The sequence below is a fragment of the Streptomyces noursei genome (assembly GCF_016917755.1).
GTDB lineage: Bacteria > Actinomycetota > Actinomycetes > Streptomycetales > Streptomycetaceae > Streptomyces > Streptomyces yunnanensis.
In genome coordinates this window covers 9763455-9819780 of record NZ_CP070326.1, presented here as the reverse complement: position 1 = coordinate 9819780, position 56326 = coordinate 9763455, and the positions used below count along the sequence as shown (strand labels likewise).

Below are 56326 nucleotides of genomic sequence, written 5' to 3'. Positions count from 1 at the left end.
AGGTCGACGCCGGACTTCTCCAGGAAGACCACGGCTTCGGCGCAGGCTTGGATGTTGACGGCGACGATGAGCTGGTTGGCGGCCTTGACGGTCTGGCCGGCGCCGTGCGGGCCGCACAGCACGATGGTCTTGCCCAGGGCTTCCAGGATCGGCTTGGCGGCGTCGAAGTCGGCCTGCTGGCCACCGACCATGATCGACAGGACGGCCTCGATGGCGCCGGCCTCGCCGCCGGAGACGGGGGCGTCCAGGACCCGGATGCCCTTCTCGGCGGCGTTCTTGGCCAGGTCGATGGAGGTCTGCGGGGTGATCGAGGACATGTCGATCAGCAGCGCGCCGGACTTGGCGTTCTCCAGGATGCCGTCGGGGCCGTAGGCGATGGCCTCGACGTGCGGGGAGGCCGGGACCATCGTGATGACGACGTCGGCGTCGGCGACGGCCGCGGCGATGTCGGTGGCGGCGGTGCCACCGGCCGCGGCCAGGCGCTCCAGCTTGTCGGCTTCCAGGGTGTAACCGGTCACCGCGTAGCCGGCCTTGATCAGATTCTCGGCCATGGGCGAACCCATGATGCCCAGCCCGATCCAGGCGATCGCCGGGCGGGTCGGGCGGGAGGAGTCGGCCAGGTTGCTCATTGGGAAGCCTCTTTCACACGCAAACGTAAAGGGGGAGAGGGGACGCCAGACAGCGGCAGGTGACGCGGGCGCCGGGGTCAGTGGGCGGCGCGCAGGGCCGCCGGGAGCCAGGTGAAGGACTCGGCGCTCGGGCGGTCGCCCGGCTTGTACTCCAGGCCGACGTAGCCGTCGTAGCCGGCCTTCTTCAGGCGGCCGAGCAACTCCTCCAGCGGGAGCGAGCCGGTGCCGGGCGCGCCGCGGCCGGGGTTGTCGGCGATCTGCACGTGTGCGGTCTTGGGCGTGTAGCGGTCGATGACCTCCGCAAGGTCCTCGCCGTTCATCGACAGGTGGTACAGGTCCATCAGGAACCGTGCGTTGTCCAACCCGGTGGCGGCGTTGACCGCGTCGACCACCTCGATCGCCTTGGGTGCCGAGACGATCGGACACGCCGGCGACTCCGGCGCGTTGAGCGCCTCGATCAGCAGCGTGCCGTCCACCTCGCCCACCGCCCGCGCCGCGAAGGCCAGGTTCTCCAGAGCAAGAGCATCCTGCTCCGCAGGCGTGGCGCCCTCGACGCGGTTGCCGTACAGGGCGTTGAAGGTGGTGCAGCCCAGCGACGCGGCGAACGCGATCGCCACCGGCACGTTCGCCCGGAACCTCTCCGACTCCACCCCCGGAACCGACAGCGCACCACGATCCGGACCCGGCAACCGCCCGGCGTAGAAGTTCAGCCCCGTCAACCGCGTCCCGGCATCACGCAGCGCATCGCCCAGCGCGTCCAGCTCGGACCGCTCCGGGGTCGGGGCGTCCACCCACGGCCACCACAGCTCCACCGCGGTGAAACCCGCCGCCCGCGCGGCCGCCGGCCGCTCCAACAACGGAAGCTCGGTGAACAGGATCGACAGATTGACGTTGAAGCGCGTGTCCGTGAAACCCATAAGGCCCGGCGCTCCTTCCGGATAGCGGAACTTACTTTCTGCGTAATGGAACACTGCCGGGCGGGCGGGGAGGCTGTCAAGGGGGGCCGGGAGCAATTTCTGGTCGGCGGGGCGAAGCGCGCGTAGGTTGAACCGCGTGCGATTGAGAGTTGAGTTCACGACGGAGCCGTTCGACCTGGACGAGGCGCCGGCCCATGCCGTGGTGGCGCGGGAGATCGTCACCGGTGCCGAGCTGGACGCCGTCGACGTCGGCCCCTTCGGCAATACCGCCGAGGGCGACGCCGACCGGGTGCTGGACGCGGTCGGCGCCCTGCTGCGGCAGTCCCTGGAGGCGGGCGCGACCCGGGTCTCCCTCCAGGTCAATGTGATCGCCGACGACCGGCAGGGCGGCGCGGATGCCACAGCAGCGCGATGGGGGTCCCCCCGGACGAAGTCTGGGGGAGCTTCCACTCGGGGTGGCGGCGGGCGACGGGCGGGCGACGAGGGGGACGCGACGTGACCGAGCCCGCCGACCACCCCTTCGTCCGGGCGGTCAAACCGCTGGTGGATGCCATGGGTGGCCAGATGATCGCGCCCGATCAGGCCAGCGGCGACGACGTCGTGCTGGCCTGGGAGGGGCGGGACCGGGTGGCCGTCCGGCTCCCGCACCTGTCGGAATCGCTCGATCACATCCTCGCCGAGCTGGAGCGCCGGCACGGCATGCCGCTCTCCGAGCTGGACCGCAGGACCAAGCAGTCGGTGGTGCGGATATTGGAGAGCCGGGGTGCTTTTTCGGTCCGGCACGGCGTCGAGACGGTCGCCGGCGCCCTCGGTGTCAGCCGCTTCACTGTGTACAACTACCTGAACCGGGAAAGCGCCGCGAAGGACGCCGACTGAGGCGAAGCGGGCGCAACTGCCCGTCCTGCGGCCGAAGCCGCCACTCGGAGACCCCGGGTGGCGGCTTTCGTGTTGCCGACTTTTCAACAAAGTGTTGACGTGATGTTGCCGGAGGTCTTAGCTGTTTCCAGCCAACCAGAGCTGTCCAGCACCAGGCCACGGAGGCTTCCCGTGTCTTCGACCACGCCCCAAGGGCTTACCCGGTTCAACACCGCCGATGCCAGTGAGGCTCGGGCCGCGCTGCACGAGGTGTGCGCCAGCCGGGCCTGGGGGAGCAAGGTTCTCGCCCAGCGCCCCTATGCCACCGCCGACGCCCTGTTCACCGCCAGTGACGCCGCCATGGCGGAGCTGAGCGCGGACGACCTGGCCGAGGCGATGGCCGGGCACCCGCCCATCGGGCGGCCCAAGCCGGGCGACCCCACCTCGAACCGCGAGCAGAGCGGGATGGCCGGCGCCTCCGACGACCTCAAGGCGGAGATGCTCGAACTGAACCTGGCCTACCAGGAGAAGTTCGGGCACGTTTTCCTGATCTGTGCCTCCGGCCGCACCGGGGAGCAGATGCGTGATGCGGTCCGTAACCGGATCGACAACTCGCCGGAACAGGAACGCGAGATCGTCCGTGTGGAGCTCGGCAAGATCAACCGCATCCGCCTGAACCGCATCGCAGAAGGAGATCCATCATGAGCAGCGAGTCGGCTGCACCGACGTCGGTGTCCACGCACATCTTGGACACCAGCGTGGGCCGTCCCGCGGAGGGCGTCGCCCTCACGCTCTCGGTGCGCTCCGGCAGCGGGGGTGCGTGGACCGTCCACGGCGCCGGGAAGACCGACGTCGACGGGCGCTGCAAGAACCTGCCGGCACTCCCGCAGGGCACCACCCACGTACGCATCGACTTCGAGACCGAGGCGTACTTCTCTTCACGTCAGCACAGCGTCAACCAGCAAGCCGAGGAACAGCAGGACGCCCCCGCGCTACGGGACAGCGGAGCCTTCTTCCCGGAGGTGGCAATCACCTTTGCCGTCAAGCCGGGCGAGCACTACCACGTACCGCTGCTGCTCAACCCGTTCGGCTACTCCGTATACCGAGGGAGCTAGCACCGACATGCCCACGATTCTCGGCCAGAACCAGTACGGCAAAGCGGAGAACCGCGTTGTCAAGATCACCCGCGACGGCGACACCCACCACATCAAGGACCTCAACGTCTCGGTAGCCCTCTCCGGCGACCTGGAAGAGGTCCACCTCTCCGGCTCCAACGCCAACTGCCTGCCCACCGACACGACCAAGAACACCGTGTACGCCTTCGCCAAGGAGTACGGGATCGAGTCGGCCGAGCAGTTCGGCATCCACCTGGCCCGGCACTTCGTCTCCAGCCAGGAGCCGATCAAGCGGGCCCGGATCCGGATCGAGGAGTACGCCTGGGAGCGCATCGAGACCTCGGACGGCAACTCGCGCTTCATCGGCGCGGACGAGGTCAAGCACTCGTTCGTCCGCAAGGGCCAGGAGGTCCGCCTGACCGAGATCACCTACGACGGTGAGAACTGGCAGGTCATCTCCGGCCTGAAGGATCTGATCGTGATGAACTCCACCAACTCGGAGTTCTGGGGGTACATCAAGGACCAGTACACGACGCTGAAGGAGGCGTACGACCGCATCCTGGCCACGCAGGTCGCCAGCCGCTGGCGCTTCAACTGGACGTCCGACGAGCAGCGGATGCCCAACTGGGAGCGTTCGTACGAGCAGGTCAAGAAGCACATGCTGCAGGCTTTCGCGGAGACCTACAGCCTCTCGCTCCAGCAGACCCTGTACCAGATGGGGTCGCGCATCATCAACAACAGGTCCGAGGTGGACGAGATCCGCTTCTCGCTCCCGAACAAGCACCACTTCCTCGTGGACCTGGAGCCCTTCGGGCTCAAGAACGATACCGCCGAGGGGGCCGTCTACTACGCGGCGGACCGCCCGTACGGCCTGATCGAAGCCACTGTTCTGCGCGACGGTGTCGAAGCCCGGATCCCGATGGATCTGACGAACCTCTAGCGGCTCGACGCAACGCCGTGCCTCGCGTCCCCTCCCTACCCCGCAGCGGGGAGGGGACGCGATTTCCGAGGGGAACGACCCATGGCACAGCAAGAGCAAGCCCCGCACCACCCAGCCCCACCGGTTCACCCGGTGGATGAGAAGCCGGCCGTCAGACGGCTCGTCCCTGCCGCCCTCCAGCACATCGCGGCGATGTACGCCGGCGTCGTCACCCCTCCGCTCATCATCGGCCAGGCCGTCGGTCTGGACACCGCAGGCCGGACCCGGCTGATCGCCGCCAGCCTGCTCATCGCCGGCCTGGCGACCCTGCTGCAGACGCTCGGCATCCGCACCTTCGCCGGCAACCGCCTCCCGTTCGTCAACGCGGCCAGCTCCGCCGGCATCACCCCGATGCTCGCCATCGCCGAGACCACCGCCAAGGGCCACCAACTCCCCGCCATTTACGGGGCAGTTATGTGTGCCGGGGTGTTCTGCCTGGCGATCGGCCCGTTCTTCGGGAAACTCCTGCGCTTCTTCCCGCCGCTGGTCACCGGCGTCGTGATCACCCTCATCGGGGTCACGCTGATGCCCGTACCGGTCGGCTGGGCACAGGGCGGCGACAAGGGCGCCGCCGACTTCGGCTCCATGAAGAACCTCGCGCTGGCCGGCTTCACCCTCCTCGTGGTGCTGCTCATCCAGCGCTTCGCCAAGGGCTTCGTCAAGCAGATCGCGCTGCTGATCGGCCTGGTCGTCGGCACCCTGGCCGCGATCCCCTTCGGGATGGCCAGCTTCGACGGGCTGCGCTCGGCCCCGATCGCCGCGCTGCCCACGCCCTTCGCCTTCGGCCCGCCGGAGTTCCAGCCCGCCGCCATACTCTCCCTGTGCATCGTGATGCTGGTGCTGATGACGGAGTCGTCGGCCGGGATGCTCGCCCTCGGCGAGATCTGCGACCGGAGGACCACCGGCACCACCATCACCCGCGGCCTGCGCACCGACGGCATCGCGACCCTCCTCGGCCCGATCTTCGGCGGTTTCCCGACCAGCGCCTTCGCGCAGAACGTCGGCGTCGTCTCGCTGACCCGGGTCCGCAGCCGCTATGTCGTCGCGCTGGCCGGTGCGGTGCTGCTGGTCCTCGGCGCCTTCCCCGTCCTGGGCGCCGTGGTCTCGCTGGTGCCGATGCCGGTCCTCGGCGGCGCGGGTATCGTCCTGTTCGGATCGATCGCGGTCAGTGGCATCCGCACGCTCTCCGAAGCCGGACTCGATGACAGCTCCAACATCATCCTGGTGGCCGTGTCGCTCGGCGCGGGAATCATCCCGCTCGCCGCGCCGACCTTCTATGCCGGGTTCCCCGCCTGGGCACAGACCGTGCTCGGCTCCGGGATCAGCGCCGGAGCCCTGGTCGCGGTCCTGCTCAACCTGTTCTTCCACCATCTCGGCACCCGGGGCACGTCACGGGCAGCGGTACTGTCAGCCGCCTCGCCCGGCCCCGGCACTCAAATCCCCTAGGGCCATGCCGTGCCCAACCGCCACTGAAAGAACGAGGAAAGCACCATGGCACCAGCACCGGCATCCCCTGACAGCGCGGTCAAGCAGCGCATCGTCATCGAGAACTGTGCCATCGCGACCGTCGACGCCGACGACACCGAGTACGCCAGCGGCCACCTCGTCGTCGCCGACAACGTCATCGAGTCCCTCGGCGCCGGCAAGGCCCCCGAGGGCCTGGCGAACGTCGTCCGCCGCATCGACGCCACCGGTCACCTGGTCACCCCGGGCCTGATCAACACCCATCACCACTTCTACCAGTGGATCACCCGTGGCCTGGCCACCGACCACAACCTCTTCAACTGGCTGGTCGCGCTCTACCCGACCTGGGCCCGGATCGACGCGGAGATGCTCACCGCGGCGACCCACGGCTCGCTCGGCATGATGGTCAAGGGCGGTGTCACCACCGCCTCCGACCACCACTACGTCTTCCCGCGGGGCTCCGGGGACCTCGTGGGCGCCGAACTGGCCGCGGTCGCCGACATCGGCGCCCGGATCACCCTGGCCCGCGGCTCGATGGACCGCAGCGAGAAGGACGGCGGCCTGCCCCCGGACTTCGCCGTCGAGACCACCGAGGGCGCCCTGATCGGTACCGAGGAGGCCATCGACAAGCACCACGACGCCTCGTTCGGCTCGATGGTGCACATCGCGGCGGCCCCCTGCTCGCCGTTCTCCATCTCCACCGAACTCCTCCGGGAGGGCGCCGCGCTCGCCCGCCGCAAGGGCGTGCGGATGCACACCCACGGCTCGGAGACGGTGGAGGAGGAGAAGTTCTGCCACGAGCTGTTCGGCATGGGCCCGACCGACTACTTCGAGTCCACCGGCTGGCTCGGCGAGGACGTGTGGATGGCGCACTGCGTCCACATGAACGACTCCGACATCGCCGCCTTCGCCCGCACCAAGACCGGCGTGGCGCACTGCCCGTCGTCCAACGCCCGCCTGGCCGCCGGCATCGCCCGCGTACCGGACATGCTGGCCGCCGGCGTTCCGGTCGGCCTCGGCGTCGACGGCACCGCCTCCAACGAGTCCGGCGAACTCCACACCGAGCTGCGCAACGCGCTGCTCATCAACCGCCTCGGCGCCCACCGCGAAGCCGCCCTCAACGCCCGCAAGGCGCTGCGGCTCGGCACCTACGGCGGCGCCCAGGTCCTCGGCCGGACCAGCGAGATCGGCTCCCTGGAGCCGGGCAAGCTCGCCGACCTGGTCCTGTGGAAGCTCGACGGGCTGGGCCACTCCTCGATCGCCGACCCGGTGACCGCCCTGGTCTTCGGGCCGGCCGCCCCGGTCACGCTGTCGCTGGTCGACGGCAAGCCGGTGGTCGAGGACAACCACCTCACCAACATCGACGAGGACGCCGTCGCCCGCTCCACGCGGGCCGAGGCCCAGCGTCTGGCCCGTATCGCGGCCGAGGGCTGATCCCCCCGGACGCGACACGCCCGAAGACTCGGCCGGGAGGGACGGCTCCCGGCTGAGCTTGCGGACCCGAGCGGGGTCCGCAAGCGCCGTCCCCCGGGGGTGCGGATTCCCCGCACCCCCGGGCCGGTCGCCCCCACACAAGCCGCCCATGCGCCACAAGCGCGGCCTTCGCACGCTCACCAGCGCGACTTCGGCACCCCGCACCACATGGCACGCCCTCCGTGACAGGCTCGCACCGCCGGCTTCCGGCGGAGCAGAAATCGACAGGAGGCCCGCAGTGGCCGCACCTACCGGGCAGAAGTCGGAGGTGGACCGGAAGCATCCGGTCGACGAAACCCTCCCGCCCTTCAAAATGTTCACCAGCGGCCTACAGCATGTAGCCGCCATGTACGCGGGCGTGGTGGCCCCGCCGATGATCGTGGGACCCGCCTGCGGGCTCAGCCCCACCGAGACCGCTTTCCTGATGGGGGCCAGCCTCTTCACCGCGGGCATCGCGACCCTGCTCCAGACCCTGGGCTTCTGGAAGGTCGGAGCCAAGCTCCCCTTCGTCAACGGCGTCTCCTTCGCCGGTGTCACCCCCATGGTCGCCATCGCCAAGGAGCACAGCCCGCACGACGCGCTGCCGATCATCTTCGGCGCGGTCATCGTCGCCGGCGTCCTCGGCTTCCTGCTCGCGCCCTACTTCTCGAAACTCGTCCGCTTCTTCCCCCCGGTGGTCACCGGCACCGTCATCACCCTGATCGGTGTCTCGCTGCTCCCGGTGGCCTTCCGCTGGTCCCAGGGCGGCAACGAACAGGCCGCGAACTACGGCTCGTTGAAGAACATCGGGATGGCCGCGGCCACCTTCCTGATCGTGCTGGTGCTGCGCCGGGTACTGCGCGGCTTCCTCCAGCAGATCGCCATCCTGCTCGGCCTGGTCGCCGGCACGCTGGTCGCGGTCCCGGTCGGCCTCACCGACTTCTCGGCGCTGACCAAGGCGAGTCTGATCGGCTTCCCGACGCCGTTCCACTTCGGCGCCCCGCAGTTCGACGTCGCGGCCATCATCTCGATGTGCATCGTCATGCTGGTCTGTATGACCGAGTCCACCGCCGACATGCTCGCGCTCGGCAAGATCGTGGGCCGGCCGGCGGACGAACGCACCATCGAGGGCGGTCTGCGCGCCGACACCCTCGGCACCGCCGTCAGCCCGCTGTTCAACGGCTTCGCCAACAGCGCCTTCGCCCAGAACATCGGTCTGGTCGCGATGACCAAGGTCCGCAGTCGCTTCGTCGTGGCCACCAGCGGGGCGATCCTGGTCGTGCTCGGGCTGTGCCCGGTCGCTGCCTCGATCATCTCCCTCGTCCCGCTGCCGGTCCTCGGCGGCGCCGGCATCGTCCTCTTCGGCTCGGTCGCCGCCAGCGGCGTCCAGACGCTGGCCACCGCCGCCATGGAGAAGGGCGAGAACTCGCTGATCGTCGCCGCCGCCCTCGGCATCGGCCTGATCCCGATCGCGGCGCCGGAGTTCTACCACAACTTCCCCAAGGACCTCCTGGTCGTCCTGGACTCCGGCATCAGCACCGGCTGCCTGGTCGCCATCGTCCTCAACCTCGCCTTCAACCACTTCGGTTCGAAGGCCCCGTCCGCCCCGGCAGATCCGCACGCCCCCGAGCCGCACGCCGCCGATCCGCACGTCCCGGCCGGCGCCCCGGAGGTACCCCGTCAGCCCGACCGCGGCCGCATGGACGACGGTGAGACCGCCACCTCGCCCGCCCACTGAGGCCCGCCCCCTTCGCAACGGCCCGTACGGAAACGGCAACCGCCGCCTCCCTACGGGCCGTTGGGCTTTCCCCGGGGGTCAGTCGATGTGGTAGCTGTCCCCGTAGACCTTCCAGTCCAGCGGAGTGCGCAGGTCCAGGTTCCCCCGCTCCAGGAACACCCGCTGCTCGGTGTCCACCCGGCTGGTGTCGCCGTGCGCCTCCTCCTGCTTCATCGCCCAGACCCGGGCGTCGAGGAAGGCGCCCAGGTAGGTCTTCTCGTCGCCGCCCCGGGTCGGCGGCTCGGCCTTCGCCAGTGCGCGCTTGCGGATGTTGGAGAAGCTGGTGCTGTCGTCGCCGTCGCCGTGCATCACGATCGCGTCGTAGTACGCGAACTGCCCCAGCACGCCGAGCCCGTCGGCCTTCCCCTGCTCGACCGCCGGGTTGAAGTACACCCGGTCCCGCTCGTCGTCCTGCGCCTTCCGGAAGACCGGGTCCTGGGCGGCCTTCCGCCAGTCCTTCGGGTAGTTCGGGTCCAGACCCTCGTGCGAGTCGCTGCCGTCCACCGTGCGCAGCGCCGGCAGGTACGGGGCCAGGACGTTGTCGGGCTTGCGCTTGGTGTAGAGCTCGACCAGCTCCAGCATGTCGTGGGTGCCGGAGGTGAAGCCGATGATGCCGCCGGTGTAGCCGCGGCCGTCACCGATGTCCTCGATGTACGCGTACTGGGCCTTCCAGTCCAGCGAGGAGTTCTCCGCGCTGGACACCAACTGCATGGCGATCTCCTTCTTCGCCGGGTCGTCCAGCCCGACGGCGGCCCGCGCGGTGTGGGGTGCGGCGTGGGTCGGGGCCGCCGCCCGGCCGGCCGGCGCGGCGGTGGCGGCGACCGCGGCCGTGGGGACGGCGAGCAGTGCCAGTCCGAGCGTGACACGGGTGGCGGTCCTGGCTATCGATCGGGAGCGCATGGAGTCCTCCTGTCCGGAGTGTGCCGTGGGGGGTTCCTCAATCGTTAGGAAGCTTTCCTACCAGACTCCGGGGGCGCCGCATAGCGCTCGCGCGCCCCAACGTGCCGCCCACCGCGCCCAGTTGGCCGAGCACCCCACCCCCGCTCCGGGCCCCGTCGGACACCGCCTTCCGCCGCCGACCGCCCCGTCAGCCGGCGCGCCCGCCCGTCGCGCCGCCCCGTACGTCGCCCCGCGTTCCGCCCTCCGGGCCGGCCAACAACCCGCCCACCAGTGCCCGGATCTCCTCCGCCGGGTCGAACGCCACTTCAGGGAAGGCGAGTTGGCGCATCACCACCCCTTCCAGGTGGTCCACCAGGATCCGCCCGTGCCGCTCCGGCGCCCCGGAGCCCAGCCGGCGCACCCACTCGGTGCTCCGCTCCAGCACCGCCTGCCGCCCCTGCCCGAGCGGTGCCCGCAGCCCGGGGCGCACCGCGGACTCCAGCAGCAGCGCCCAGCGGGCGGCCGTGCGCGCGCGCCCGGGCCCCGCGGCATGCCGGGCGAAGGCGGCCAGCGCCGCGGCCAGTTCGCCGGGGCTGACGGGCGCCGGCCCCGCCGTCAGCGCCTCCCACTCCCGCCGCTCCAGTGCCAGCAGATGCTCGGCGATGCCGTCGACCAGCGCGGCCCGGTTGCGGAAGTAGTTGGACGTGGTCCCCGTCGGCACCCCCGCGGCCCGGTCCACGGCCTGGTACGTCAGCCGCCGGGCCCCCTCGGCCCCCAGTACCTCGACCGCCGCGTCCAGCACCTGGTCCCGCCGCCGCGCCAACGCTCCACCAACCCTTACAACTCCGTTACTACGCCCATAGTAGTGCGATTCCCTCGGATGTTGTGGCGGCTGGCGCGGTGTCGACATCGCTGTCGCGGGCGCCGACGGTATGCCCGATATGCTGCATTACGCACGAAAGTGACAGGCATTCAACGTGTGCGTCCGCGCAGTCGGGCGCCGCAGAGAGGGGGCCCGCGGTGCCCCACGGAGCCCACGCGTCAGGGACGGCCTCGGCGCTGGAAACCACCGTCGACGGCCTGATGGACGACCTCTGCGCCGATCTCGAACGGCTCGCCGCCATCCCCTCCATCGCCTTCCCCGGCTTCTCGCCCGAACCCGTCCTCCAGGCCCGCGACCTCGTCGTCGAACTGCTCAGGGCCGCCGGCGTCACCGACATCGGCGAACTGAACCTCCCCCACACCGCCCCCGTCGTCACCGCCACCGTCCCCCCGCCCACCCCGGACGCCCCCACCGTCCTCCTCTACGCGCACTACGACGTCCAGCCGGCGGCCGACGAACACCTCTGGGATTCCCCACCGTTCGAGCCCACCCGCATCGAGGGCGGCATCCGCGCCCGCGGCATCGCCGACGACAAGGTCAATCTGATGGTCCACCTCGGCGCCCTCCGGGCGTGGCGCGGACGGCCGCCCGTCGGCATCAAGATCCTCTTCGAGGGGCAGGAGGAGTACGGCAGCGCCTTCGACGGCTACCCGCCCACCGACCCCGCGGCGTTCGCCTGCGACGCGATGATCATCGCCGACACCGGGAACATCCGCCCCGGCACCCCCACCCTCACCACCGCCCTCCGCGGCAGCGTCGACGTCTTCGTGGACGTCCGCACGCTCGATTCCGCCGTCCACAGCGGCCAGTACGGCGGCGCCGCACCGGACGCCCTGCTCGTCCTCGTCAAGGCGCTGGCCACCCTCCACGACCTGCACGGCGACGTCGCGGTGGAGGGCCTGCGGCGCGAACCGTGGCACGGCACGGCCCTTGCGGAGGACGACTTCCGCGCACTGGCCGGCGTGCCCGACGGCACCCCGCTGCTCGGTTCCGGCGGGCTCGGCGAGCGGCTGTGGAGCGGCCCCGCGCTCACCGTCGTCGGCCTGGACGCGCCCTCCGCGGACCGCGGCGCCGCCGCCGTCGTCCCGCACGCCCGCGCCAAGCTCAACCTCCGCGTCCACCCCCGGCAGGACCCCCAGGAGGCCCAGGACGCCCTCGTCCGCCACCTGCGGCGGCTGCGCCCGTTCGGCATCCCGCTCACCGTCACCCCCGGCGACACCGGCCCCGGCTACGAGGCCGGCACCGACGGCCCCGCCTACCGCGCCGCCCGCACCGCGCTGCGCCGCGCCTGGGGCGCCGAGCCCGTCGACGCGGCGGCCGGCGGATCGGTCCCCCTGGTCAACGGCCTGGCCGCGGCGGTGCCGCAGGCCGAGATCCTGCTCTTCGGCGCCGCGGACAGCCTCTGCCGCATGCACGCCCCCAACGAACGGATGCTGCGCTCCGAATTCCGCGGGACGCTGCTCGCCGAGGCCCTCTTCTTCGCCGAGTACGCCGCCGCGCACCGCCCCGGGGGCGCGGCGTGACGCCGGAGGTGCAGGAGCGGCGCCGCTTCACCTTCCCCAGCGCCCTCACCATCCTCGTCCTCGTCACGGTCGTCATCTGGGCGCTGGCCTTCGTGCTGCCCTCCGGCACCTACGCCCGCAACGCCGCCGGCCGCCCCCTCCAAGGCTCCTACCACCGCACCCCGTCCGGCCGGACCTTCCCCGAGCGGCTCGGCGACCTCTTCCTCTCCCCGGTCAACGGCCTCTACGGCATCAAGGACGCCCGCACCGGCCTGGTGGGCCCGGATCTGACCGGCGAACTGTACGGGAGCGCCGGCGTCTTCCTCTTCGTCCTCGCCATCGGCGCCTTCATCACCGTCGTCTTCGCCACCGGCGCCCTGGACCGCGGCATCGGCCGCCTCGCCCACCGGCTCCGCGACCGCGGCGCACTCCTCATCGCCGGCGTCATGGCGGTCTTCTCCCTCCTCGGCACCGTCGAGGGCTTCGCCGAGGAGACCCTGGGCTTCTACGGCCTGATCGTCCCCCTGATGCTCGCGCTCGGCTTCGACCGCCTGGTGGCCACCGGCGCGATCATCCTCGGCGCCGGCATCGGCGTCCTGTGCTCCACCGTCAACCCGTTCGCCACCGGCGTCGCCTCCTCGGCCGCCGAGATCTCCCTCGGCGACGGCATCGGGCTCCGCGTCGCGATGTGGCTGGTGCTGACCGCCACCACCATCGCCTACGTCATCCGCTACGCACGCCGGGTGCGCGCCGACCCCGACCGCTCGCTCTGCGGCTTCCTCCCCGGCGACCGCGAGCACGCCCAGACCGCCCCGGACGTCCCCGAACCGCCCCCGCTCACCACCCTCCACAAGACGGTCCTGGTCGCCGTCGCCCTGCTCTTCGGCTTCATGATCTTCTCGGTGATCCCGTGGTCCGGCGCCCTCACCGGCCGCGCCGACGCACCCCCCTACGCCTGGGAACTCGGCTGGTCCTTCCCGCAGTTGGCGGCGATGTTCCTGGTCGGCGCGGTACTGGTCGGCCTGCTGGCGAGGATGGGCGAACAGCGGCTGTCCGCGACCTTCGTCCAGGGCGCCGCCGACTTCATCTCGCCCGCCCTGGTCATCGTCCTCGCCCGCGGCGTCACGGTCATCATGAACAACGCCAGGGTCACCGACACCGTGCTGCACTCCATCGAGGGCGTGGTCTCCGGCACCCCCTCGGCGCTCTTCGGCGTCATCGTCTTCATCGTCAACCTCCCCCTGGCCTTCCTGATCCCCTCCACCTCGGGCCACGCCACGCTCGCCATGCCGATCCTCGCCCCGCTCGCCGACTTCGCCGGCGTCACCCGCCCGGTCGTCGTCACCGCCTGGCAGGCCGCCAGCGGCTGGATGAACCTCTGGGTCCCCACCACCGCCGTCATCATGGGCGGCGTCTCCCTCGCCAAGGTCGGCTACGACACCTACCTCCGCTTCGCCGCCCCCCTCCTCGCCCTTCTCTTCGTCCTGATCTGCACCTTCGTGGCATTGGGGGCGGCGGTGGCGTGAGGACGCAAGGGACACCGCTCCTGTCCACTGTCCGTGCCGGTGCCTAGAGTTGACCCGTGGCCGAAGAGACGTGGAACAGCGTGGCAGGGGATGCGCAGGTGGGGAGCCTCGTGCAGGCCGGGCACATCGAGGCGGTGCATCTGCACGGGCCGCCGTCCGGCACGCAACGCCGGACCCCCTGCCAGTTACCGCTGGAGATTCAGCACTTCGAGAACCGGGACGACGAACAGGCACGCGTCCTACGGGCCACCGAGGACTGGCTCGGGAGCGGCCCGGACCCGGCGCGTCCGCTGATCATCAGCGTCAGCGGACTGACCGGTGTGGGGAAGACGACCCTCGGCTTCCGGATCACCCGACCGCTCCTGGAGAGCTGCCCCGACGGCGTGCTCCACGCGGACCTCGACGAGGGGCGGCGCGACGGGGCCGCCGACATCGCCGATGTGCTGGGCCAGATGCTGCGGGCGCTGGGAGTCCCCCAGGACGAAGTCGAGCGCTCGCTCACCGCGCGCCGCCGGCAGTATCTGGACGAGACCCGGCACCGACGGCTGGTCGTCGTCCTCGACAACGTGCGGCGCTTCGAGGGGGAGGCCGAGCTGCTGATGCCCGCCTCGGCCGGCAGCGCCGTCGTGCTCGTCGGCCCGCGGACACCCCCTGACCTCGACCCCGGCGTGGCGGTCGAGCTGCCGCTGAGTCCGCTCACCGAGGACCACGCGGTGCGGCTCCTGCTGCGCGTCGCAGGAGATCAGGCACCGGCCGCCGACCCGGAAGCCGTCGCCGAACTGGCCCGGCTGTGCGCCGGTCTGCCCGCCGCCCTGCGCGTCGCGGGCCACTGGGTCCGCAGGCACCGGCGGCGCGGCTGGGCGCGGCTGCTCGCCGGCCTGACCATCGAACTGCAGAAGAACGGGGTGCCGGAGACGGAGCCGGTGTGGAACGCGACGTACCACGACCTCGGCGGTCCGGCCCGTACGCTCTACCGCCTGCTCGCCGGCGAACCCGGGCCGGCGATCAGCCCGCAGGCCGCGGTCGCCCTCCTGGGCACGGGGGAGGACGCCGCCGAGGCGGCGCTGGAGGAACTGGAGGACGCCGGCCTGCTGGACCTCGTCCCGGATCTGGACGACGACCGGGCCGTCCGGCTGCGGATGCACGCCCTCGTGCGTGATCATGCCCGCCGCCGCGCGGCGACCGACGCGGCGGACGCGGAGGCGGCCGACGGGCGGGAGCGCAACATCCGCTGGCATCTGCGCCAGGCGCAGCGCGCCGACGAACTGTGGGCCGGGAAGCGGATGACCCTCGCCGCACGGGTGCCGGCACTGCCGGGCGCCCCGGACGTCGACTTCCGAGGCAGGACGGCGGCCCTGCGCTGGCTGCACAGCGAGCGCAGGGTGCTGCACGCCTGCGTGCGCGTCGCCCACGACGCGGGGCTCCTCGCCGAGTCCTGGGCGCTGTGCGAACCCCTGTGGACGCATCAGCTCGACCATCCGGGCAGCGCCGACGACATCGACTCCTTCACCCTCGGCCGGGACGCCGCCCTGCGCGCCGAGGACCTGCCGGCCGCGATCCGGATGCGCTGCCAGCTCGCCCGGCCGCTGTGGGAGAGCGAGCGGTTCGCCGAGGCCGGACGGGAGTTGGAGGCCGCGGTGAGCGCGGCCGGGCTGCTGGGCAGTGGCGACCAGGACCGCAAGCTGTTCGCCTCCGCCCTCGAATTCCGCGGCCGGCTCCAGGCCGAACAGGGCAAGTGGTCCGCCGCGGTACCGGACTACCGGCACTCCCTGCGCCTGCACCAGCAGATCGAGAACCCCTACGGCGAGCTGCTGCTGACCTATCTGCTCGGGCAGGCGAGCGAGGGCCTGGACGAACTCGACCGGTCCGCCGAGGAGTTGCGGACCGCCCATGCGATGGCGCGGGAGCTGAAGCGCGAGCGCATGACCGCGCGCACCGGATTCGCGCTGGGCCGGGTGCTGCTGCGACTGGGCCGGGCGGCGGAGGCCCGGCAACTGTACGAGGCCGCCCTCGACGCGGCACGGGAGCGCCGGTCCCCATCCGAGCAGGTACGGGTGCTGGAGGCGCTCGCCGGACTGTACCGAGAGGAGGGCGACGAGGACGCCGCCGAGCGGTACCTGGCCGCCGCCCACGCCCTCCGCTCCCGCCCCACCGACGGGCCCTAGGAGTGTCCCCAGCAGCTTTTCGGAACCGCTCTCAGAACGCGTGGTCCGCCTCGTCGTCCGTGGCCGGTGCGAGGCGGACCGGATAACTGCGGTCGCCGATGCGGCAGTCGAGGGTCGCCGGGAGGGACGGCACGCGGGTCGCGATGAGCCAGCAGTGCACCGCCGACACCACCGCCGCCGGATCGGGCCGGAACACCCGTCCGGCCTCGGTGCACGCCCCGATCCGGGCCGACAGCAGCGGTCCGCCGCGGCGCCGCAGCACGCAGTGGGAGGCGGACAGCACGACGGCGGCGGTACGGCGGCCCGGGTACCGGTCGAGTGCCCAGGTGATCCAGCCGTCCACCGTCCAGCCCGCCACGGCCCGTGCGGCGGCGGCCGGCGCGTCTCCGGCGCGGCGGAAGAGGACCGCCGCGCTCTGCGCGTGCCGCACGCTCGCCGCGTCCTCCTCGGCGGCGAGGTGCCCGGCCGGCCCGTCGTGGTGCGGCGGACGGCGTTCGACGCGTACCCGGTCGCCGTCGACGGCGGCGGACACCGCGTGGACGGCCGGTGCGTGCGCCGGAACGCGGGGGACCGGCAGCAGACGGGGTTCGGCCGGTGTGGCCGGCGGGGTCAGCCTGAGCCGCGCGTACAGCTCCGTACGCAGCAACGGCAGGGCGCGTCCCCGTTCGGCGAAGGCGGGCTCGGCCAGGGCGCGCACGGATCCCGGCAGGTGCCCCTCGATGGCCCGGACGATGTCCTCGGCGGCCCGGCCGGTGTCTGCCGCGGCACCGCTCACCTTCGGTGCCGCGGCGAGCAGCCGGGCCATCGGGCTGCCGGGGATCAGTTCGTCGCCGCCGTCGCACACGGCCAGCAGCGGGCGGTCCAGGGCGGCCGCGTACAGGGCCGTCGAGCCGTGGTCGGTGAGCACCCCGTCCGCGGCGACCAGCACCGCCGCCCACTCTTCGTACGGCCGGGGCGTCAGGAGTCCGGCGGCGAGGGCCGGTGCGTGACGCTCGGCGAGATCGTGTGCACCGCTCCGGCCGTAGTCGTTCGGGTGCATGATGAGCGCCAACTGGTAGGAATCGGCGGGGAGTTCCGTGCTCAGCCGGGCCGGCAGATCCGGGTACGACGCGAGCAGGGACTCCGGGCCCCAGGTCGAGGTGAGCGCGATCAGCCGGCGGCCGCCGGTGCCCAGCGCGGTGCGGTATCTGTCGCGCAGCCCCTGCGAGGCGAGGAGCCGGTCGAGTGTCGGGTCGCCGACCACGGTGGCGCGGGCGGCCGCCGCGGGACACCGCACGGCCAGCTCGGCGACCTGGCTCCGGTGGGCGAGGGCGTGCAGCGCGGCCAGTGGGGTGCCGCGGCGCAGCAGATAGGCGGGGTCCAGGCCGGATGCGGAGTCCGCCGTGCCCTCGTCGGGGAGCGTCTTGCCGAAGCCCGCTCCGTGCGGCAGCAGGACCAGCGGCCCCCGGAGCCGGTCGAGTTCGCCTTTGGGACTCGCGGCGAGCGTCAGGTCGTACGGGGTGCGGACGGCCTCGTCCCAGGGGACGCAGCGGGCGCCGACGGAGTCCAGGGCGGCGAGGGCATCGGTGCCGAAATCGGAGCCGGGGATCAGGGAGAAGCGGCGCTCGATGCGGTCGTCACCGGAGAAGACGGGCAGGACGTCCAGGAGCCGGTGCAGCGCGACCGCGGAACGCACCGCGAAGAGCACCGCCCTGCGGCCACCGGACCCGCTGCCCGCTGCCCGCTGCCCGCTGCCCGCTGCCCGCTGCCCGCTTTGGCAGGGTCCGTCCATCCTAGTGGGCCGGGCCGCCTCCCGTATGCCGTTTCCGCAGTTCGGAGCGGGTTCCGGCAGGGGTATCGACGGCATGCCAGCGATGGTACCCGGGGGGTGCCGAAGGGCCGGTACGGCGGTCCGTACCGGCCCTTCGGGGTTCCCGCGGGGGGCTCAGTCCAGCAGCTCGTACGCCGGCAGGGTCAGGAAGTCGGCGTAGTCGGCGTCCAGGGAGACCTTCAGGAGGAGGTCGTGGGCCTGCTGCCACTTGCCGGCGGTGAAGGCTTCCTCGCCCACCTCGGCGCGGATGGCGGCGAGTTCGTCGGCGGCGATCGTGCGGACCAGGTCGGCGGTGGCCGTGGTGCCGGCGTGCTCGCCGTCCTGGAAGACGACGCCGGCGTCGACCCACTGCCAGATCTGGGAGCGGGAGATCTCGGCGGTGGCGGCGTCCTCCATGAGGCCGAAGATGGCGACCGCGCCGAGGCCGCGCAGCCACGCCTCGATGTAGCGGGTGCCGACCTGGACGGCGTCGATCAGGCCCTGGTACGTGGGCCTGGCGTCGAGGGAGTCGACGGCGATGAGGTCGGCGGCGGCCACCGAGACGTCCTCGCGGAGGCGGTCCTTCTGGTGGGGCTTCTCGCCGAGGACCGCGTCGAAACAGGCGCGGGCGACCGGGACCAGGTCGGGGTGGGCGACCCAGGAGCCGTCGAAGCCGTCGCCGGCCTCCCGGTCCTTGTCGTTCTTGACCTTGGCCAGGGCCTTCTCGTTGGCCTCGGGGTCCCGGCGGTTGGGGATGAAGGCCGCCATGCCGCCGATGGCGTGCGCCCCGCGCTTGTGGCAGGTGCGGACCAGGAGTTCGGTGTAGGCGCGCATGAACGGGGCGGTCATCGTCACCGCGTTGCGGTCCGGGAGGACGAACTTGGCGCCGCCGTCACGGAAGTTCTTGACGATGGAGAAGAGGTAGTCCCAGCGGCCGGCGTTCAGACCCGAGGCGTGGTCGCGCAGCTCGTAGAGGATCTCCTCCATCTCGTACGCGGCGGTGATGGTCTCGATGAGGACCGTGGCGCGGATGGTGCCCTGCGGGATGCCGACGTAGTCCTGGGCGAAGACGAAGATCTCGTTCCACAGGCGGGCTTCCAGGTGGGACTCGGTCTTGGGCAGGTAGAAGTACGGGCCCTTGCCGAGGTCCAGCAGACGCCGGGCGTTGTGGAAGAAGTAGAGGCCGAAGTCGACCAGTGCGCCGGGGACCGGGCGGCCCTCGAACTGCAGGTGGCGCTCCTCCAGGTGCCAACCGCGCGGCCGCATCACGACGGTGGCGAGCTCCTCGGCCGGCTTGAGGGCGTAGGACTTGCCGGTGCGGGCGTCGGTGAAGTCGATGCGGCGCTCGTAGGCGTCGATCAGGTTGAGCTGGCCACCCACCACGTTCTCCCAGGTGGGAGCGGAGGCGTCCTCGAAGTCGGCGAGCCACACCTTGGCGCCGGAGTTGAGCGCGTTGATGGTCATCTTGCGGTCGGTGGGGCCGGTGATCTCGACCCGGCGGTCGTTGAGCGCGGGGGGTGCCTCGGCGACCTTCCAGCTGTCGTCCGCGCGGATCTGCGCGGTCTGGGGGAGGAAGTCCAGCGCGCTGGTCCGGGCGATCTCGGCGCGGCGCTCGGCGCGGCGGGCGAGCAGCTCGTCACGGCGGGGGGTGAACCGCCGGTGCAGCTCGGCGACGAAGGCGAGCGCGGCGTCGGTGAGGACCTCGCCCTGTCGTTCGGGGGTGTGGGCGGGGTCGACTTCGACGATGGCCAGCGGGGACGGCGCTGGTGCGGACATGAGCTGTCACTCCATTCAGCGGCGGTGCCTTGCGGCCGCCGGGGGCACCTGTGCGGCACGGGGTGCCGTGGGTTCCGAAATACGGTCGCGGGCGCCGTACGGGTAGCAGGGCGCTTCTGACCAGTGGAGACTAGTTTCCTTATCGCGGAACTTCAATGGTTTGTTGATGTCGAGATTCTCTGGGTCGACACAAGTGGTGATCGAATGGCTCTCGGTGCCATTGCGGTCACTCTCCATTACTCCCGCTCCGGAACGACGGATTCCCGTCAATCTGAGGCCGGGGCGGGTGTTCCGGTCGCCCGGTGTGCCGGCCGCCGCAGAATGTGCGGCGGGCGAGGGGGCGGTCGACCGGTCGGGCGCCGGTCCGGTGGGCGCCGGTCACTCCAGCCGCCGCAGATCGTCCGGCGTGTCGATGTCGTACGGCTCGGCCACATCGCCGCACTCGACGAGCGTGAGGGCGCCGGCGTGCCGTCGGAGATAGCTCCGCGCCCCGCGGTCCCCCTCCGCGTCGGCCGCGATCTCCGCCCACCGCTCGGCGCCGAACAGCACCGGATGCCCCCGCTCGCCCCCGTAGGCCGCGGCCGCCAGTGCGTCCCGCCCCGTGCACGCGGCCACCACGCGGGCCACCGCGGCGGCGCCGATGCCCGGCTGGTCGACCAGCGACACCACCACCGCGTCCGCCTCCGAACCGGCCAGCGCGGCCAGTCCCACCCGGAGTGAGGAGCCCATGCCCCGCGCCCAGTCCGGGTTCACCGAGACGCCGTAGGCCGCCAGATCCGCCCGCTCCCGGACGGCCTCGGCGGCCGCGCCCAGCACGATGTGCACCGGTCCGCAGCCGCCGTCCCGAAGGACCCGTGCGGCATGCTCGACCAACGGGCGTCCCCGGTGGTCGAGCAGTGCCTTGGGCCGTCCCCCCAGCCGCCGTCCGCCGCCCGCGGCGAGCAGCAGCCCGGCCACCCTCCCCTCGGGCCGTCCGGCCCCCTTCGTCCCCCCGGCGCCTGCGCTTTCCCCTCGATGTGCCATGGGACCTGCTTACCCCATGGCGTCGCGCGGCGCCCCGTGCCGCCCGGAATCGGGCGGCGTCAGATGGCTTCAGGCCGCGTCGTCCGCTGCCCGCTGTCGCGGGATCCGCGGGCGCAGCCGGCTCCGGAGCTGCTCCGTCCGCTCGTCCCCGTGCCGGTGCTCGCTGACGTAACGCTGTATGTGTTCCTCGGTGATCTCGGACGCGTCGGCCAGGCCGTACGCCCGGCAGATGAGCTGGATGACGCTGAGGCGCCGGGACTCGGGGTCGGGGGTGGGGCCTGCATCGGGCTCCATGGTGTTCTCCGATCCGGTGGTCCGGTGGTGGGTGTTCCCGTGGTCCGGTGGTGGTGGGTGGTTCCCGTGGTCCGGTGAGGTGCGAGGGCGGTCGTCCAGTGAGGTGCGATTCGGTGATATGCCGGACATTTCCTGGAAGGGAGAATGCTCCATCGCGCGGCGCCGTACGCCTTGTACGGGATACGCCCACGCCAACGGGTGCCCGGGGGAACGCACGTGCTGACGCATGGTCAGAGGGTTGACGGGTACTCGCGCGTGGCCCGCGCGTGCGACGCGTGGGGCATGTGGGGTGGATGGTGTCCGAGCGGCCTGCGAGAGCGGCGTGGAACCGGCCGCGGGGTCGGGGAACCGGGGGTCGAGGGACGAGAACCGGCCAGGGGAGTCGCGTGGGGAAGCTGGGGCGGGAGTCGGGTCGCACGACCCCCGCGCCGACCCCCGCGCCGGCCCGTACGACCGTCAAGTGGCGGGCGGACGACGGGCGGCGGACGATGTGGGTCGGTCGCGGCGGCGGTTCCTCGGCGGGTCCGGAGCCGAGTAGCCGCCTCACCCTCGACGTGCGGGTCGGGCGCAACGCCGTGGCCCCCGCGCCGAGTTGCCGACCGGCCGCACCGTGCGGTGATCGGGATTTTCGTCCCTCCGTATGGCGCTGGCCGCACACCGTGGCGTTAACTGTCCCGCATCGCGGAACGGGCAACGGCCTGGGAGGGCGCCGTCGTTGTGGAACAGCTGCCGAGGGACAGCCTGGTGACCGGGGTCGGGAGCGACCCGCGGGTCCGGGAACTGCGTGTGGCGGTGGCCCGGCTCCGCCGTCAACTGGCCCTGCTTCCAGGGGAGTTGCCCGACCGGACCGCCGCCGACGAGGAGCTGGCCGCGCTGGACGCGATGGTGAGCCACGGCGCGCCCGAGGTGCCCCGGCTGCGCCGTTCGCTGCTGCTGATAGCCGGGGCGGTGGGGTCGGTGAGCGCACTCGCCGCGGCGCTGTCCGAGGTTCGCGAGCGGATCGATCACTTCGGCGACCTGCCGAGGGGGTGAGGCGGCGCTGTGCGACCGCCCCACCCGGGTGTCACGCCGGCGTCTGGCTGGCCAGGGCCACCGACAGCTGGGCCGCGACCTCCTGGAGCACCGGGACGATCTTGTCCGTCGCGGCCTCCGTCACCCGGCCGGTCGGCCCGGAGATGGAGATCGCCGCGGAGGTGGGGGAGTTGGGGACCGGGACGGCGAGGCAGCGGACGCCGATCTCCTGCTCGTTGTCGTCGACCGCGTAGCCGAGGCGGCGGACATCGGCGAGGGCGTCGAGGAAGTGGTCCGGGTCGGTGATCGTCTTCTCGGTCGCGGCGGGCATGCCGGTGCGGCCGAGGAGGGCGCGGACCTCCTCCGGCGGGTGGTTGGCCAGCAGGGCCTTGCCGACGCCGGTGGAGTGCGGCAGGACGCGCCGGCCGACCTCGGTGAACATCCGTACCGCGTGCCGGGACGGGACCTGCGCGACGTAGACGATCTCGTCGCCGTCGAGGAGGGCCATGTTGGCGGTCTCGCCGGTCTCCTCCACCAGGCGGGCCAGGAACGGGCGGGCCCAGGTGCCCAGCAGCCGGGAGGCGCTCTCGCCGAGCCGGATCAGGCGCGGGCCGAGGGCGTACCGGCGGTTGGGCTGCTGGCGGACGTAGCCGCAGGCCACCAGCGTGCGCATCAGGCGGTGGATGGTGGGCAGCGGGAGCCCGCTGCTGCCGGAGAGCTCGCTCAGGCCGACCTCGCCGCCGGCGTCGGCCATCCGCTCCAGGAGGTCAAAGGCGCGCTCAAGGGACTGGACGCCGCCGCTGGCGCCTGCGGGCTTGGCATCGGCGGCGGAGGTGCTGGCGCTGGACGGCGGCACGTCGCGTTCCTTTCGGGGCGGGTCGGATCGGTCTCGGCTCGTCTGCCTTGCGGGCGCCGGGCCCGACCGGAGCAGCCTACCGGTCACACCGGGCCGGCACACCGCGTATCGCACAGTCGTTCCCGCCGGTCAGCGCCCCTGTGCCCCAAGGTGTCACGTCCTTGCCCGAGATCCCTTGACGGTGCCAGTGGCCATAGCTACGTTCTGCTGCGCGAAACCTACTGTCCATTCTGTGGAATCCTCCAAATCGTTGGAGCGTCATGCGCATTCTCGTCATGAACCCGAACACCACGGCTTCCATGACCGCTTCGATCCGCGCCACCGCCACCGCGGTCGCCGCGCCGGGCACCGAGATCCTCGCCACCGAACCCCTGTGGGGGCCCGAGTCCATCGAGGGCCACTTCGAGGGGTACCTCAGCGCCGCCGCCGTCCTGGATCGGCTCGCCACCCTGGACACCCCGTTCGACGCGCTGGTCATGGCCGGCTTCGGGGAGCCGGGCCGGGAGGGCGCGCAGGAACTGCTGGACGTCCCCGTCCTGGACATCACCGAGTGCGCGGCGCAGATGGCGCTGATGCTCGGCCACGCGTACGGCGTCGTCACCACCCTCGACCGCGCCGTGCCGCAGATCCGGGACCGGCTGCTGACCGCCGGGCTGCTCCAGCGCTGCGCCGGCGTCCGCGGCACCGGGCTCGGCGTGCTGGAGCTGGAGGACGACCCGGAGCGCACCGTCGCCGTGATCATCGAGACCGCGCGCGAGGCGGTCCGGGACGGCGAGGAGGTGATCTGCCTGGGGTGCGGCGGTATGGCCGGGCTCCAGGAGAAGGTCGCCGCGGCGCTGGGCGTGCCCGTCGTGGACGGCGTCGCCGCCGCGGTGAAGTTCGCGGAGGCGGTGGTCGGCCTCGGTCTGACCACCAGTACGCAGCGCAGTTTCGCGCCGCCCCGCCCCAAGGCCATCGGCTCCTGGCCGCTGAGCAGCCACCTCGCGGGCGTCGCCGCGGGGGAGCGGGGCTGGGTCCGGCATTCCGTCCGTAACACCGAATTTTCCCCGAAGACATCAGGCATCTGACGACTGACGCCTAAGCTCCACCCAACCTGCCTGGGAGGACTCATGAGCACATCCCCGCAGCACCGTCCGGGATCGCCGGACCCGAGGCTCTTCAACGAGGACCTCGCGCCGGCGGCGCAGCGCAACTGGGGCACCTACAGCGTCTTCGCGCTGTGGATGTCCGACACCCACGCGATCAGCAACTACGCCTTCGCCGCCAGCCTCTTCGTGCTGGGGCTGCCGGCCTGGGAGGTGTTCGCCGCGCTGCTGGCCGGCATCACGATCGTCCACTGGCTGATGAACCGGATGGGGCACGCGGGGCACCGCACCGGCGTGCCCTACCCGGTGCTCGCCCGGGCCAGCTGGGGCGTCTACGGCGCCAACATCCCGGCGCTGCTGCGCGCGGTGATGGCGGTGGCCTGGTACGGCATCCAGACCTGGCTGGCCTCGACGGCCGTGGTGCTGCTGACGCTCCAGATCGCGCCCGGGCTCGACGCGTACAACCACAACTCGGTGCTGGGGTTGTCCACCCTGGGCTGGATCGCGTTCATGGTGATGTGGGGGCTGCAGGCCGTCCTGCTGACGCGCGGGATGGAGTTCATCCGCAAGGTGCAGGACTTCGCGACCGGACCGGTGGTCTGGCTGGTGGTGCTGGCGCTGGCGGTGTACCTGGTCGTCGCGTCGCACGGCGACATCTCGCTGACCCGCAGCCTGACCGGGCTGAGCGGCACCGCACAGCTCCGGCAGAGCCTGATCGCGGTCAGTCTGACCGTGGCCACCTTCCTGACCCTGGTCCTCAACTACGCCGACTTCGCCCGCTTCACCCCCGACCACCGCTCCTACCGGCGCGGCAACCTCATCGGGCTGCCGGTGAACTTCACCGCCTTCGCGGTGGTCGCCGTCCTGGTCACCGCCGGCACCATCGCGGTCTTCGGCGAGGCGATCTACGACCCGGTGAAGGTGATCCAGAAGATCGACAACCCGGTGGTCACCGTCATCGGCGCGCTGGCCTTCATCGTCGCCACCATCGGGATCAACGTCGTGGCCAACTTCGTCTCGCCCGCCTACGACTTCGCCAACCTGTTGCCGAAGTACCTGGACTTCAAGCGCGGCGGGATGATCACCGCGGTGCTGGCGGTGCTGGTCATGCCCTGGAAGCTGTACTCCTCGGCGCTGGTGATCCAGTACTTCCTGGGGGCGCTGGGGGCCTTCCTCGGGCCGCTGGTGGCGATCCTGCTCGTGGACTACTACCTGGTGCGGCGCGGTCGGATCGACGTCGATGCGCTGTTTTCGGCCGATGCCGCCGGCGCCTACTTCTACCGCAGGGGCTACAACCCGAAGGCCGTGCTCGCGTTCCTGCCGGCCGCCGCGGTGGCCGCCTCGCTCGCGCTGGTCCCGGCCTTCGACGCTCTGGCGCCCTTCTCCTGGATCTTCGGGATGGCGCTCTCCGGGCTGCTGTACGCCCTGGTCTCGGGGCGCGACCGGGCGACGGCGGGCGTCGGCCCGATTCCGCAGGACATCATCCCGTCGCAGGTCAGGGGCGGGGTGGCGGCGGAGGGTGAGCAGCCGGAGCGGTCCGGTGCGATCGCCGGCCCGGCCGCCGCACAGGGGTCTTGACGGGCTGCGGTCCGAAGTGAAGACTCATTCAACAGACTGTTGAATTCCGTAGGGCGACGGCTCGCACCGTCACCCCGCGGTTCCCGGGAATCCGCGCCGGCGGCGGCACGGCCCGCGGTGGCCGTGCCGCCCGCGCTCCGGACCGCGACCATGAAGCACACGATAGGGGAGGTACCGGGTGTCCGAAAGAGAGCTGGTGCTGCGTTCCACGCGCGTCGTCACGCCGGAGGGGACGCGCGCCGCGTCCGTCACCGTCCAGGACGGGAAGATCGTCGCCGTCCTGCCGCACGACGCCGCGGTGCCGGCCGGGGTCCGGGTGGAGGACTTCGGCGACGACGTCCTGCTGCCCGGCCTCGTGGACACCCACGTACACGTCAACGACCCCGGCCGCACCGAGTGGGAGGGCTTCTGGACGGCCACCCGCGCGGCCGCCGCCGGCGGCATCACCACGCTCGTGGACATGCCGCTCAACAGCCTCCCGCCCACCACCGACACCGCCAACCTCGACATCAAGCGCGAGGTCGCCCGCAGCAAGGCCCACATCGACGTCGGCTTCTGGGGCGGTGCCATCCCCGGCAACGTCAAGGACCTGCGTCCGCTGCACGAGGCCGGCGTGTTCGGCTTCAAGTGCTTCCTGTCGCCCTCCGGTGTCGACGAGTTCCCGCAGGTCGACCAGGAGCAGCTGGCGGCGGCGCTCGGCGAGATCGCCGCCTTCGACGGCCTGCTGATCGTGCACGCCGAGGACCCCGGCCACCTGGACGCCGCCCCCGAGGCGCACGGCCCCAAGTACGCCGACTTCCTCGCCTCCCGGCCCCGGGTCTCCGAGAACGACGCGATCGCCGGCCTGATCGACCTCGCCCGGAAGCTGGACGCCCGGGTCCATGTGCTGCACCTCTCCTCCGCCGAGGCGCTGCCGCTGATCGCCGCCGCCCGCGCCGACGGCGTCAAGATCACCGTCGAGACCTGCCCGCACTTCCTCACCCTGACCGCCGAGGAAGTCCCGGACGGCGCCACCGAGTTCAAGTGCTGCCCGCCGATCCGCGAGGCCGGCAACCAGGACGCCCTGTGGCAGGGACTGGCCGACGGCACCATCGACTGCATCGTCTCGGACCACTCGCCCTCCACCACCGACCTCAAGACCCCCGACTTCGGGACGGCCTGGGGCGGCATCTCCTCCCTCCAGCTCGGCCTGCCGGCCATCTGGACCGCGGCCCGGGAGCGCGGCCACGGTCTGGAGGACGTGGTCCGCTGGATGTCCGCCGCCCCGGCGCGGCTGGTCGGCCTCGGCGCCAAGGGCGCCATCGCACCCGGCCGGGACGCCGACTTCGCGGTGCTGGCGCCCGAGGAGACCTTCACCGTCGACCCCGCCGACCTCCAGCACCGCAACAAGATCACCGCGTACGCCGGCAGGACGCTCCACGGCGTGGTCCGCTCCACCTGGCTGCGCGGCCGGAAGATCAACGACGGCACCGCCCTCGCCGAGCCCACCGGCGAGCTCCTCGAAAGGCCGCGCGCATGACCACCGGCGACCTCCCGCACTACACCGGGGACGCCGGCCCCTACGGCGGCGGCGACCCCTATGCCGACTACCGGACCCCGGGCCCGGCCGGCTTCCCCTTCTCCCACCTGCCCGACCTCGCCGACCGGCGGCTCGGCGCCGGGGTGCTCGCGGCCAACGACGAGTTCTTCGCCGAGCGCGAGAACCTCCTGACGCCCGAGGCCGCCCACTTCGACCCGGCGGCGTTCGGCCACAAGGGCAAGGTCATGGACGGCTGGGAGACCCGGCGGCGCCGCGGCACCGACGGCGACCACCCCTTCCCGGCAGAGGGCGACCACGACTGGGCGCTGATTCGGCTCGGCGCCCCGGGCGTGATCCGCGGCATCGTCGTCGACACCGCCCACTTCCGCGGCAACTACCCGCAGTCGGTGAGCGTCGAGGGCGCCTGCGTGGAGGGCTCCCCGGCGCCGGCCGAGCTGCTCGCCGACGACGTCGAGTGGACCACCCTCGTCCCGCGCACCGCCATCGGCGGGCACGCCGCCAACGGCTTCGCCGTCCACGCCGAGCGGCGCTTCACCCACCTGCGGCTGAGCCAGCACCCCGACGGCGGCATCGCCCGCCTCCGGGTCCACGGCGAGGTCGTCCCGGCGCCCCGCTGGCTGGCCGCGCTGGGCACCTTCGACCTCGCCGCGCTGGAGAACGGCGGCCAGGTCGAGGACGCCTCCGACCGCTTCTACTCCTCGCCCACCAACACCATCCGGCCGGGCCGGTCCCGCAAGATGGACGACGGCTGGGAGACCCGGCGCCGCCGCGGCACCGGCAACGACTGGGTCCGCTACCGGCTCACCGGGCAGTCCGTGATCCGCGCGGTGGAGATCGACACCGGCTACCTCAAGGGCAACGCGGCCGGCTGGGCGGCGCTGTCCGGACGCGACGGCGAGCACGGCGACTGGGTCGAACTGCTGCCCCGCACCCGGCTCCAGCCCGACACCGTCCACCGCTTCCTGCTGGCCGACGCGCCCGCGGTGACCCACGTCCGGCTGGACATCTTCCCCGACGGCGGCATCGCCCGGCTCCGGCTGCACGGCTCGCTCACCGAGGAAGGGACGGCCCGACTGGCCACCCGCCACCGGGAATTGGGCGGCTGACCGCCGCCTCCGGTCCGCCACCCCGATTCTGACGCTGCGTCAGGAACGGGGTGGTCGCCGCCCGATGGCCGCAGCCCACGGCCCGGCGCCCCCGACGCGCCGGATCACTCGCCCAGCGAGTTCCAGAACATCACCTCGTACGCCTGGAGGAGCTGCCCGTGGCGGTGGGCCGTCGCCGGCCGCGCCTGGCCGGTGTCGATGCCCTGCTGCACCGCCGCGCGGGCCGCGACCGCCAGCTCCGGCGCCGGGTCGGCGAACAGCGTGAAGAAGCCGCGGGCAGCCTCGGGGAAGTCGTAGTGCTCCGCCAGCGCGGTGCGGACCGTGGCGCAGTAGCCGCCCCAGGCGGCGAAGTTGGCGGTGAGCGCGATCGCCGCGTCGGCGGGCTCGGCGGCCAGTGCCAGTCGCGCCGCGTACGACGGGAACGCCTGGCAGCCCGGTCGCGGCTGATAGCCGGTGATCTCCCGGGCCGTCAGCCCGCAGGCGTCCGCCAGGCCCGCCAGCCGCGCCAGGGCCCGCGTCTCCCCCTCGGCGAGCAGGTCGAAGAAGTCCGCCACCGGCGGATCGCCGTCCGCGCGGCGCGCCAGGTGCTGGAAGCTGATCCGGTCGGCGGCGATGACCTGGTGCTGCTCCAGCGCGAAGGTGGCGAACACCGTGCGCGGCGCCTGCCCCCGGGCGATCCGTTGGACGAGGCGGTTGGCGCCGCTGTCCGGGGCGAGCGCACGGACCGCCTCGTCGAGGACGGCGGCGGCGCTCGGACGCGGGGCACCGGCGCCACCGCGGCGCGACGGGGGTCCCCCCGGACGGGGTCCGGGGGAGCTTCCGCTCGGGGCGGTGGCGGGCGACGGCCGGGTGGGTCGGTCCATGGCGGTCTCCTCCGGGGGACGCGAGGGGGTGGCCGGGGCCTCAGCGTAGGCCCCGGCCACCCCCTCGACGCGGCAGCGGCCCGCCGCCGGCCGTGCGGGATCACCTCATTGCGCGCCCCGCCCGGCCAGCGCGTCCGCGACGAAGGTGTCCAGCACCCCGTCGCCGACCACCACCGGGATCCGCTTGCCCTTCATGTCGACGTAGACATAGGACTTCGCCTTCGTCACCAAACCCGGGATCCGCGCCCGCAGTTGACGGGCCGTCGCCGCGTCGCCCGACCGGTCCGCCACGATCAGCCGCAGAGCGTCGCGGGCCGCCACCGCCCAGGCGCGGGTGGCGTCCAGCCACGGCGCGCTCTCCCGGGCGAAGTCGCGGTCGGGGAGCCGGTCGCGCAGCACGCCGGGCGCGTCCCGCAGTCCGCTCAGCACCGCGTCCAGCGGCCGGGCCCGGCCGTCCTTGCGGAACCGGTCCAGGGCGCCGGACAGTTCGGGCGCCTGGTGCGGGTTGATGGCCGAGGTGTAGTTGACGTCCGCGAAGGCCCGCAGGGCGCGGGCGGTGCGGGCGTCGCCGCCGGCCAGCTCCTCGATGGCCGCGCCCCAGGAGGCCCGCGCGTCGTACGCCCGGTCGTTCCAGGTGTAGTCGGCGACGGTGGCCAGGGCCAGCTTGGACGCGGCCGGCTGGATCATCGGGTTCGCGGTGAGCCCGGCCAGCTGGGCGGGCACCCCGGGCGCCCGCCCGTTGAGCGGCCCGAGCATCAGCCGCTTGCTGACGTAGTCGTTGACCGGGTAGTTGTCCCAGACCAGGATCGGGTGGCCGAAGACCTGCCGGGCCTGCTTCGCCTGCGCGACGGTCATGGTGGGCGCGAGCACGCCCACGCCCGTCCACTCCACCAGCACATCGCCGTCCAGCTTGGCGGCGAGCGCCGCCTTGTAGGGCGTCGCCTTCAGGTCGTAGTACTCGGTCGGCACCATCTGGAGCGGGCGGGCTCCCCGGTGGCGGGCGATGAACTCCCGGTTGACGCGGTTGAGCAGCTGCGCCTGCGCGGTCCCGGCCGCCCCGCCGCCGGTCCCGAACTTCGCCTTGTCCGCCGCGCAGTTCCACTTGGTGTAGCTGATGTCGTCCAGCGGCACTGCGAAGGTCCGCACCCCGATGTCCCACAGGGTCGCGAACTTGGCGGTCAGCGCCTTGACGTCGGCGTCCGAGCTGTAGCAGACGGAGAGCCCGGGGGAGAGGGCGTAGGTGAACTCCACGTGCCGGGCCCGGGCCCGGTCCACCAGCTCCTGGATCCGGTTCAGTTGGGCCGCGGGGTAGGGGTCGCGCCACTTCTCCCTGAGGTAGGCGTCGTCCTTGGGGGAGTAGACGTAGATGTTCATCTTGTGCCGGGCGGCGAAGTCCAGCTGGTCGAGGCGGGCGGCGTGCGACCACGGGGTGCCGTAGAAGCCCTCGATGACGCCGCGCAGCGCCGTCGCCGGCCAGTCCCGTACGGCGGTGCCGCGCATCCGGGCGCCCGGACGGGTGCGGTGCGGCAGCAGTTGGCTCAGCGTCTGGGCGGCGTAGTACGTGCCGGTGGCGTCCTTTCCGGCCAGCGCGATCCGGTCGCGGCCGGCGGCCAGCGCATAGCCCTCGGCCGGGAGCCCGGCGGTGCCGCGCGCCCCCAGCTCCTCAAGGGCGCGCTCGGCGCCCGCCCCGTCCACGTAGACGGTCAACCGCCCGCCTCCTGCGGCGGCGTGGCCGGCCCGTACGACGCGCTCGGCGCCGGCGTCCTTCAGGGCCCGCGTCACCAGCGCCAGAGCCGGGGCGTCGGTGCCCGGCCCGGCGACGAGGGCCACGGTCCGGGTGACGGTGAGGTGGTCGGAGCGGTCGTGGACGGACTGCGGGACGGGCGAGAGGGCGGCGGCGCTGGCTGTGGCTGTGGGTCTGGCCCGGTCGCCGCCGGACTCGTGGGCCGGTGCGGCGCCGGACGGCCCCGTCATGCCCGCCAGCGGGAGCACGGCGAGGGCCACGGCGAGGCCGGTGGTGGCCGCGGTGCGCGTACGGTGCATCCTTCGGTCCTCCTCGGTCAGCGAGGTTCACGGACGAGTCTGGTGCGTGCGTCGCGCCGCGGGCGCGCTGCCGGGCGCGCGTCGGGCACGGTGTGGCAGCAGGGTTCACCCGATCGCCGGGGCGGGGCAAGGGGGCCCGGGCCGGCCGGACCTCGGCCCCCTCGCTCCGCCCGGTCCTAGCGGGACTTGGCGATGACCACCAGCAGGCTCATGAAGGCCAGCAGCGCATGGGTCGCCACGACGTAGATGAAGACCCGTACGTACAGGCCGCGCGGTGGCTTGTTCTCGACGAAGCGACGGGAGGTCGGCGCGACCGGCGCGCCCTCGGCGGCCGGGGGAGTGGACGGGGCGGGAGCGGTGTGGTCGGGCACGGCGGACGGACCTTCCCTTCCGGAACGGTGAACGGTGAATGGTGAACAGGCGGTCAGCGGGAGGACGGTGGACGGGCGGCGGGGCTCAGCCGCCGCGGCGGTGCGGCGCGTGGTCGCCCAGGCACAGCTCGGCGGCGCCGCTCTGCAGCAGCGTGTGCACGAACAGCAGCTCCGCCCCGTCGCGCGAGGCGGCGGCCAGCCGGTGCGGGACGAGCGAGTCGAAGTGCGCGGCGTCCCCCGGGTCCAGTACGTGCACCGCCTCGCCGAGCGTGAGCCGCAGCCGACCGGTGAGGACGTAGAGCCACTCCTCGCCGGGGTGCACCCGCACCAGGTCGCCCTGCGCCCGCTGCGGCACGTGCACCCGCAGCGCCTGCATGGCGCGTCCGGCGCCGCCCACGGTCCAGTACGTCCAGCCGCCGGCCTCCGAGGGCTCGGCGCGGCCGGCCCGCACGATGGGGTCCCGCTCCGGGGCGGTCTCGCCGAGCAGGTCGGATACCGTGGTTCCGTAGGTCCGTGCCAGGGCCAGCAGCATCGGGAGCGAGGGCTGCCGCTGACCGGTCTCCAGCCGGGACAGGTGCGCGGGCGACAGGCCCACCCGCCGGGCCGCGGCCTCCAGTGTCAGTCCGCTGCGCCGCCGCAGGTCGCGCAGGCGCGGGGCGACGGTGGACAGCTCCTCCGGGGCGGCGCCGGAGGGCGGATCGGGGAGCTCGGTCATGTCTCCGGTATAGCCAGCCCTCGCCTGAGAGGCAAAAGTTTTGCCTCTCAGGCAAAAGCTTGTCGGGAAACGAGCGGAGCGGGTGAGGCGGCGGAACATTTCGGATGTCCTGCGCGGACCGTGGGGTGGTCGCGTGAACTCCCGGGAAACATCAGCTCTTTGGGATTGACAGGGGCATGTCTACGCGCGTCATGCTGGTGGGCATGAGAATCCCCCCACGGATGACCAGGATCGGCGCTGCCGGCGCCCTCGTTGCGACTCTCCTCCTCGGCGGCACGGCAGTCGCCGCGACGCCCGCCGCCACGGCACACCCGGCCGCGGTTCACACCGCGACCGTCCACGTCAAGTCGGTCGGCAACATCTGCAAGTCCGCGCTGCCGTCCCAGGCGATCGACACCCTCAACCTGATCGAGCAGGGCGGCCCCTTCCCGTACCCCGGCAAGGACGGGTCGGTCTTCACCAACGTCGAAGGCGTCCTCCCGGCCCAGAGCGCCGACTACTACCACGAGTACACCGTCATCACTCCGGGCGCGCCCACCCGCGGTGCCCGGCGCATCGTGACCGGTGACGAGTCACAGAAGGAGGACTACTACACCTCCGACCACTACAAGACCTTCAACCTCATCGACTTCGGCTGCTGACGCAGGCGGACAGCACGGCCGCACGAGCGGCCACCCGGCGGCCGGGGTGCCCATGCACCCCGGCCGCCGTCGTGCTCCCCCAAACTCCCCGGCCCCACCGGCCACTTCCCCCTCTCCTTCGCCCATTCTCGGCAGAAGGGGCGCACAGGGGCGCACCCCGAGAGAGGATTGTCAGGGGTTGCCGGTAGCGTTTCGGCAGAAACGAGAAATGGGCGGGCATCGGCGGCAAACGGGCTTCAAGCGATCAGCCGGCGCGGCACGCCCCGGAAGTGCTGGGTCTGTCGTGAGCCGCGTCACAGCGGCGAGGGCGTCGGAGAAGAAGGAAGGACGGCGAACTGCCGTGTATCGCTGGGAGATCACCCGGGCCGCACTGGCGCAGCGCGTTTTCGCCATCGTCCGCGGCAAGACGTACGACGAGGCGAGCGCCACCGCGGACACCCTGCTGTCGGCCGGTATCACGAGCCTGGAGATATCCCTCACCACGCCTTTCGCGCTGGAGGCGGTCACCACCCTCACCCGCGAACTGGGGGACGACGCGGTCATCGGCGCCGGCACCGTCCTTGACGCCACGTCGGCCCGGATGGCGGTGGACGCCGGCGCCCGCTTCCTGGTCTCCCCGAGCCTGGATGCCTCGGTCATCCGCACCGGCCACCGCTACGGCGTCCCGGTCTTCGCCGGGGTCTGCACGCCCACCGAGATCGTGCGCGGCCTGGAGCTGGGCGCCGACGCCCTCAAGCTGTTCCCGGCCGCCGACCGCCACCCGTCCTGGGTCGGCGACGTCCGCGCCGCCCTGCCGCAGGCTCCGTTGGTGCCCGCGGGCGGCGTGACGATCGAGACCGCACCGGAGTGGATCGCGGCCGGCGCGGTCGCGGTGGGCATGGGCTCGGCCCTGTCCGAGGGCGACCGCGAGACGGTCGCCAAGCGCGCCGCGGACCTCCTGGCCCGGCTCGCCGACGCGGTGCCCGAGCCCGGCGAGGCCGGGGCGCTGGACCCGTACGGGGACTGACCGGCGTCCGGCCGGCGTCGCCCGGCCGTCCACGGGCCGGGCGGGGGCTTCACCCGGTGGCCGGGCTCTGTCACCCTGAGCGCTCCGGCTACCTGATCAGGAGTCAGCCCACGATGAAGCGCGCCGCGACCCTCCCCGCCCTCGCCTGCCTGCTCGCCGTCACCGCCGCGGCCCCGGCGGCCTCCTACGCCTCCGCCCCGGCCGCCGCCACCGCCGCCACGGCGACCGCCCAGCGGGACCGGCGGCCGGCCACGCTGCTGGACGCCGTCCCGCGCCGCGGGGTGCTGCGGGTCTGCACCACCGGCGACTACCGCCCCTTCAGCTACCGCGATCCCGCCACCGGCAACTACCGCGGCGTGGACATCGACATGGCCCGAGACCTCGCCAAGAGCCTGGACGCCACGCCCCGTTACGTCCCGACGACCTGGGCCGGGCTGGTCGGCGACCTGACGTCCGGGCGCTGCGACATCGGCATGGGCGGAGTCTCGATCACCCTGGCCCGGGCCCGCTCCGTCTACTTCAGCGAGCCGACCCGCACCGACGGCAAGACCCCCGTCGTCCGCTGCGCGGACCAGGACAAGTACCGGACCCTGGACCAGATCGACCGGCCCGGCATCCGCGTCGTGGTCAACCCCGGTGGCACCAATGAGCAGTTCGCCCGCGCCCACATCAAGCGGGCCACCCTCACCGTCCACCCGGACAACACCACGATCTTCGACGAGATCATCGCCGGCCGTGCCGACGTGATGATGACCGACGCCAGCGAGACCCGCTACCAGGCCAAGATCCACCCCGAACTGTGCGCGGTCCACCCCGACCAGCCCTTCACCTTCGCCGAGAAGGGCTACGCACTGCCCCGCGGCGACGACCAGTTCAAGGCGTACGTGGACCAGTGGGTCCACCTCGCCACCCACGACGGGACGTACCGGAAGTACGAGGACGCCTGGATGAAGTAGGCCGACGGCGCCGCGGCACCGCGCGCGGACCGGGCGGCTCCGGTCAGCCGTCCGCCGGGCCGCGGTGCCCCAGCACGTTGACCACCCGCCCGTCCGGATCCTCGACGAAGAAGCGGCGGACGCCCCACTCCTCGTCCCGCAGCGGGTGCACGATCCGCGCGCCGGAGGCCAGGACGGCCGCGTATGCCGCGTCCACGTCCTCGACCTCGATGCTCAGGTCCGGGGCGACCGGCGCGGACGCGTCGTGCGTGAGGAAGGTGAGCTGCGCGGTGGGGTTCGCGGGGGAGGCCAGCGTCATCACCCAGCCGTGGTTCATGACCTCCTCGAAGCCGAGCAGGCCGTAGAACGTGCGGTGGCCGGCCAGCGCCTCCGCGGCGCCGTCGTGGGCGATGTGCAGGTCGGGGACGACGCGGCGGACGGACACGGGGGCTCCTTGGCGGGCCGGGGACGGCGGACCGACGGCCGGGCGCGGCGGGCCGGCTGACGGGATGCTACGCGTCCGGGCGGGCCTGTCGGGCCGCTTCGACGACATCGCGGGGCCGTCCCCCGGCCCCACCGGCGGCTTCTTCCGTGACGGCCGCCCGTTGCCCCGGTGGTCCCGACGGCCGGCTCCCGGCGCGGTCCCGTCCTTCCGGACGCCCCAACCCCCCTTGTCCGGACAATGTGACCTCCGGACTTCCCGTCATCTGTGCGGGCGGATACGCTCGCGAGCGTGGGGAAACGCGATACAGATGCCGCGGGCGCCGAGGGCCCCGTCCAGTTCAGCGTGGATCGGAACAGCCCGGTCCCGCTGTATTTCCAGCTGTCGCAGCAGCTGGAGGCCGCGATCGAGAACGGCAGGCTGGCCCCCGGCAGCCTGCTCGGCAACGAGATCGAGCTGGCCGGCCGGCTCGGCCTGTCCCGGCCCACGGTGCGCCAGGCGATCCAGTCGCTGGTCGACAAGGGCCTGCTGGTCCGCCGCCGCGGCATCGGCACCCAGGTCGTGCACAGCCAGGTCAAGCGCCCGCTGGAGCTCAGCAGCCTCTACGACGACCTGGAGGCGGCCGGGCAGAAGCCGGCCACCCGGGTCCTGCTGAACACCACCACCGCGGCGGACGCCGAGGTCGCCGCCGCGCTGGGGATCGCCGAGGGCGCGGAGGTCGCCCTGGTCGAGCGGCTGCGGCTGACCCACGGCGAGCCGGTCGCCCACCTGCGCAACCACCTCCCCGCCGGGCTGCTGAGGCTGGAGACCGCCGAGCTGGAGGAGACCGGCCTCTACCGGTTGATGCGGGCCGCCGGGATCACCCTGCACAGCGCCCGCCAGGCCGTCGGCGCCCGCGCCGCGTCGGCCGAGGAGGCCGCCCGCCTGGAGGAGCCCGAGGGCGCGCCGCTGCTCACGATGCAGCGCACCACCTTCGACGACACCGGTCGCGCGGTGGAGTTCGGCTCACACGTCTACCGTGCGTCCCGCTACGCCTTCGAGTTCCAGCTGCTGGTCCGGCCCTGAGCCGTCGGGCCGTACGGTGGACGCCGGGCCCGGAGTCCTTCGTTCCGCTCGTCAGAATGTTCTGACAAAGCATTGACGTGACTCCGCCCGCGCCGCTAGAACTCCTCCAGCCGCAATCCGGCGGCGGGGGAGCGAAGGCGGTCCACCATGATCTGCGTCAGCACGGCCCGACCCGGAACCAGCCGGTCCGGAACGGTCCGAACCCTTACCACTCCGCTCGCGGCGACCGGGGTCCGGACCCCGTGAAACGGTACAGAACGCCGGTAACGGATACTTGGAAGGTTGCCCGGCCCGGCCGCCGGCCGGCGGTGCGGCGACAGCAGACAGACCCGGGACAGCGACAAGAGCGGGAAAGGCAAGTCCTCGTGGCAAGGGTTCGAAGAAGAGGACGCGTCGTGGGCGCCGTGCTGGCGGCGGTGCTCGGCGTCTCCCTGGCGGGGTGCAGCAGCACCGGAGGCAAGCGCGCGGAGGAGGAGCGCGCCGCGCAGACCGCCGGCGGCAAGGCCGCCGTGCACACCCCCCGGTGGACCTTCGCGATGGTCACCCACTCGGGAGACGGCGACACCTTCTGGGACATCGTGCAGAACGGTGCCCAGCAGGCCGCCGTCAAGGACAACATCAACTTCGTCTACGCGCACGACAAGGAGGCCCAGCGGCAGAGCCAGCTCGTGCAGTCCTACATCGACCAGAAGGTCGACGGGCTGATCGTGTCGCTGGCCAAGCCGGACGCCATGAAGGACGTCGTCCTCAAGGCGGAGAAGGCCGGCATCCCGGTGATCACGGTGAACTCCGGCGCCGAGGAGTCCAAGGCGTTCGGCGCGCTCACCCACATCGGCCAGGACGAGACGGTGGCCGGCGAGGCGGTCGGCGAGGAGCTGACCAAGCGCGGCAAGAAGAAGGCCCTGTGCGTCCTGCACGAGCAGGGCAACGTCGGCCACGAGCAGCGCTGCGACGGGGCCGCGAAGACCTTCAAGGGCGAGATGCAGAAGCTGTACGTCGACGGCACCAACATGCCCGACGTGCAGGCGTCCGTCGAGTCCAAGCTCCAGGCCGACCCGGACATCGACGCCGTGGTCACCCTCGGCGCGCCGTTCGCCCCCACCGCCGTCAAGGCCAAGGAGCAGGCCGACAGCAAGGCCGAGATCGACACCTTCGACCTCAACGCGCAGGTCGCGAGCGGTCTGGAGAACGGCTCCCTGGGCTTCGCGGTCGACCAGCAGCCCTACCTCCAGGGCTACCAGGCGGTCGACCTGCTGTGGCTGTACAAGTACAACGCCGACATGCTCGGCGGCGGCAAGCCGGTGCTCACCGGCCCGCAGGTGATCACCAAGCAGGACGCCGCGGCCCTCCAGGAGTACACGAAGCGGGGGACCCGATGAGCACGGCCGACGCACCGACCCGGCAGCCCGCGCCGTCCGGCGGCGCGGGCGACGAGCGGCTGGTGCACCGTTCCCTGGCGCGCCGGCTGATGAGCCGCCCCGAGCTGGGCTCGGTGGTCGGGGCGATCGCGGTCTTCGTCCTCTTCTCGCTGGTCGCCGAACCGTTCCTGCGGCCCGCCAGCCTCTCCACGGTCCTGTACGCGTCCTCGACGATCGGCATCATGGCGGTGCCCGTGGCGCTGCTGATGATCGGCGGGGAGTTCGACCTGTCGGCCGGCGTGATGGTCGTCAGCTCGGCGCTGATCTCGTCGATGTTCAGCTACCAGATGACCGCCAACACCTGGGTCGGCGTCGGGGTGTCCCTGCTGGTCACCCTCGCCATCGGCGTGCTCAACGGGGTGCTGCTGACCCGGACGAAGCTGCCCAGCTTCGTGATCACGCTGGGCACCTTCTTCATGCTGACCGGCCTCAACCTGGGCTTCACCAAGCTGATCAGCGGCACCGTCTCGACCAAGTCCATCGCCGACATGGAGGGCTTCGACTCGGCCCGCGCGGTCTTCGCCTCGCACCTGACCATCGGCGGTGTGGACATCCAGATCACCATCGTGTGGTGGCTGGTGCTGGTCGCGCTCGCCACCTGGATCCTGCTGCGGACCCGGGCCGGCAACTGGATCTTCGCGGTGGGCGGCAACGCGGACGCGGCCCGGGCGGTCGGCGTCCCGGTCACCCGCACCAGGATCGGCCTCTACATGGGCGTCGCGTTCGCCGCCTGGATCTCCGGCCAGCACCTGCTGTTCTCGTACGACGCGATCCAGTCCGGCGACGGCGTCGGCAACGAGTTCCTGTACATCATCGCGGCGGCGGTCGGCGGCTGCCTGATGACCGGCGGCTTCGGCTCGGCGATCGGCGCCGCGGTCGGCGCGTTCATCTTCGGCATGGCCAGCAAGGGCATCGTCTACGCGCAGTGGAACCCGGACTGGTACAAGTTCTTCCTCGGCGCGATGCTGCTGCTCGCCACGCTGCTGAACGCCTGGGTCCGCAAGCGGGCGGAGGACAAATCATGACCGCGCTGGTCGCACTCGACGACGTCAGCAAGTTCTACGGCAACGTCAAGGCGCTGACGGACGTGTCGCTGGAGGTGCACGCGGGCGAGATCACCTGCGTCCTCGGCGACAACGGCGCCGGCAAGTCCACCCTCATCAAGATCATCGCGGGGCTGCACCGGCACGACGCCGGCACCTTCACCATCGAGGGCGACGAGGCCCGGCTCGGCTCCCCGCGCGAGGCCCTGGACCGCGGCATCGCCACCGTCTACCAGGACCTGGCCGTGGTGCCGCTGATGCCGGTGTGGCGGAACTTCTTCCTCGGCTCCGAGCCGACCACCGGCGTCGGCCCGTTCCGACGGCTCGACGTGCGCACCATGCGCGAGACCACCCGCGCCGAGCTGCTGCGGATGGGCATCGACCTGCGCGACGTCGACCAGCCGATCGGCACCCTCTCCGGCGGCGAGCGGCAGTGCGTCGCGATCGCCCGCGCCGTCTACTTCGGCGCCAAGGTCCTCGTCCTGGACGAGCCGACCGCGGCGCTCGGCGTCAAGCAGTCCGGGGTGGTGCTCAAGTACGTCGCGGCCGCCCGGGACGCCGGGCTCGGCGTGGTGTTGATCACCCACAATCCGCACCACGCCTACCTGGTCGGCGACCGCTTCGTCCTGCTCAAGCGCGGCACGATGGCCGGCAGCCACCTCAAGTCGGAGATCGCGCTGGAGGAGCTGACCCGCCAAATGGCGGGCGGCAGCGAGCTGGAACAACTCAGCCACGAGCTGGCCCGCGGCGGACCGACGGAGTTCCCCGGCGGTCACCGACCCGAGTGAACGTCGACGCGCCCCGGGGCGGCCGCAGGCCGCCGCCGGGGTGCGTCGTCCCGCACCGCGGTGCGCCGGACGGCGCGGGTGATGCACAATCGCACCGGACCATCCAGCGAGGCCCCGGCCTCCCCGAGACCCGCAGGGACGAGACGACTCTTGCGTGCACGCAGCCGCCGAATGGGGGTCCCACCCACGCCCTTCAGGCAGTGGGGGAGCAACGGCAGCCGCCCCGGCTGTCCCGGCCGCGGCCCCGGCAGCCGAACCGGCGACGAGGTCCTAGAGGTCCTGGGGGTGACCCGATGAGCATGTACCGGGACCGGGCGCACCGCGGCACCGCCCGCGCCACCGTCCTCCGCACCGTCGGCGCCAGAGAGCGCCGCTCCCACCTGACCGCCCCCCGCGTGCCCACCGTCGGCATCGACATCGGCGGCACCAAGGTCATGGCGGGCGTCGTCGACGCCGACGGCACCATCCTGGAGAAGGTCCGCACCGAGACGCCGGACAAGTCCAAGAGCCCCAAGGTCGTCGAGGACACCATCACCGAGCTGGTGCTGGACCTCTCCGACCGGCACGACGTGCACGCGGTGGGCATCGGTGCGGCCGGCTGGGTCGACGCCGACCGCTCCCGGGTGCTCTTCGCCCCCCATCTGAACTGGCGCAACGAGCCGCTGCGGGACCGCCTCGCCGGCCGGCTCGCGGTCCCGGTCATGGTCGACAACGACGCCAACACCGCCGCCTGGGCGGAGTGGCGGTTCGGCGCCGGCCGCGACCAGGACCACCTCGTGATGATCACGCTGGGCACCGGAATCGGCGGCGCGATCCTGGAGGACGGCGCGATAAAGCGCGGCAAGTACGGGGTGGCCGGCGAATTCGGCCATATGCAGGTGGTCCCCGGTGGCCACCGCTGCCCGTGCGGCAACCGCGGCTGCTGGGAGCAGTACAGCTCCGGCAACGCCCTGGTCCGCGAGGCCCGGGAGCTGGCCGCCGCCGACTCCCCGGTGGCGTACAACATCATCGAGCGGGTCGGCGGCCGGATCGGCGACATCACCGGCCCGCTGATCACCGAGCTGGCCCGCGAGGGCGACGCGATGTGCGTCGAGCTCCTCCAGGACATCGGCCAGTGGCTCGGCGTCGGCATCGCCAACCTCGCCGCCGCCCTCGACCCGTCCTGCTTCGTCATCGGCGGTGGCGTCAGCGCCGCCGACGACCTGCTGATCGGCCCGGCCCGGGACGCCTTCCGGCGCCACCTCACCGGCCGCGGCTACCGCCCCGAGGCCACCATCACCAAGGCCCAGCTGGGCCCCGAGGCCGGGATGGTCGGCGCCGCCGACCTCGCCCGCCTGGTGGCCCGCCGCTTCCGGCGCGCCAACCGCCGCCGCGTGGAGCGCTACGAGCGCTACGAACGGTCCGGCCGCCGATGACCGAACCGGACTCCCTGCACGACGACCACCACCAGGGCAGCACGCCGCGCCCCCGGACCCGCCGGCCGTTCCTCATGGCCCTGGTCATCTTCCTGCTGATCACCATCCCGGCCGGCTACATCGTCATCTCGGCCGAGCAGAGCCGTGACAGCGGCGAGGACAAGGAGGCCGAGGCCGCCGCCACCGGCCTGACCAACGCCTTCCCCTCCAAGCTCCAGCAGCGGATCTACAACGTCCCGGTGCCGATCGGCTCCACGCCCGTCTACTACTACGAGACCAACTCGTGGAAGACCAGCTCGCTGTTCGTGCAGTTCCGCACCAACGACTGGGGCCTGACGCAGTACCTCGCGGCCGTCGGCACCACCGCCGCCGCCCTGAAGCAGGGCGCGGTCACCATCCCGCCGGAGCAGGCGGCGAAGGTCGGCTGGGACTTCAGCGCCGACTGGCCCTGGCGGGGCACCGCGGTCGACCGGCCGGCGCCGCAGCCCTCCCAGCGGATCGTGGTCAGCGACGACGAGCCCGGGCACCCGGTGGTTTACGTGGTTTCGACCGTGCGGTTCTGATTGTGCCCGTCGCTTCCTGACCCGGGTGTCAGGACCGCGTCACGGCGTCGGTTAGCGTGGTCGGGTGAGCGAGAAGACCCTGCAGCACCGGATCGACGGTCCCGATGGCGCCCCCGTCCTCGTCCTGGGGGCCGCCCTCGGGACGACCTGGCACATGTGGGATCGGCAGATCCCCGAGCTGACACGTCAATGGCGCGTCATCCGCTTCGACCTGCCCGGCCACGGCGGATCGCCCGCGCACGCAGCGACCTCCATCGCCGAAGTCGCCGACCGGCTGGTCGCGACCCTCGACGTCCTGGGCGTGGAGCGGTTCGGCTACGCCGGCTGCGACCTGGGCGGCGCCGTGGGGATCCAGCTGGCCCTCACCCGCCCGCAGCGCGTCACCTCCCTCGCACTGGTCTCGTCCTCGCCGCGCTACGGCACCGCCGACGCCTGGCGCCAGCGCGGTGTGGTGATCCGCACCAACGGGCTCGAACCGATCGCTCGCACCGCGCCCGAGCACTGGTTCACCCCGGGCTTCGCCGGCGGCCAGGCCGCCATCGTCGAGTGGGCCGTCCAGATGGTGCGGACCACCGACCCCGGGTGCTACATCGCCGCCTGCGAGGCGCTGGCCGCCTACGACGTGCGGTCCTCCCTGGGCCGGGTGGGCGTGCCCACGCTCGTCGTCGTCGGTGCCGAGGACCAGGTCACGCCGACCACCGAGGCCCGCACCCTGGTCGCCGGCATACCGGACGCCAGCCTGGCGCTGATCCCCGGCACCTCGCACCTGGCCCCCGTCGAGCAGCCCGCCGCCGTCAGCGAACTGCTCATCCGCCACTTCAGCACCGCCTGGCAGGACAAGCCCGGCCCCGCCGCCATCAGCGCGGCCGCCCCCAAGCCGCAGCTCGCGCCCCCGATGCCCACCCACGCGCCACCCGCCATCGAATCCGGCCTCTCGCAGCCCGCCCAGGTCCGCGGCGGCATGTACGAGCAGGGCATCAAGGTCCGCCGCGAGGTGCTCGGCGACGCCCACGTGGACCAGGTGGAGGCCACCACCGACGACTTCAGCGCCGACTTCCACGACTTCATCACCCGCTACGCCTGGGGCGAGACCTGGACCCGACCGGGCCTGGACCGCCGCACCCGGAGCGTCATCACGCTCACCGCGCTGGTCGCCCGCGGCCACCGCGAGGAGCTCGCGCTGCACACCCGCGCCGCCCTCCGCAACGGCCTGACGCCCGCGGAGATCAAGGAGATCCTGCTGCACACCGCGGTCTACTGCGGCGTCCCGGCCGCCAACTCCGCCTTCGCGGTGGCCCAGAAGGTCATCCAGGAGGAGACGACCCCGGAGGGGTGAGGCCCGGGGGCAAGATGACCTCATGGAACTCACCAAGAAGACCCACGCCTGCGTTCGGATCGAGAAGGACGGGCGGACGCTGGTCATCGATCCGGGGGCGTTCAGCGAGGAGGACGCGGCCGTCGGTGCGGACGCGATCCTGGTGACGCACGAGCACCTGGACCATTTCGACGAGGGCCGGCTGCGACGGGCCATGGAGGCCGAGCCCGCCGCCGAGATCTGGACCCTGGCCAGCGTCGCCGACCAGATCTCCGCGGCCTTCCCCGGCCGGGTGCACACCGTCGGCGAGGGCGACGCCTTCACCGCCGCCGGCTTCGAGGTCGAGGTGTACGGGCAGCTGCACGCGGTGATCCACCCCGACATCCCGCGCATCACCAACGTCGGCTTCCTCCTGGACGGCACCGTCTTCCACCCCGGCGACGCGCTGACCGTCCCCGAGGGCCGCGCCGTCGACACCCTGCTGCTGCCGGTCCACGCCCCCTGGAACAAGGTCGCCGAGATCATCGACTACCTCCGCGCGGTCGCCCCGCGCCGGGCCATCGACATCCACGACAGCCTGCTCCAGGACCACGCCCGCCCGGTCTACGACGGCATGATCGACAAGCTCGGCGGGACCGACCACGGCCGCCTCACCCCGGGGGCGCACACCGTGGTGGGCTGATTGTCGGTGCCGCGCTGTAGGTTTACGGATATGCGCATCGCGACCTGGAACGTCAACTCGATCACCGCCCGCCTCCCGAGGTTGCTGGCCTGGCTGGAGAAGTCCGGCACGGACGTGCTGTGCGTCCAGGAGACCAAGTGTTCCGACGAGCAGTTCCCCTACGACCAGCTCCGCGAGCTGGGCTACGAGGCCGCGGTCAACGCCAACGGCCGGTGGAACGGCGTCGCGCTGCTCTCCCGGGTGGGTCTGGCGGACGTGGTCACGGGCCTGCCCGGCGGCCCGGAGTACGACGGTGTGCAGGAGCCCCGTGCGGTCTCCGCGACCTGCGGCCCGGCCCGCGTCTGGTCGGTCTACGTCCCCAACGGCCGCGAGGTCGATCATGCGCACTACACCTACAAGCTCGGCTGGTTCGAGGCCCTGAAGGCGGCCGTGGCCGAGGACGCCGCGGGCAGCCGCCCGTTCGCGGTCCTCGGCGACTACAACGTCGCCCCCACCGACGAGGACGTCTGGGACCCGGCCGTCTTCGAGGGCCTCACCCACGTCACGCCGGCCGAGCGCGCCGCCCTGGCCGCCCTGCGCGAGGCCGGCCTGTCGGACGTCGTGCCCCGCCCGCTGAAGTACGACCGTCCCTACACCTACTGGGACTACCGCCAGCTCGCCTTCCCCAAGAACCGCGGCATGCGCATCGACCTGGTCTACGGCAACGCCCCGTTCGCCAAGGCCGTCTCGGACGCCTACGTCGACCGCGAGGAGCGCAAGGGCAAGGGCGCCTCGGACCACGCGCCCGTGGTGGTCGACCTCGACGTGTGAGCCGGTCGTGCGCCGGTCGCCTCCCCGATGCGCCGGGGTGGCGCACGGCGGTGCGGAGGCGGCCCCATCGCCGCGCCGCGCGCCCTGTGGCCGCGGTGCGGGGGTGGGTGGGACCCTCGCACCATGAACCTGTCTTTCCTGGACAAGTGGCGTAGGCGCACGGACGCGGCCGGATCGGTGCCGCTGGCCGAGTCGGTGCGCGCGGATCCCGAGAGCGTCGTCGAGCTGCTCTCCGAATGCGAGTTGCTGCGCGACCAGGCGGCCACCGCCGGGGTCGAACTCGACGACTCAGTACGGTCGTTGGAGGAACTCGACCAGCTCCAGCCGGTGTGGCGCGACGACCCCGAGGTGCTGACCTGGCTCGGCAACGACGCCGGGCTCTACCTCGGCACGGTCCTGGTGCGCACGGTCCGCGGCGCGGTCTGGCACGTCTGGCCGGACGGGCAGCCGGTGGTGCGGCTGGCGTCCGGCCGGGAGATCGACGTGGTGGCGGCCGGCCATGCCTGGGCCGACGACGGCGCCCCCGAGCTCTCCCACCTCTACGCCGAGGTCGCGGAGGGCTGACCCGCCGGGGCCGATCGGCCCGCCCCGCGCGTGTCACCGGCGAAGCGCCCCGTGCGCATGGGTACGTTGCGATCTCTCCGCTGCACGGACGAGAGGGGGCGGGGCGGCCCATGGCCCGTGACGCACTGACCGAGCCGCGCGGGATCCCGGCCGACACACGCCCCGCGCAGCCCTCGGGCGGCCGGCGGCCGGGAGCGCCCCCGGGCCGTTCGGGCGGCCGGACCGTCGAGCACTGAACGGCGCGCCGCGATGCCGCACCTTCCCGCCCCGCGCCGCCGCGCCCGCCCGGCCCTGCTCGCCGTGCTGCTGCTCGCCCTCCTCGTGCCGGCTGCGGCCGGCTGCGGCCGCCCCGGCAGCCCGCCCGTCAAGGGCCCCACCGCCGCCGACCTGCCCAGCTACCCGGTGGCCCGGGACTTCTCGCTGTCCGACTCGCCGACCTGGACGGCCGCCAAGCGCCGCGGCCGGCTCGTCATCGGCGTCAAGGAGGACCAGCCCTACCTCGGCGAACGGGACCCGGCCAGCGGCACCTACCGCGGCTTCGACATCGAGATCGCCACGATGCTGGCCGCCGCGCTCGGCTTCCCCGAACACGCCGTCACGTTCCGCACCGTCGCCTCCGCCAACCGCGAGACCGCGCTGCGGAACGGCCAGATCGACCTCTATGTCGGCACGTACACCATCAACGCCAAACGGAAGCAGCAGATCGGCTTCGCCGGCCCGTACTACCTGGCGGGCCAGTCGCTGCTGGTGCGCAGCGACGAGCACGACATCCGCGGCCCGCAGGACCTGGCCGGCAAGCGCGTCTGCTCGGTCGCCGGCTCCACCGCGTACCAGCGCATCCGGGCCCAGTACCCCAAGGCCGTCCTGGTCGCCTACGACAGCTACTCGGTGTGCGTGGACAACCTGCTGACGTACCAGGTCGACGCGGTCACCACCGACGACGCGATCCTGCTCGGCTACGCCGCCAAGGTGCCCGACCAACTGAAGGTCGTCGGCGAGCCGTTCTCGAAGGAGCCGTACGGCATCGGCGTGCGGCGCGACGACGACGCGTTGCGGTTCGCGCTGGACGACGCGCTCGCCGCGGCCGAGCGGAACGGCACCTGGCGGAAGGCGTACGAGGCGACGCTCGGCGTGTCCGGGATGCCGCCGCCCGCGCCGCCCCCGATCGACCGCTACCCGGCGACCTGAGGAGCCAAGGAACCGACCGATGAACGTCCTCCTCGACAACCTCTCCCTCTACGGGCACGGTCTGCTGGGCACCGTCGAACTGACCGTCTACGCCTCCCTGCTGGCCCTCGTCCTCGGCTTCCTGATGGCGGCCTTCCGGATCGCGCCGGTCCGCTCGCTGCGGGTCTTCGGCACGGCCTGGGTGACGGTGCTGCGTAACACCCCACTGACCCTGCTGTTCTTCGCGGTGCTGCTGGGGCTGCCGCGGTTCGGTCTGGTGCTGCCCTTCACCCTGTTCGCGGTCCTGGCGCTGGGCTGCTACACCTCCGCGTTCGTCTGCGAGGCGGTGCGCGCCGGCATCAACACCGTGCCGGCCGGGCAGGGCGAGGCGGCCCGCAGCCTGGGCATGACCTTCCCGCAGACGCTCGGCCTGGTGGTGCTGCCGCAGGCGTTCCGCGCGGTCATCCCGCCCATCGGATCGACCCTGATCGCGTTGGCCAAGAACTCCGCGATCGCCGGCTCGTTCAGCGTCGTCGAACTCCTCGGCGTCTACCGGCCGCTCAACGAGAGGGGCTACAGCATCATCTGGTCCTTCGTCTGGATCGCGGTCGGCTACCTCCTCGTGACCCTGACCATCAGCGCGCTCTTCAACGCGCTGGAGAAGCGGTACGGAGTGGTCCGATGAGCACCGTCCTGTACGACCTGCCAGGTCCGCGGGCCCGGCGCCGGCACCGGTGCGTCGGGCTCGTCGGGACGCTGGTGCTGCTCGCCCTGGTCGGCTGGATCCTCTTCCTCCTCTTCCACACCCACCAGTTCACCGCGGCGAAGTGGACCCCCTTCGCCTATCAGGGCATCCAGGAGCTGCTGCTCACCGGGCTGGGCAACACCCTGCGGGCGTTCGGGCTGGCGGCGGTGCTGGCGCCGGCGCTGGGCGGGGTGCTGGCGGCCGGGCGGCTCTCCGCGCACCGGCCGATCCGCTGGGCCGGCACCCTGCTGGTGGAGTTCTTCCGGGCCATGCCGGTGCTGGTGCTGATCTTCTTCATCTATGTCGCGCTGCGCGCGGAGCCATTGACGGCCCTGGTCAGCGGGCTGACGCTGTACAACGGCTCGGTGCTGGCGGAGGTGTTCCGGTCCGGGGTGAACGCCGTGGAGCGCGGCCAGGGCGAGGCCGCGTACGCGCTGGGGATGCGCAAGACCCAGGTGATGCGGTACGTGCTGGTGCCGCAGGCGGTCCGGGCGATGCTGCCGGCGATCATCTCCCAGTTGGTGGTGGCGCTGAAGGACACCTCGCTCGGCTTCCTCATCACCTACGAGGAGTTCCTGCACGCCGGCAAGCTCATCGCGTCCAACCTCGACTACGACCTGCCGTTCATCCCGGTCGTCATGATTATCTCGCCGGTGTACATCGGGATGTGCATGCTGCTGTCCTGGTCGGCCACCTGGGTCGCCCGGCGGCAGCGGCGCAATCCCAAGGTCGAGGCGGGCGGGGTGGCGGCCCCGGAGCCGGCGACGCTCCAGCAGGAGGACCACCGGGCGCGGGGGTGAACGGGCCCGGCCCGGCGGCCCGTTCACCGGGGCGGGCGGTCCGACCGGTGGTCCAGCGCGGCCCGTGCGGCGTCAGATCCGCCAGACGCCGTCCCGCATCAGTTCCCGCCCGGGCAGCTCGTTCTCCTCGCGCCAGACCAGCAGCCGGTGCGGGGTGAAGCGGAGGAAGACCCACGGCGCGTGGCCGCGCGGGTTCCAGCCGAGCTTGGCCCCGAGGGCGTCCGCGGCGTCCTGCGGCAGCGCGTCGTTGGCCAGGACCTCCACGGTGCAGTCGGCCAGCACCACGTCCCGGGTGGTGCCCAGCGCCACCCGGCTCTCCGGGCGGGCGGCGAGGTTGCGGGCGGTGGGGTTCGTGCCCTTGGTGGACATCACCAGGCGCTCGCCGTGCCAGACGAACGACAGCGGCACCAGGGTGGCCGCGCCGTCGGCGGAGGCGGACGACACCCAGGCGTCCTCCTCCGTCTCCAGCAGCCGCAGCGTGTCCCGTTTGCGTTGCCCGGTGTCGCGGGGCGGGGGGAGAGTCCTCATGGCGGCGAGCGTAACGAGCCTTCCCCGCCCACCGCTTCGGCCGCGAGCCGTAGGGCGACGGCCCTAGGGCCTCTCCCCGATGGGTCATGGCCGGGGCCTGGGGCCCCCGTGGTCTCAGTCGCGGACCGGCACCGAGACATACGACGGGTCGTCCGCCGGGGAGGAGAACGTCAGCCGGGCGCCGGCGGGGTTCTGGGCGATGTAGAGCGGGTCGACGGTGTCGACGACGACCGCGAGCCGGTGCCCGGCCGGTACGTCGTAGGCGGTGGCGAAGAGGTCCAGGTCCACGCCGAACGGCCGGTCCGGGGTCTTGTCGTGGAAGGTGAACGGCGCGTGGGTGACGAGCTTGCCCAGGCCCAGCGGGCCGACGTCGTAGAGGTAGGCGATGGCGGTGCCGCTGCTCGCGGTGCTGGTCACGGTGGTGTGCAGCCGGGTGGTGCCGCGCACCCGCTGCGCGGTCGGGTACGGCGCGGACTGCCAGACGGCGGCGGCCGAGCGCGGCAGCAGCGGGATCGACGCCATCGGCGGGAGCCGGAAGAACTGGTCGAGCATGCTGGAGAGGAAGATCAGTCCGCCGTCGGCGCCGGAGTCGATGCCGGTGCGGACGCGCCGGGTGCCGTCGAGGGCGATCCGGCGGTGCGCGGAGGGCACGTCCCGCCAGCTCTTGTAGCCCTCGTAGGCGCCGGTGGAACGGGACTTGAGGAGGACCGGCGGCTCCCGGTCGATGCCGTTGTCGACGCCCTTGAGGTAGTGGTCGAGCCAGCGCTTGGAGTCGTTCCAGGTGTCGTTGGGCAGTCCGAGCAGCCCCAGCCCTTCGGCGGTGGCGTGGTCGCCGGGGCGGAACTCCAGCCGCTTGGGGCCCTTGAGCTTCTCGAAGAACGCCGCGTACTGGTCGGGCGGGAAGAGCGAGTCGCCCCAGGCGTTGCCGAGCAGGATCGCCGCACCGTTGGCGTTGATCCGGTCGAGGTAGGTGGCGGGCGAGCGCTTCCGACCCCACGCGATCATGTCCTTCTCCTTGGACATGTCGGCGCTCAGGAAGTCCTTGAGGACCTGCTGGAGTTCGGGGCTGGGCCGGCCGGTCAGCGCGCCCGCGCCGCCCAGCACGGCCGCCGCCTGGAGGTGCGGGGTGCGCCCGCTGTAGATCGAGCCGATCAGGTCGGCCCAGCCGCTGAGCGCCGCGACCGCCTTGATCCGCTTGTCGGACGCGGCGGCCAGCAGGCTGATCCCGGCGCCGTAGGAGACCCCGGCCATGCCGACCTTGTGCGGGTCGGCCGGCGTGTGCGCCAGCGCCCAGTCGACGACCTTGGAGGCGTCGGCGACGTCCTGCGGTCCGGCGGTCTCTATCTGGCCGCCCGACTGCCAGAAGCCGCGCGAGTTGTAGCCGACCACGACGTACCCGGCCTCGGCGAGCCGGCGGGCCTGCGCCAGGTATTCGACCTGTGGCATCGCCCAGCTGGTGGGCAGCACGACGAGCGGGTACCGACGGCTGCCGTCGGCCCCGGCGGGGGTGAAGACGTTCGCCTTGAGCGTGATCCCGCCGGCCCCGGTGATGTCGACGAACCGCAGGGTGGGGGAGCCGGTGGCCGCCGGCCGGGCGGTGGCCGCGGTGCGGGCGGGCGCCGGGGCGGCGCTCGCCGGGGCGCCGGTGAGGACCGTGCCGGCGAGCACCGCCGCGGAGACGGTACCGATGGCGGCGCGCAGCGTGGTGCGGGAGGACGTCATCTTCTGCTCCAGATCTCGACGCGAGCCGCACGGGACGCTGTCCCGAGGATCCTGGGACAGGAGGGGCGCCCGGTGGCCCGATGTGACTGGAGAGTAAGGTCCGTTGCTTACCCTTGGTAACCCATCGGTAGGTTACGGCTGGGTAACGCCGATGCGGCGGGGGAGAGTTCGGTGCCGCCTGAGACGTTCACGGAAGGGACGCGACGGAACGAAACGCGAGGGGTCGGCGTGGCGGGAGTGACGGGTCCGGAGGGGGCGAACGCGGCGGACGCGGCGGAGACGCCGTTCGACGCCGGTGAGCGGCTCGCGTGGGCGGGCCGCGCCGACGCGTTCGCGGCGGGGTTCGGCCGACTGTGCGCGTATACGGTCCCGCGGCTGCTGGACGCCGCGGGCGTTACCGAGGGCACCCGGGCACTGGACGCCGGCACCGGGACCGGCACCGCCGCTGCGGCGGCCTGCGCCCGCGGGGCCCGGGTGACCGCCGTGGACGCCGAACCCGACATGGTGCGCAGCGCCGCGACCGCCGCCCCGGGAGCCGTCGTCCGGCTCGCCGCCCTTCCCCACCTCCCCTTCCCCGACGGGCAACTGTCCCTGCCGCACACGGCGTTGCTGGCCTCCGGGCGGGTCGCCGGGTAGTGGGGCCGCGGACGGTTGCGGCCATCAGCCGGGTCGACGCCACCGAACTGACCGTCTTCCCCGACGGCCGCCGGGGTCCGCCGCGCACCGGCGTGCTCAGTCCTCCGGCGTGACCTGGGCGGGCATCGTCGCCAGGAATTCGGTCAGTGCCGCGTTGAACTCCTCCGGGCGCTCCAGATTCGGCATGTGGCCAGCTCCTTGAATGACCGTCAGGCGCGAACCGGGCGTCGCCTGGTGGATCGCGCGGGCGTCGGCGACCGGGGTGAACTCGTCCTCCGTGCCCACCACGACCAGGGTGGGCACGGTGATCCGCGGCAGCAGCCCGGTGTAGTCCCGCCGCTCCGCCCGACCGCGCAGGGCGGCCGCGGCGCCCTCGGGGGAGGCGTTCCGCATCATCCCCAGGACGTGCTCGGCGACCGTCGGCAGCGCCGTGACGTTCGCCGGCGCGATCATCTTGGGCAGCACCTCGTGCGCGTACCCGTCCATGCCCTCCGCGAGCAGGCGTTCCGCGGTCCGCAGCCGCACCGCCCGGCCCTCCGCGGTGTCCGCCGCCGCGAAGGTGTCGGCGAGCAGCAGACCCCGGATCCGCTCCGGGAACTGCCGGTAGCACTCCATGACGATCTGCCCGCCCATGGACAGTCCGCCCAGGACGCAGCGCTCGATCCCGAGGTGGTCGAGCAGGGCGGCGACGTCCCGGGCGAAGGTCTCCAGGAGGGTCTTGCCGGGCACCACCGAACTCCCGCCGTAGCCACGGAGGTCCGGTGCGATCACCCGCATCCCGGCGCGGCTGAAGTGTGCCGTCTGCGGGCGCCACATCGAGCGGTCGAAGGGGTGCCCGTGGATGAGGACCAGCGGTGCACCGCTGCCCTCGTCCTCGTAGGCGACCGTGATCTCTCCGCATTGCACCGATGCCATGACACGCCTCTCCTTGCCGCACCACCTGCGGCCCTGCTGCGTCGGGGAGTTGACGGCTCGATGCTATGAGGGGCATTGTCTCGGCACAATAGAAATAATGCGCTCGGTGCAATGTCGGGGAGGGGAGCAGCAATGACGGGGGAGGACTACCGTGCCATCGCCGACGAGCTGGCCGCGGCCATCACCCAGGGCCGGCTCCGCCCGGGGGACCGGCTGCCGCCGCTGCGTCGGTTCGCCCGGCGGCGACGGATCGCCGACTCGACCGCGGCCCGGGTCTACCGCGAACTGGGCCGCCGCGGCCTGACGGTGGGCGAGGTCGGCCGCGGCACCTTCGTCCGCACGGCGCCCCCGGCGACCGAGCCCGCGCTGGCCGAGCCCGGCGGCCACCGGATCGACCTGGAGCTCAACTTCCCCGTTCTGCCCGGGCACGACGCGCTCCTCGCGCGCAGCCTCGGTCAACTGCTCCAGCAGGGCGACGCGCGGGCCGCGGCGCTCCGCCCGGGCACCGCCGCCGGCACCCCGGCCGCCCGGCAGGCCGCCGCCGCACACCTCGCCCGGGCCGGCTGGGCCCCCGACGCCCACCGGCTGCTCTTCGCCGGCAGCGGCCGGGAGGCCCTCGCCGCCGCCTTCGCCGCCCTGGTCCCGCCCGGGGAGCGCCTCGGCGTCGAAGCGCTCACCTTCCCCGTCGTCAAGGGCATCGCGGCCCGTCTCGGCATCACCCTCGTCCCGCTGGCGATGGACGAGCAGGGGGTCACCCCCGACGCGCTGCGCGCCGCCGCCCCGCTGCGCGCGGTCTATCTGCAACCGGCGCTGCACAACCCGCTCGGCACCACCATGCCCGACACCCGCCGCGCGGAACTCGCCGCCACCATGGGCGAGTTGGACCTCTGCGCGGTCGAGGACGCGGTCTACGGATTCCTCCGCCCCGACCTGCCGCCGCTCGCCGCCCTCGCGCCGGAGCGCACGGTGCTCGTCGACAGCCTCTCCAAGCGGCTCGCCTCCGGGCTGACGCTCGGGTTCCTGGTGCCCCCGGACCGCGCGGACGCCCCCGACTTCGCCGCGGCGCTCCGCTCCGGCGCCTGGACGCCGTCCGGTTTCGCCCTGGAGGCGGCGGTGCGCTGGCTGGGCGACGGCACCGCCGCCGCCGTCGAGGCCGAGAAGCGCGCCGACGCGGCGGCCCGCCAGCGACTCGCCGCGGAGCGCCTCGCCGGCCAGCGGTTGCGCACCGACCCGCACTCCTACCACTGCTGGTGGGAGCTGCCCGAGCCCTGGCGGGCGGACACCTTCGTGGCCGCCGCGGCCCGCCACGGCATCGCGGTCACCCCGTCGGGCGCCTTCGCCGCCGGCGCCGGGCACGTCCCCAACGCGGTGCGGCTGGCGCTGTCCTCGCCGTCCCTCGACGTCCTGGCCGAGGCCCTCGACGTGCTGGCCGGGTTGGCCCGCCGGGCCCCGGAGGACGCCGGCGCGGAGTAGCCGCCGAAGAACCTCAACAGCTTGTCCGTCTCGGTGAGTTGGCGGGGCGGGCCCCGTTCCGTCACACCGACGTCCGCTCCACCGGTATCCAGAGCTCCGCGGTCGCCCCCGCCCCGTCCGGCGACGCCTGTACGCGCAGGATCTCCGGGCCGGGCCGGCTGCGGTACGGGTTCGACGGGAACCACTGGGCGTAGATGTCCCCCCACAGGGTCTGGAGTGCCTGCGGGTAGGGCCCGGTGTTGGTGAAGACCGCCCAGGTGCCGGCCGGGACGGTGAGCGCGTCCAGGTCGCCGGGGACCGGGGCGTCCGACACCACGGCGTGGTAGTAGTCGAGTTCGCTGCCCTCGGCGCGACCGGGGTCGAGGTCGTCGCAGACCGACACGATCCCCTTCGGCTCCTGGTCGGACAACTCCTCGATCCGCCGCCGGGTCTGCGGACCCAGGCCCTTGACGAACGCGGCGATGGCGGGGTTGACCCCGTGGTACACCAGGGGCACCCGGGCCTTCTTGCCCACGACCCGGAACTCGTCCTTCGCCACGATCCGGTACTGCATGGTGCTGCTCCCTTCGACGGTGAGGCGGAAGGCCATCCGAGGCTGGGAGCGCAGCGCCGCACCGGTCCGCCGGGCCTCGCCCGGGCCCACGCCGTGCATGCTGCGGAACGCTCGGGCGAACGCCTCGCCCGAGCCGTAGCCGTACCGCACCGCGATGTCCAGCAGCGTCCGCTCGCCGGCCAGTACCTCGGCGCCCGCGACGGTCAGCCGCCGGCGCCGCAGGTACTCCGACAGCGGCATTCCGGCCAGCGCGGAGAACATCCGCCGGAAGTGGTACTCCGACGTCATGGCGATCCGCGCCAGCTCGCCCGCCCCGACCGGCTGGTCGAGGTGGGCCTCGATGTGCTCCATGGCCTCGTTCAGCCGCTCCAGCACCTCGGTCTCCTTCCCTTTCGGTTCCTCACGCTAGGGAAGGTCCACTCTGCCGCACCCGACATTCGGTGCCCGGTCCGGTCGGGTGGTCAGGGGCGCCCCGACGGAGGGACCTCCTCGCCCGGGTGGACCGGGCCCGGCGGCGTGCCGTCGCCGAACGGCCGGCCGCCCAACTCCTCGCGGTGGTGCGGCGTCAGCCAGCCGGAGAGGTCCGGGCCGAGCGGGACGATGCCGGTGGGGTTGATGCCGGTGTGCACCCGGTAGTAGTGCTGCTTGATGTGGTGGAAGTCCACCGTGTCGCCGAACCCGGGCGTCTGGAACAGGTCCTTGGCGTACGCCCACAGCACCGGGTCCTCGGCGAGCTTGAACCGGTTGCACTTGAAGTGGCCGTGGTAGACGGGATCGAAGCGGACGAGCGTGGTGAACAACCGGATGTCGGCCTCGGTGAGCGTGTCGCCGACCAGGTAGCGCCGGTCCGACAGCCGGTCGGCGAGCCGGTCCAGCCGGTCGAAGAGCGGACCGAAGGCCGCGTCGTACTCGTCCTGGTCGGTGGCGAAACCGGCGCGGTACACCCCGTTGTTGACGTCGCGGTAGACGTCCGCCATCACCTCGTCGATCTCCACGCGGCGGGCCTCGGGGTAGAGGTCGGGCGCCCCGGGCCGGTGCAGCGCCGTCCACTCGGTCGCGAAGTCCAGGGTGAGCTGCTGGAAGTCGTTGGTGACCAGCTTCCCGCTGGGGACGTCCACGAGGGCGGGGACGCTGACGCCGCCGGGGTAGCCGGTCTCGCGGGCGTCGTACGCCTCGCTGAGGAAGCGGATGCCGAGGACCGGGTCCCGGCCGTCCGGGGCGAGGGTGAACCGCCAGCTGCGGTCGTCCTGGAGGGGGTCGACGAGGGCCAGCGACAGCGCGTCCTCCAGGCCGAGCAGCCGCCGGGAGATCACCGCGCGGCTCGCCCAGGGGCAGGCGCGGCTGGCCACCAGCCGGTAGCGGCCGGCCGCCACCGGCCAGCCGTCGCGGCCGTCGGCGGTGACGCGGTCGGCGAAGTGGCTGGGGGAGCGGGTGAAGGGGCGGCGGCCGGACGCGCGGTTGCCCATGCCGTCGGGCGCCGGCGCGGAGTCGGGGGTGGGCTCGGGGGCGGGGCCGGGCATCGCGGGTTCCTTCCGTCGGGGCGCGGGCGGCGTCCCCCGGATCCTTCCCGGGCCGTCGGGAATTCTCCGGTATGTCAGCCGCCCGGCGCACGGCCGATCCTGACGATGTGCCCGGAGAATTCGCCGCTGCGGGGATTTCCAACTCGCCGGTGGGGGACGGGATTCACCTGCCAGCGTCCGGCGATCGGGAGAGTGGGGGAGCGGCCCTCGCCGGCGTTGCGCTGCTGGCGCCGACGACGGCCACCGGTGACGCCGCCGGCGGTCGAGGGGAATCCACCGGACGGCTCCGCCGGAAGACCGGTCCTCGCGGAATTCCGGGGGCCCTGCCCGGCGCGGTGCGACCTGCCCCGGGCAGCCCGACCCGGTCAGCCCAACCAGGTCAGATCGGGCCGCAGTCGGTGCCAGACCGGATGCCGGAGCCGGCCCGCCGACGTCCACCCGCTGAAGGCGATCTCGGCCACCAGCCGCGGCTCCGCCCAGTGCACGCCCGCCAGCTCCACGTCGTTGACGAACGGCGAGTGGTCCAGCGGGATCACGCTCAGATAGCCCGCCAGCTCCCGCCGCTCGTGGTCGGAGAGGCCCGAGCCCACCGCGCCCACGAACCGCAGCCCGCCCGGCTCCTCGACACCCGCCAGCACCGATCCCGGCAGCCCGCCGAGCGCCCCGTGTCCCTCCGTCCAGCCGCCGACGACGACGTCCAGCGTCTCCTGGTACTTGGTCTTCACCCAGTCGGGTGAGCGCAGTCCGGGGAGGTACGGCGAGGACAGTCGTTTGGCCATCACGCCCTCCAGGCCACCGCGCAGCGCCGCCTCCCATGCCTGGTGGCCGTGGCCCGCCACGTACCCCGGCACCGACCAGTTGGGTCCGGCCAGCCCCAGCCCGGCCAGCACCGCCCGCCGCTCGTGGTACGGCGCGTCCAGCAGCGGCCCGCCCAGATACATCACGTCGAAGAGCACCAGCTGAACGGGGAGTTCCATCGCCAGCCGGGCGGTGCGGCGCGGGTTGAGCACGCCCATCCGCCGCTGCAGCAGCCCGAAGTCGGGCCGGCCGGCGGGGTCCAGCACCACCACCTCGCCGTCCAGCACCGCGGGCCGGCCGCGCAGTTGCTGCCCGAGCGGGCCCAGTTCGGGATAGGTCGTGGTGACGTCGTTGCCGGCCCGGGAGACCAGTCGCACGGTGCCGTCGTCGGAGACGTTGACGATGCAGCGGGCCCCGTCCCACTTGGCCTCGAACGCCCAGGCCGGCTGCTCCGGCTCGGGCGGCAGCGGCCCGAGCACGGCCAGCATCGGCCGGATCACGGGATACGGGGGCGGGGCCGCGCCGCCGCCCCTGGGGGTCAGGGCCATACTCCGATGATCGGCGGAGGCGGTGGTCCCCGCAGGCCGGG

Annotated in this window: 53 protein-coding genes and 1 pseudogene (1 of these 54 running past the window's edge); 34 read left to right on the top strand and 20 right to left on the bottom strand. The window is 72.6% G+C overall.

Features of this window, described 5'->3' with window-relative positions; all coding sequences use genetic code 11:
* On the bottom strand, positions 1-629 hold the 5' portion of the coding sequence (locus JNO44_RS42670; RefSeq protein ID WP_205368419.1) for a 2-hydroxy-3-oxopropionate reductase. Its footprint begins 292 nt before the window's first position; only the first 629 of its 921 coding nucleotides appear in the window; the start codon lies at positions 627-629; its stop codon lies off the left edge, out of view.
* A gap of 77 nt (positions 630-706) precedes the next feature.
* Positions 707-1546 carry a TIM barrel protein gene (locus JNO44_RS42665; RefSeq protein ID WP_205368420.1) on the bottom strand — a complete coding sequence of 280 codons (840 nt, stop codon included), beginning with the start codon at positions 1544-1546 and terminating at the stop codon, positions 707-709.
* A 136-nt stretch (positions 1547-1682) separates the two neighbouring features.
* Here JNO44_RS42665 and JNO44_RS42660 point away from each other — a divergent pair.
* From JNO44_RS42660 to JNO44_RS42625, 8 genes and pseudogenes are all read left to right on the top strand, one after another.
* Positions 1683-1925: pseudogene (locus JNO44_RS42660) on the top strand (thiamine-binding protein); the annotation flags it as partial.
* 116 nt (positions 1926-2041) lie between these two features.
* Positions 2042-2422 carry a helix-turn-helix domain-containing protein gene (locus tag JNO44_RS42655; protein WP_205369280.1) on the top strand — a complete coding sequence of 127 codons (381 nt, stop codon included), beginning with the start codon at positions 2042-2044 and terminating at the stop codon, positions 2420-2422.
* A 171-nt stretch (positions 2423-2593) separates the two neighbouring features.
* Positions 2594-3106 carry a 2-oxo-4-hydroxy-4-carboxy-5-ureidoimidazoline decarboxylase gene (gene uraD / locus JNO44_RS42650; protein ID WP_205369279.1) on the top strand — a complete coding sequence of 171 codons (513 nt, stop codon included), beginning with the start codon at positions 2594-2596 and terminating at the stop codon, positions 3104-3106.
* The gene (uraH, locus tag JNO44_RS42645; protein ID WP_205369278.1) at positions 3103-3516 is read left to right on the top strand and encodes a hydroxyisourate hydrolase; all 414 of its coding nucleotides are present in this window, start codon (positions 3103-3105) and stop codon (positions 3514-3516) included. The genes uraD and uraH overlap by 4 nt, the downstream gene beginning before the upstream one ends.
* A 7-nt stretch (positions 3517-3523) precedes the next feature.
* Entirely contained in the window at positions 3524-4456 is a 933-nt protein-coding gene (gene pucL / locus JNO44_RS42640) for a factor-independent urate hydroxylase (protein WP_039631643.1), read from the top strand.
* Between the two features lie 81 nt (positions 4457-4537).
* Positions 4538-5941: a nucleobase:cation symporter-2 family protein gene (locus JNO44_RS42635; protein WP_205369277.1), complete on the top strand. Its 1404-nt coding sequence runs from the start codon at positions 4538-4540 to the stop codon at positions 5939-5941.
* 45 nt (positions 5942-5986) lie between these two features.
* Entirely contained in the window at positions 5987-7393 is a 1407-nt protein-coding gene (locus tag JNO44_RS42630; protein ID WP_205369276.1) for an 8-oxoguanine deaminase, read from the top strand.
* Positions 7394-7670: 277 nt separating this feature from the next.
* A complete protein-coding gene (locus JNO44_RS42625; protein ID WP_205369275.1) occupies positions 7671-9149 on the top strand; it encodes a nucleobase:cation symporter-2 family protein in 1479 nt (492 codons plus the stop codon).
* 78 nt (positions 9150-9227) lie between these two features.
* Here the strand turns inward: JNO44_RS42625 and JNO44_RS42620 are convergent, their stop codons facing one another.
* Both JNO44_RS42620 and JNO44_RS42615 read right to left on the bottom strand, forming a co-directional pair.
* Entirely contained in the window at positions 9228-10088 is an 861-nt protein-coding gene (locus JNO44_RS42620; protein ID WP_205369274.1) for a chitosanase, read from the bottom strand.
* Positions 10089-10275: 187 nt separating this feature from the next.
* Positions 10276-10890, bottom strand: coding sequence for a TetR/AcrR family transcriptional regulator (locus JNO44_RS42615; protein WP_205369273.1), 615 nt, complete (start codon positions 10888-10890; stop codon positions 10276-10278).
* A gap of 260 nt (positions 10891-11150) precedes the next feature.
* On the opposite strand from JNO44_RS42615, the gene JNO44_RS42610 reads away from it, so the two are divergent.
* The 3 genes from JNO44_RS42610 to JNO44_RS42600 are packed head-to-tail and all read left to right on the top strand — an operon-like array spanning position 11151 to position 16143.
* The gene (locus JNO44_RS42610; protein WP_205371433.1) at positions 11151-12473 is read left to right on the top strand and encodes a M20/M25/M40 family metallo-hydrolase; all 1323 of its coding nucleotides are present in this window, start codon (positions 11151-11153) and stop codon (positions 12471-12473) included.
* Positions 12470-13978 (top strand): YfcC family protein, encoded by a 1509-nt coding sequence (locus tag JNO44_RS42605; RefSeq protein ID WP_205369272.1) that lies wholly within the window; start codon positions 12470-12472, stop codon positions 13976-13978. The genes JNO44_RS42610 and JNO44_RS42605 overlap by 4 nt, the downstream gene beginning before the upstream one ends.
* 56 nt (positions 13979-14034) lie before the next feature.
* Entirely contained in the window at positions 14035-16143 is a 2109-nt protein-coding gene (locus JNO44_RS42600; protein ID WP_205369271.1) for a tetratricopeptide repeat protein, read from the top strand.
* A 31-nt stretch (positions 16144-16174) separates the two neighbouring features.
* Here JNO44_RS42600 and JNO44_RS42595 read toward each other — a convergent pair whose 3' ends face one another.
* From JNO44_RS42595 to JNO44_RS42580, 4 genes are all read right to left on the bottom strand, one after another.
* Positions 16175-17989, bottom strand: coding sequence for a translation initiation factor 2 (locus JNO44_RS42595; protein WP_240167910.1), 1815 nt, complete (start codon positions 17987-17989; stop codon positions 16175-16177).
* A 78-nt stretch (positions 17990-18067) separates the two neighbouring features.
* Complete coding sequence (aceB, locus tag JNO44_RS42590; protein ID WP_205369270.1) at positions 18068-19708, bottom strand: malate synthase A; 1641 nt, start codon at positions 19706-19708, stop codon at positions 18068-18070.
* Positions 19709-20086: 378 nt separating this feature from the next.
* Positions 20087-20665 (bottom strand): nucleotidyltransferase family protein, encoded by a 579-nt coding sequence (locus tag JNO44_RS42585; RefSeq protein ID WP_205371429.1) that lies wholly within the window; start codon positions 20663-20665, stop codon positions 20087-20089.
* A 135-nt stretch (positions 20666-20800) separates the two neighbouring features.
* Positions 20801-21025 carry a hypothetical protein gene (locus JNO44_RS42580; RefSeq protein ID WP_073444873.1) on the bottom strand — a complete coding sequence of 75 codons (225 nt, stop codon included), beginning with the start codon at positions 21023-21025 and terminating at the stop codon, positions 20801-20803.
* 744 nt (positions 21026-21769) lie between these two features.
* Between JNO44_RS42580 and JNO44_RS42575 the strand changes: the two genes are divergently transcribed.
* Positions 21770-22057: a DUF5955 family protein gene (locus tag JNO44_RS42575; protein ID WP_205369269.1), complete on the top strand. Its 288-nt coding sequence runs from the start codon at positions 21770-21772 to the stop codon at positions 22055-22057.
* A 31-nt stretch (positions 22058-22088) separates the two neighbouring features.
* Here the strand turns inward: JNO44_RS42575 and JNO44_RS42570 are convergent, their stop codons facing one another.
* Entirely contained in the window at positions 22089-22892 is an 804-nt protein-coding gene (locus tag JNO44_RS42570) for an IclR family transcriptional regulator (RefSeq protein ID WP_205369268.1), read from the bottom strand.
* 260 nt (positions 22893-23152) lie between these two features.
* On the opposite strand from JNO44_RS42570, the gene JNO44_RS42565 reads away from it, so the two are divergent.
* The 4 genes from JNO44_RS42565 (at position 23153) to alc (ending at position 28201) form a co-directional block, all read left to right on the top strand.
* Complete coding sequence (locus JNO44_RS42565; RefSeq protein WP_205369267.1) at positions 23153-23959, top strand: aspartate/glutamate racemase family protein; 807 nt, start codon at positions 23153-23155, stop codon at positions 23957-23959.
* A gap of 42 nt (positions 23960-24001) precedes the next feature.
* The gene (locus JNO44_RS42560) at positions 24002-25555 is read left to right on the top strand and encodes an NCS1 family nucleobase:cation symporter-1 (protein ID WP_205369266.1); all 1554 of its coding nucleotides are present in this window, start codon (positions 24002-24004) and stop codon (positions 25553-25555) included.
* A 178-nt stretch (positions 25556-25733) separates the two neighbouring features.
* Positions 25734-27074 carry an allantoinase AllB gene (gene allB / locus JNO44_RS42555; protein ID WP_205369265.1) on the top strand — a complete coding sequence of 447 codons (1341 nt, stop codon included), beginning with the start codon at positions 25734-25736 and terminating at the stop codon, positions 27072-27074.
* Positions 27071-28201: an allantoicase gene (gene alc, locus JNO44_RS42550; protein WP_205369264.1), complete on the top strand. Its 1131-nt coding sequence runs from the start codon at positions 27071-27073 to the stop codon at positions 28199-28201. The genes allB and alc overlap by 4 nt, the downstream gene beginning before the upstream one ends.
* Positions 28202-28305: 104 nt before the next feature.
* Here the strand turns inward: alc and JNO44_RS42545 are convergent, their stop codons facing one another.
* The 4 genes from JNO44_RS42545 to JNO44_RS42530 all read right to left on the bottom strand — a co-directional run bounded on the left by JNO44_RS42545 (position 28306) and on the right by JNO44_RS42530 (position 32193).
* Complete coding sequence (locus tag JNO44_RS42545; RefSeq protein ID WP_205369263.1) at positions 28306-29064, bottom strand: thiaminase II/PqqC family protein; 759 nt, start codon at positions 29062-29064, stop codon at positions 28306-28308.
* 105 nt (positions 29065-29169) lie between these two features.
* On the bottom strand, positions 29170-31107 hold the full coding sequence (locus JNO44_RS42540; RefSeq protein ID WP_205369262.1) for a glycoside hydrolase family 84 protein: 1938 nt from the start codon (positions 31105-31107) through the stop codon (positions 29170-29172).
* Between the two features lie 176 nt (positions 31108-31283).
* Positions 31284-31478: a DUF6126 family protein gene (locus tag JNO44_RS42535; protein ID WP_102925728.1), complete on the bottom strand. Its 195-nt coding sequence runs from the start codon at positions 31476-31478 to the stop codon at positions 31284-31286.
* 85 nt (positions 31479-31563) lie between these two features.
* Entirely contained in the window at positions 31564-32193 is a 630-nt protein-coding gene (locus tag JNO44_RS42530; protein WP_073444682.1) for a helix-turn-helix domain-containing protein, read from the bottom strand.
* A 203-nt stretch (positions 32194-32396) separates the two neighbouring features.
* Here JNO44_RS42530 and JNO44_RS42525 point away from each other — a divergent pair, with 203 nt between their 5' ends.
* The 3 genes from JNO44_RS42525 (at position 32397) to JNO44_RS42515 (ending at position 34796) form a co-directional block, all read left to right on the top strand.
* On the top strand, positions 32397-32834 hold the full coding sequence (locus JNO44_RS42525) for a guanyl-specific ribonuclease (RefSeq protein WP_205369261.1): 438 nt from the start codon (positions 32397-32399) through the stop codon (positions 32832-32834).
* Positions 32835-33174: 340 nt separating this feature from the next.
* A complete protein-coding gene (locus JNO44_RS42520) occupies positions 33175-33840 on the top strand; it encodes a bifunctional 4-hydroxy-2-oxoglutarate aldolase/2-dehydro-3-deoxy-phosphogluconate aldolase (protein WP_205369260.1) in 666 nt (221 codons plus the stop codon).
* Between the two features lie 113 nt (positions 33841-33953).
* A complete protein-coding gene (locus JNO44_RS42515) occupies positions 33954-34796 on the top strand; it encodes a transporter substrate-binding domain-containing protein (RefSeq protein WP_205369259.1) in 843 nt (280 codons plus the stop codon).
* A gap of 43 nt (positions 34797-34839) precedes the next feature.
* Here JNO44_RS42515 and JNO44_RS42510 read toward each other — a convergent pair whose 3' ends face one another.
* The gene (locus JNO44_RS42510) at positions 34840-35220 is read right to left on the bottom strand and encodes a VOC family protein (RefSeq protein WP_205369258.1); all 381 of its coding nucleotides are present in this window, start codon (positions 35218-35220) and stop codon (positions 34840-34842) included.
* 342 nt (positions 35221-35562) lie between these two features.
* Between JNO44_RS42510 and JNO44_RS42505 the strand changes: the two genes are divergently transcribed.
* From JNO44_RS42505 to JNO44_RS42445, 13 genes are all read left to right on the top strand, one after another.
* Positions 35563-36282: a GntR family transcriptional regulator gene (locus JNO44_RS42505; RefSeq protein WP_073444874.1), complete on the top strand. Its 720-nt coding sequence runs from the start codon at positions 35563-35565 to the stop codon at positions 36280-36282.
* 365 nt (positions 36283-36647) lie between these two features.
* Positions 36648-37661, top strand: coding sequence for a sugar ABC transporter substrate-binding protein (locus JNO44_RS42500; protein WP_443033068.1), 1014 nt, complete (start codon positions 36648-36650; stop codon positions 37659-37661).
* The gene (locus tag JNO44_RS42495; RefSeq protein ID WP_205369257.1) at positions 37658-38725 is read left to right on the top strand and encodes an ABC transporter permease; all 1068 of its coding nucleotides are present in this window, start codon (positions 37658-37660) and stop codon (positions 38723-38725) included. Before JNO44_RS42500 ends, JNO44_RS42495 begins: the two co-directional genes overlap by 4 nt.
* Positions 38722-39531: an ATP-binding cassette domain-containing protein gene (locus JNO44_RS42490; protein WP_102925725.1), complete on the top strand. Its 810-nt coding sequence runs from the start codon at positions 38722-38724 to the stop codon at positions 39529-39531. The genes JNO44_RS42495 and JNO44_RS42490 overlap by 4 nt, the downstream gene beginning before the upstream one ends.
* Positions 39532-39824: 293 nt before the next feature.
* The gene (locus JNO44_RS42485) at positions 39825-40946 is read left to right on the top strand and encodes an ROK family glucokinase (protein WP_039631591.1); all 1122 of its coding nucleotides are present in this window, start codon (positions 39825-39827) and stop codon (positions 40944-40946) included.
* A complete protein-coding gene (locus JNO44_RS42480; protein ID WP_205369256.1) occupies positions 40943-41509 on the top strand; it encodes a hypothetical protein in 567 nt (188 codons plus the stop codon). Before JNO44_RS42485 ends, JNO44_RS42480 begins: the two co-directional genes overlap by 4 nt.
* A 64-nt stretch (positions 41510-41573) precedes the next feature.
* Positions 41574-42845 (top strand): bifunctional 3-oxoadipate enol-lactonase/4-carboxymuconolactone decarboxylase PcaDC, encoded by a 1272-nt coding sequence (pcaDC, locus tag JNO44_RS42475; protein WP_205369255.1) that lies wholly within the window; start codon positions 41574-41576, stop codon positions 42843-42845.
* A 22-nt stretch (positions 42846-42867) separates the two neighbouring features.
* On the top strand, positions 42868-43506 hold the full coding sequence (locus tag JNO44_RS42470; protein ID WP_205369254.1) for an MBL fold metallo-hydrolase: 639 nt from the start codon (positions 42868-42870) through the stop codon (positions 43504-43506).
* 30 nt (positions 43507-43536) lie between these two features.
* Positions 43537-44316, top strand: coding sequence for an exodeoxyribonuclease III (locus JNO44_RS42465; protein WP_205369253.1), 780 nt, complete (start codon positions 43537-43539; stop codon positions 44314-44316).
* 123 nt (positions 44317-44439) lie between these two features.
* A complete protein-coding gene (locus tag JNO44_RS42460; protein WP_039631580.1) occupies positions 44440-44880 on the top strand; it encodes a DUF6278 family protein in 441 nt (146 codons plus the stop codon).
* A gap of 249 nt (positions 44881-45129) precedes the next feature.
* A complete protein-coding gene (locus JNO44_RS42455) occupies positions 45130-46068 on the top strand; it encodes a glutamate ABC transporter substrate-binding protein (protein WP_205369252.1) in 939 nt (312 codons plus the stop codon).
* Between the two features lie 19 nt (positions 46069-46087).
* Positions 46088-46732 carry an amino acid ABC transporter permease gene (locus tag JNO44_RS42450; protein WP_205369251.1) on the top strand — a complete coding sequence of 215 codons (645 nt, stop codon included), beginning with the start codon at positions 46088-46090 and terminating at the stop codon, positions 46730-46732.
* Positions 46729-47592 (top strand): amino acid ABC transporter permease, encoded by an 864-nt coding sequence (locus JNO44_RS42445; RefSeq protein ID WP_205369250.1) that lies wholly within the window; start codon positions 46729-46731, stop codon positions 47590-47592. The genes JNO44_RS42450 and JNO44_RS42445 overlap by 4 nt, the downstream gene beginning before the upstream one ends.
* Before the next feature lie 72 nt (positions 47593-47664).
* Here the strand turns inward: JNO44_RS42445 and JNO44_RS42440 are convergent, their stop codons facing one another.
* Positions 47665-48120 carry a pyridoxamine 5'-phosphate oxidase family protein gene (locus JNO44_RS42440; protein WP_205369249.1) on the bottom strand — a complete coding sequence of 152 codons (456 nt, stop codon included), beginning with the start codon at positions 48118-48120 and terminating at the stop codon, positions 47665-47667.
* Positions 48121-48234: 114 nt separating this feature from the next.
* Positions 48235-49842, bottom strand: a complete 1608-nt coding sequence (locus tag JNO44_RS42435) for an alpha/beta fold hydrolase (RefSeq protein WP_205369248.1) — start codon at positions 49840-49842, stop codon at positions 48235-48237.
* A gap of 228 nt (positions 49843-50070) precedes the next feature.
* Between JNO44_RS42435 and JNO44_RS42430 the strand changes: the two genes are divergently transcribed.
* Positions 50071-50478: a methyltransferase domain-containing protein gene (locus JNO44_RS42430; protein WP_338058605.1), complete on the top strand. Its 408-nt coding sequence runs from the start codon at positions 50071-50073 to the stop codon at positions 50476-50478.
* A 96-nt stretch (positions 50479-50574) separates the two neighbouring features.
* On the opposite strand, the gene JNO44_RS42425 is transcribed toward JNO44_RS42430, so the two are convergent.
* On the bottom strand, positions 50575-51393 hold the full coding sequence (locus JNO44_RS42425) for an alpha/beta fold hydrolase (RefSeq protein ID WP_205369247.1): 819 nt from the start codon (positions 51391-51393) through the stop codon (positions 50575-50577).
* A gap of 132 nt (positions 51394-51525) precedes the next feature.
* Between JNO44_RS42425 and JNO44_RS42420 the strand changes: the two genes are divergently transcribed.
* Positions 51526-52866: an aminotransferase-like domain-containing protein gene (locus tag JNO44_RS42420; RefSeq protein WP_205369246.1), complete on the top strand. Its 1341-nt coding sequence runs from the start codon at positions 51526-51528 to the stop codon at positions 52864-52866.
* Between the two features lie 61 nt (positions 52867-52927).
* Here JNO44_RS42420 and JNO44_RS42415 read toward each other — a convergent pair whose 3' ends face one another.
* The 3 genes from JNO44_RS42415 to ligD all read right to left on the bottom strand — a co-directional run bounded on the left by JNO44_RS42415 (position 52928) and on the right by ligD (position 56285).
* Positions 52928-53794, bottom strand: a complete 867-nt coding sequence (locus tag JNO44_RS42415) for an AraC family transcriptional regulator (RefSeq protein WP_205369245.1) — start codon at positions 53792-53794, stop codon at positions 52928-52930.
* A gap of 86 nt (positions 53795-53880) precedes the next feature.
* Positions 53881-54885, bottom strand: coding sequence for a glutathione S-transferase family protein (locus JNO44_RS42410; RefSeq protein WP_420882775.1), 1005 nt, complete (start codon positions 54883-54885; stop codon positions 53881-53883).
* A 419-nt stretch (positions 54886-55304) separates the two neighbouring features.
* Positions 55305-56285, bottom strand: a complete 981-nt coding sequence (gene ligD / locus JNO44_RS42405; protein ID WP_205369243.1) for a non-homologous end-joining DNA ligase — start codon at positions 56283-56285, stop codon at positions 55305-55307.
* Positions 56286-56326 lie beyond the last annotated feature (41 nt).

Excerpts from the sequence above, each read along its gene's own strand:
- JNO44_RS42665 (WP_205368420.1), bottom strand. The coding sequence starts at position 1,546 with ATGGGTTTCACGGACACGCGCTTCAACGTCAATCTGTCGATCCTGTTC.
- uraH (WP_205369278.1), top strand. The coding sequence starts at position 3,103 with ATGAGCAGCGAGTCGGCTGCACCGACGTCGGTGTCCACGCACATCTTG.
- pucL (WP_039631643.1), top strand. The coding sequence starts at position 3,524 with ATGCCCACGATTCTCGGCCAGAACCAGTACGGCAAAGCGGAGAACCGC.
- JNO44_RS42635 (WP_205369277.1), top strand. The coding sequence starts at position 4,538 with ATGGCACAGCAAGAGCAAGCCCCGCACCACCCAGCCCCACCGGTTCAC.
- JNO44_RS42630 (WP_205369276.1), top strand. The coding sequence starts at position 5,987 with ATGGCACCAGCACCGGCATCCCCTGACAGCGCGGTCAAGCAGCGCATC.
- JNO44_RS42620 (WP_205369274.1), bottom strand. The coding sequence starts at position 10,088 with ATGCGCTCCCGATCGATAGCCAGGACCGCCACCCGTGTCACGCTCGGA.
- JNO44_RS42610 (WP_205371433.1), top strand. The coding sequence starts at position 11,151 with ATGGACGACCTCTGCGCCGATCTCGAACGGCTCGCCGCCATCCCCTCC.
- JNO44_RS42595 (WP_240167910.1), bottom strand. The coding sequence starts at position 17,989 with ATGCCGTCGATACCCCTGCCGGAACCCGCTCCGAACTGCGGAAACGGC.
- aceB (WP_205369270.1), bottom strand. The coding sequence starts at position 19,708 with ATGTCCGCACCAGCGCCGTCCCCGCTGGCCATCGTCGAAGTCGACCCC.
- JNO44_RS42580 (WP_073444873.1), bottom strand. The coding sequence starts at position 21,025 with ATGGAGCCCGATGCAGGCCCCACCCCCGACCCCGAGTCCCGGCGCCTC.
- JNO44_RS42565 (WP_205369267.1), top strand. The coding sequence starts at position 23,153 with ATGCGCATTCTCGTCATGAACCCGAACACCACGGCTTCCATGACCGCT.
- JNO44_RS42560 (WP_205369266.1), top strand. The coding sequence starts at position 24,002 with ATGAGCACATCCCCGCAGCACCGTCCGGGATCGCCGGACCCGAGGCTC.
- alc (WP_205369264.1), top strand. The coding sequence starts at position 27,071 with ATGACCACCGGCGACCTCCCGCACTACACCGGGGACGCCGGCCCCTAC.
- JNO44_RS42545 (WP_205369263.1), bottom strand. The coding sequence starts at position 29,064 with ATGGACCGACCCACCCGGCCGTCGCCCGCCACCGCCCCGAGCGGAAGC.
- JNO44_RS42540 (WP_205369262.1), bottom strand. The coding sequence starts at position 31,107 with ATGCACCGTACGCGCACCGCGGCCACCACCGGCCTCGCCGTGGCCCTC.
- JNO44_RS42530 (WP_073444682.1), bottom strand. The coding sequence starts at position 32,193 with ATGACCGAGCTCCCCGATCCGCCCTCCGGCGCCGCCCCGGAGGAGCTG.
- JNO44_RS42525 (WP_205369261.1), top strand. The coding sequence starts at position 32,397 with ATGAGAATCCCCCCACGGATGACCAGGATCGGCGCTGCCGGCGCCCTC.
- JNO44_RS42515 (WP_205369259.1), top strand. The coding sequence starts at position 33,954 with ATGAAGCGCGCCGCGACCCTCCCCGCCCTCGCCTGCCTGCTCGCCGTC.
- JNO44_RS42495 (WP_205369257.1), top strand. The coding sequence starts at position 37,658 with ATGAGCACGGCCGACGCACCGACCCGGCAGCCCGCGCCGTCCGGCGGC.
- JNO44_RS42490 (WP_102925725.1), top strand. The coding sequence starts at position 38,722 with ATGACCGCGCTGGTCGCACTCGACGACGTCAGCAAGTTCTACGGCAAC.
- JNO44_RS42485 (WP_039631591.1), top strand. The coding sequence starts at position 39,825 with ATGAGCATGTACCGGGACCGGGCGCACCGCGGCACCGCCCGCGCCACC.
- JNO44_RS42480 (WP_205369256.1), top strand. The coding sequence starts at position 40,943 with ATGACCGAACCGGACTCCCTGCACGACGACCACCACCAGGGCAGCACG.
- JNO44_RS42470 (WP_205369254.1), top strand. The coding sequence starts at position 42,868 with ATGGAACTCACCAAGAAGACCCACGCCTGCGTTCGGATCGAGAAGGAC.
- JNO44_RS42465 (WP_205369253.1), top strand. The coding sequence starts at position 43,537 with ATGCGCATCGCGACCTGGAACGTCAACTCGATCACCGCCCGCCTCCCG.
- JNO44_RS42460 (WP_039631580.1), top strand. The coding sequence starts at position 44,440 with ATGAACCTGTCTTTCCTGGACAAGTGGCGTAGGCGCACGGACGCGGCC.
- JNO44_RS42455 (WP_205369252.1), top strand. The coding sequence starts at position 45,130 with ATGCCGCACCTTCCCGCCCCGCGCCGCCGCGCCCGCCCGGCCCTGCTC.
- JNO44_RS42450 (WP_205369251.1), top strand. The coding sequence starts at position 46,088 with ATGAACGTCCTCCTCGACAACCTCTCCCTCTACGGGCACGGTCTGCTG.
- JNO44_RS42445 (WP_205369250.1), top strand. The coding sequence starts at position 46,729 with ATGAGCACCGTCCTGTACGACCTGCCAGGTCCGCGGGCCCGGCGCCGG.
- JNO44_RS42440 (WP_205369249.1), bottom strand. The coding sequence starts at position 48,120 with ATGAGGACTCTCCCCCCGCCCCGCGACACCGGGCAACGCAAACGGGAC.
- JNO44_RS42435 (WP_205369248.1), bottom strand. The coding sequence starts at position 49,842 with ATGACGTCCTCCCGCACCACGCTGCGCGCCGCCATCGGTACCGTCTCC.
- JNO44_RS42425 (WP_205369247.1), bottom strand. The coding sequence starts at position 51,393 with ATGGCATCGGTGCAATGCGGAGAGATCACGGTCGCCTACGAGGACGAG.
- JNO44_RS42420 (WP_205369246.1), top strand. The coding sequence starts at position 51,526 with ATGACGGGGGAGGACTACCGTGCCATCGCCGACGAGCTGGCCGCGGCC.
- JNO44_RS42410 (WP_420882775.1), bottom strand. The coding sequence starts at position 54,885 with ATGGGCAACCGCGCGTCCGGCCGCCGCCCCTTCACCCGCTCCCCCAGC.
- ligD (WP_205369243.1), bottom strand. The coding sequence starts at position 56,285 with ATGGCCCTGACCCCCAGGGGCGGCGGCGCGGCCCCGCCCCCGTATCCC.